Below are 57,671 nucleotides of genomic sequence, written 5' to 3' on the forward strand. Positions count from 1 at the left end.
CTATCCGCCTTATCGGGGAAGATTTGAAGAAGATCATGTTCCAAAAGAGAGAGATGGTACGTCATCGTATTGGAACCTATTTGAATATCCGAATAACCACTCGATGAGAAATGAGCTCCTGCTGAACTTGCTGCGGTCAGGAATACGATAACCATTATCGTTAACGCGAAGATGCTTTTTCTAATGTTCAACACATGCCTATTCCCCTCATCATTCATTTGCATATACGCATTTCGAAACGTGACTGATGTCTCCTTTCCTTCGGCTTCGTTGATACATGCTCATCATATCCAGCTCCCCACGGCTTGCCTATACACATGATTTGTGTTCCTGAGCGATTGTTACGATTCTTCTTTTAAGCTTTTATAAAGCGGAAAATACATAAAAGCGCCCAGCTTCCAATAAAAAGCCCATACCCTTCACGCCAGATTTCATCTACAATTAAGGTATATAACTCGCCGGAAGCAAGGCAGCGGAACAATCAGAAGGAGCCTGCGACTTATGAAACTTTTCTCCCTACAGAGATCCCTATTTCGAAACATCCTAGCTAGCTTTATGATCTTGATTCTTATCTTCTGTTCCTTTAATCTCTTGATTTTTTGGCTCGTCAAAAACCACCTCCGCAGCGAGATGATGGCACAGAATCGTCTTACCCTGCAGAAGGTGGCTGAGCGTTATCAATTTCAATTAGATAAAGTGCGTGAAGCCCTGTATAAGCAATTTACCGAGAAGTCGGTCATTACCCTTAACAATCAAGTCATTTTAAAAAAGGATACCGAGTCCCTCTCTACCCGTCCTATTGTGCTGAACATCCAGAGCATCGCAAGCGATTCCGAGCTATATGTGGATAATATGATTCTTATGTTCAGATCCACGAATCTGGCGCTGAGCAAGCTCGGTCCTGGCACCACGCTGGATCTATTCAGCAGCATCTACCGAAGCTCCTTATACCCACTCACTTACTGGCAATCGCAGTTTGATCGCAGTGACAATTATGTGCTTCATCCAGCGACTGTATTTGGCAGCCCCTCCCCAGCAGGTGAGTCAACAGGAAGAATGTTAATTCCTTATTCCATTAAGCCTGCGCTGGCCGACAACATGATGATTGCTATGATTGACGGTGATCGCTTGCGTGATGCGATTCTGAAGGAATATCCGGATCTGGACATTACGATCGTGGGACCGAATGAAACGGTTATTTATGCGACGAGTAAAAATTTAAATCAGCTCCAGGAGCCGGTCGCTATAGAGTACCAAGATGAAGACGGGTTGCGTTACGTCATGAAGATGACGAGTGCTGAATTCACATCTCGCATCCTACGGATCGATAATCTCATGATGATTCTGTTAGGCGTTTCGATTGCCATCGCCTTCATCGTCTCGCTCTTTTTCAGCAAACGAATCCATCAACCAGTCCGACAACTGATCCAAGAAAAAGGCGAGATTCAGCAGGAGCTGCACGATCAACAATCGGAGTTAATAAACTATCATTATATGAACAGACTGAAGAACATCCATCCTGACCCCGATGAATGGCGGCATATTCAAGGCACCGAGGGAACTTACACCATCGTGCTCTACGAGCTGCGTTTCCGCTCACCCGCTTTCACCCAAGTCCCGATGAGCAGAGAACACATCTCACAAACGATCGGCGAGCAGCTCAAACGCTGGACCGAGGAGCGTTTTCGGGATTCCCATACGTTGCAAATGGAACATCATCAGTTTCTAACGGTGTTCCCTGGCAACGAGCGTGAACGCATCCTTGGGATGCTCGAAGAATTGAAGAGTGTCCTAGATGAAGACCGTCAATACTGCCTAGTTACTGCTGCTATTAGTTCCGCCTTCGAGCATTCCTTGCAGTTTGGTCACGCCTACCGACAGGTGAACGAATTAGCTGCGCAAGCCCGCTTACTGGAAGAGTCGCAAATTGTCGTTGAGTATCGCTCGGATCGAGCTACGTACTTCCTGACCCTCACTCAGGAGCAAGAATTGACCACAGCGCTGAAATCGGGCAAAGAACAAGAAACGCTGGACCTCTTCCTTCCATGGCTAGACGAGTTAGACCAGAAGGAAGCCTCTGTGGATACATTTAAGCACATGGTTCTTGCTGTGACCGATAAGGCCAAAATGGTCCTCGACCATTACAAAGTACAACCTGACGATACCTTGCAGCTGAGGTCCATCCTGCTTCAATTAGAGGAATGCTGCTCGTTGGACGAGTATAAACGCAGCTTTGAAACTTATTTCCGTATCGTCACTCACCTCATCCGTGAGAAGAAAGAGACCCATGATCCCATCATCGATCATGTGCTTAACGTCATTAAGGATCAGTATGCTGACGATCTTTCACTCGATATTCTCGCTGATCAACTAACACTAACCAGTTCCTACCTCTCTACGTATATCAAAGAGAAAACCGGTGCCAACTTCATGGAACATTTGCATGATCGACGCGTAGTTTACGCGCAAGAACTGCTGATCCAGACCGACTCCAACATCCAAGACATCGGTCTTCAAGTCGGCTACCGCAACATCTCTTCGTTCAATCGCATGTTCAAGAACCGCACAGGCTCTTCGCCTGGCGAGTACCGTCGAACACATTTGTTGGATAAAAGGGCATGAGAAAGGCGGCTATAGATCCTCTTACAATGAGGAATTATAGCCGCCTTATTACATTCTCTGTAACCGCCAAAACCTCTATCTAACGGGGATTCGGACACATTTGTATGAACTGGAAAACATGTAGCTAAATTAACCCTTTTTCGTTCTAATAGGTTAACTGTATGAAATTAACTGTACTTTTTCCATCTATTGAGCATCTGCACCCATAATCCCCGAAAACAACTGTACAAAATCCATCTATTTGCCTCTGCGCTTCATTTCAACGTCTTATTATACGCATCGATCTTGGCGTTAATTTCTGCAGTTGCTGCATCGAGGGCTTCCTGCGGCGTTTTCTGCCCGCTCAGCGCCTGGCCGATGGCGTTCTCCGTCAGCTTTCTCGCTTCTGGATAGACCCCCAGAACCCCCCCCTGTGTGGCTTGATTGTGCTTGGCGGCGTTATGCTGCTCAATGGCTGTCTTGAACTGTGGGAACTGCTTCATATTGTCTTGCACGATCGGCAGCTCATAGGCCTTCTCTGTAATGGGGAAGTAGCCTGTGTTGACATGGAAGAACGCTTGCTGCTCAGGCTCGGACAAATACTTCATGAATGCCCATGCCGCCTGCTGCTCCTCCTTGGATTTGCTGTTGAGGATCCAGTTGCTTGCCCCGCCTACTACCACACCGCCAACACCCTCGACTGGCTTGGGGAAGAAGCCCGTTCCGACTTCGAACTTCCCATTAACGGAATCAAGGATATCTCGCAGTCCAGCCGTTGTATCGAAAATCATGGCGACTTTCCCTTCGGCGAACATTTTCTTGGATTCATCGCTCTTACCCACGGAGTAAATGGCCGACTTGCTGTCAATTAAGCCCTTCCACCAAGTAAGCGCCTTGACGCCCGCTTCTCCATTCAATTGCCACTCTGTTGCTACACCATCACGCCCATTGCCCGCGTTGACCAGTTCAGCGCCTTGATTAGCAATAAGCTGTTCCATGTACCAACTGTGCGTGCCGAAGTAAGCGCCGGACACACCGTCACTTGTTACCTTTTTCGCCACTTGGGCAAGGTCTGTATAGCGTACTGGCGGTTGATCGGGGTTTAATCCTGCCGCTTTGAACAGATCCCTGTTGTAGTACAGAATAGGGTTAGACGTGTTAAAAGGCATCGAATACAGCGTATCAGCCACCCGATAATAATTAAGTATGGCTTCATCCATTTGCGATACATCATACTTGTCCTGATCTACGAAGGTCTGAATCGGCGTGATCGCCTTAGAATCGATCATATATCGCGTGCCGATATCGTACACCTGCATCATGGTTGGCCCCAAATTGGAACCAATGGACGCTTTCAACTTGGTTAAACTATCGAAGTAGGAGCCCTGAAAGACAGCCTCCACCTTAATATCCTTATGTGCAGCATTGAAGTTGGTGACGAGCCTGTCCACCACTTGACCGTTCTCACCGCTCATGGAGTGCCACCAGACTACTTTCTTAACGCCATTCATGAATGGATCAACTTCACCAACTTCTGCAGCTTTAGCGGCATTCCCTGCCACTGTGCCTTTCACCACATCTTCTTGCCCCCACACCGAATAAACGCCAAGTAGGCCGAACACCAGCACAATGATGATGAAATAAGCGGGTATCGAAATTTTACGTTGAAATAGCTTCATTCTTATCCCTCCTATGACTAGTAATCATAGGATCTCAGTGTTTGCCTGTGATTAAGGGAATGTAAACGGATTGTAAAACATGATCAAAGAGGACTACTCCAGCTTCAGCTTCGTCCCCTCCGGTACGATCTGCACCCACGTGTTGCCCGGCAGCAGCGGCACTTCCTTGCCATCGCTGGCATAGGCGCGCAGCATGCCGTTCTTGCGTTCCCACGTGATCGCTTGGGACACTCCCTCTTGGAAGATCACGCCCTTGTTCGGCCCGAACACATCCACAATACGGCGCCCTTCTTTGTCAATGATCTGATGCTTACTCTCCAAGACAAGCAGATTCTTGGTCTGCAACTGCTTGCCGCTCTCCTTATCGAGATGAGGCTTCCCTTCCATAGAGCGCTTGTACACGCCCCCAACAGCATCATACTCATACGAAGCGAAATACCCCATGAGGTATGGGATTTGAATATAATGAACGGCTGCACCCGTGAGTTTTGCTTCACCGGCCTTAGCGAATGTGAGCAAAGGCCCATTCCATTCGGTGCGGAACTTGCGCGCGTCGGCACCCTTTTTCATTTTAGCCACAGAGGTATAGAGATTGTGCGGTGGCTTCCGATCCGTGGAGCGCCAATAGTAGGCGCCATCGCCATAGACTTCATCGAGATGGGCCAGATTGCGGCCTGCCATCATATCCATCGCATCCTGGCTCCAGCCAGCATGTACAATAATCGCATCCAGCGCATCGCCAATCTCCACAAAATAAGGCCGAATGCTGCGCACAGGACCAATCGCTTCAGCAGCTTGGCTCTGGAACACCGAAACGAATCTAGTAATCTCGCCCTCGGCTAGGATTTCATAGACGATGTCGGCCTGATCGAGGCCGGTTTGGGGCCGGGCTTGCGGCGCATTTTCGACCATGACCATATAGGGACGGGTCTTCACCTCGTAATCGGCTGGCAAACCAGTTAACGGAAATTTGAAAGGGAGCTGCGCTTCCACCGTTGGCGTAGGCTGCGTTGCAGGCGTTGGGCTCATCGTAGCCGTCACAGGGACGGATTCCGGAGTGGTTGTAGATATCACAGAAGTCCCATCACTGCAACCTGCAAGGGTCAGGACAGAGCATCCAAGTATGAGCCATGTGCGAAGCGTTCTTTTATGGATTAACGGCAATGTTATCAAAGGGGCTGCACCTCTTCTTCTCGTGGACTATCGATCTCTGAGAAGTATATGCTAGACCGTTAGGAAATAGAAGCTAGCAGAATCACTCGAGTCCGTCTATATCTAAAATTAACCACCAAACAAAAAACTGAACCTACGCCTCGGCGTGGTCCAGTTTCCCTTTGTTACATTTGAAAATTTACAGCTAAGTTGGATGAGGTGTTCGCTACTGTTTCCTTGTACACACCACCATAGGACATTCCGAACGTATAGACGCCAGGCAGTAATTCCTTATGAATTTCACCGCCAACCGTACTACCGAAGGTCCGCCAACTCCCTGCATAATAACTAGCGGAACCGCCATCCAGCGGATTGCCCAGACTATCCTCCAACTGTACGTTCACATTGACCGTCTGGAAGTTAACCACAGGGTCAGTTCCTATATTTTGCGCTCTCTCCTTATACGTTCCTTCGTAAGTCATCGCGAACGTATACGAACCTGGCAGCAATTCCTTGCGAACTTCCCCGCCTGCTATATTCCCGAAGGTCCGCCAACTCCCTGCATAATAGCTCGCTGAACCACTGCTAAGCGGATTCCCCAGACTATCCTTCAACTGCACGTTCACATTGACCGTCTGGAAGTTAACAACAGGGTCCGTTCCTATATTCTGCACACTCTCCCTATAAGTTCCTTCATAGGTCATCGCAAAGGTATAAGAGCCAGGCAGTAATTCCTTGCGAACTTCCCCGCCTGCTATATTCCCGAAGCTCCGCCAACTCCCTGCGTAATAACTCGCTGCCCCACTAGTAAGTGGATTGCCCAGACTATCCTTTAACTGTAGCTTCACGTTAACGGTTTGGAAGGCCACCACGGGATCTGTACCTGTGTTTTGGGCTTTCTCCGTATACGTGCCTTCGTAGGTCATAGCGAACGTATACGCTTTATCTGGCAACGACTTGCTGACGGTTCCAGAAGCATTCGTAACGCCGAATTCTTTCCAACCCCCGTCATAGTAGGATACGACTCCACCACTGATGGCATTTCCGTTGCTGTCTTTAAATTGAACGCTTACCGCATCAGGATCTACCTCTGGGGCTGGATCCTGCAGTAGAATTTTACCGTATTGACTTACGTTTTTCGTACCGCCAATCCCACTGGCCCACTCCAAATATCCAAGCCGACCGTTGCCATTGTTATTATTGACAAGCAGCGAGACAAAGATTGGTTTCGTCGTATCTAGCATGTAGGGATATAGCTCTGACCAAGCAAGATGAACCTTATAGATTTTCTTACCGCTTTGGGAACTGTCGACAAGCATGCTTCCGTTCTGAACGAACTGACCGGCAGGCGTCCAGTTGGATGGCAAGTCTCCGCCAATATAAGGCGCAGTCCCCTTGTAGAGGACAGGACCGCTAGCCGTCAATGCGGCTTGGAATTCCACTTGTGCGCCAACCATGCCGACGCCTGATGTATCAAGGCCAAATTGAATACTGTCGCCGATATAATAATTACCCTTGGACTCGTTTGGTACGAAAGTGGCATCCGTTACCTCTATGACGAGATCGAGTCCATCACTGGCCGCCCCCACTGCTGCACGAGCTGCAAACCCTGTGGGTTGTTCGGAAGTCAAGCTCTTGAATTCCCAATTGTCGTTAATCCAATGGATATCCGTGCTCAACGCACCTGTGGTACGGTCAAACAAATTGCTCTTACTGCCAACTGCGGTGGGAACATTGGTGTTTTGTACGGCTTTTTCATAGTCAGACAATAGGACATCTTGCGTCGAAGTCAATCCAGCAAGATAAGAGGCGTTCACGTTGCTGATGTAATACATTTTGTTCGGTTTCACTTGCAGCGTAGGAGCTGCTGCCTCTGTACCGCCGATCCAATCGCGAACGACGGTGTTGCTTGTAAAAGCACTAGCAAGTGCTGGTGCGATGGTACCCGCATTCGCATCCTCGGACCATACGACGAGAATCGGTGATCCTTCACTTTCGAAATAGACAGCTTTCTGATTTCCACTTAGCGAATACTCGCCTTTGTAGACGATATCATTCCCCAATGTCTCGATAAATCGATGCATGACCACGGATCCTAATCTCGGCTCAAGCTGTGGCTTCTTGCGGAATAATCCAGAAGATTCCGTAAACCAGCCTTCTTTATTAGCGAATGGTATGGCTTCGATTTCCGTATTATTAATCATGTCAAAATAGGCGATTTGTTCGACCCCATTCTTCATCTGGTACATATAGTCGTACAGCATCTTTCTTGCAATTACGGGCTCTGATTGGATAGATGTTGTTTCCGAAGCATTGACGAGCCCTGCATGGCTCTCGGAAGACACCCACGGCTTCGAAGGTACATTGTACCTTTGATCATAGGCTTGGTACTCTTTGGGATCCGGTAGCTTCCCATGAAGCGCTAACTTATCAAAATAATTGGTTGCGCCAAGACGCAGCAATTCATTATAGAAAGGCAAATATCTATGACCGCCCATGCCTCCGATCCAAATCTCGGAATTTGGCTGAACACTTTTAATCGTCTCATAACCGGTACGCAGTAACTCCACGAACTTCTCTGGTGTGTCTTGCCAGAAAATACTTCCGCCTTTCAAATGAGGTTCATTCCATACTTCCCATTTGGTAATCCGATCGCCATATCGCGCGACAAGCGCACTCAGGAAATTAGCAAAATCATTCATATCGGCTGGGGCATAAGCCGCATAACCAGGTACGCCGATATAAACGTTTGTATCCTCTGGGTGCGAAGACGCCCACTGCGGTGTAAACACAATGTTGCCGATGATGTCCATGCCAACGCTTTGCAATGTATTGACATGCTCATCAAGTCCTGCCCAGTTAAACACACCACGACTCGGTTCAATGGCCATGCTCGTATCGCCGAATTGTCCTCCCCATGGGATGGTATGAATTCTCGCAAAGTCAAAGCCAACCAAATCTGCTAGTTCTATCGCTCTTAAATCACCAAAACCATTACTAAATCCGAACAGCGGATTGCGATCCGCTTTACTTATGGATTGACTTTCTACAACTGCTACAGATGTTCGATTGCGTACAAATTCTGCTGCCGTTCGTTTCGGGCTAGACAAGATGCGGTACGATTGTTGAAGAGGAAGAGTGCCCGCAACCCCTTGTTTCGTATAGTCAAAAGCGATTTCGTAGTACCCTTCGTGACTAGGTGTCCAGCTCCAACCCGTTGTTAGCAATGTTGCTCGATCTACCGTTGCTTGCCCAACAACCTGACTATCCGTATCATAAACAGTCCCTGTCAACGTTTGCACGGAAAGGGGCAACTGATCTGCGACCGCCTTGAATACCACATTTTGACCGACCTTCCACCAATTTGCGAAGGCGTCTGCCTTCAGCGGGAAATATTCCACGGACTGCATGCTGGCGTCGTCGTAATACAGTGTTCCTGCATTCGTACCACTAGGTGACTTGGTTGTGGCTACATTCAACTGAACTTGATTCGTCCCTGCCGGAAACATACTATTATCTATCGTAAATGAAATATCCGTCCACGCCGTGCTGCTCAAGGTTGGCGTGTTAGCCGCAGCCGTGCTGAGGAATGCACCATCCTTAAAGTAGCTGATGAACACCCACGCGCCATTCCCAGCGTAATCAGCCGATTTCTTGGCTTTTACCGAAATCTTAATGGTTTGCATGCCGCTGTCGATCGGGATGATTTTGGATGAAAACCCTGCGGCTCCAATACTTGTCGCGTTAATATATACCGCGCTCGTGCCGCTGTTGACCGTTGCCGTCGTAGTGCCCATATCGACTCCGCTTGCTCCGCTCCATAAGGAAGAGTTCCAACTAACAGGAACAAGTTTCGTTCCACTTGTTTTCGTCTCTTCAAAACCAGGATTCGCTACATCATAATAGCTCGAGGTAATGACATTGGCCACATTGCTCGCAGGAGAAAGATTGCCCGAACCATCTTTCGCTTTCACCGTAAACGCATAACCACTATAGGCTTCGAGACCTGTAACCGTATAGGTCACCCCGGTGACGGTTGCTACTAGCTTCGTACCATCGTTGATTTCGTAGCCTGTTACGCCCCCATTGTCGGTTGACGGGTCCCAGGTGAGCGTGACACTCTTCATCTTAATGTCGGATGCCGTTACGTTAGTTGGCGCTGTCGGTGGCTGAGTATCGTTCGTCACGAAAGCCTGGCTTGCTGGGGATACATTCCCCGCCGCATCGACGGCTTTCACCGTAAACGTATAACTATTGGCTGCGATCAGGCCACTTGCCGTAAAGGTTAAACCTGTCACAGTTCCCACCAACACCGTGTCTTTATAAATATGGTATCCCGTCACCCCGATATTATCGGTCGAGGCATTCCAAGCCAAATCAACACTTCCTGCCGTCTGACCTACGGCGTGGAGATTCGTCGGTGCGCTTGGCGCTGCCGTATCTGGAATTAATTCGATCGCAGCATCATCATAAAACAGCGTTCCTTGCTGGCTAGCACTGCCGCCACGCAGCGTTGCTAGATTCAATTGTAAGTTATTCGTGCCTGCCGGCAGGGTAGCCGTATTCACAGTCACTGAAATCTCTTTCCATTCACTACTGCTCAGCGCCACACTTGGCGCAACAATAGTACCAAGAAAAGATCCATTTTTCGCATAACTGAAGAAAACCCACGCATCATTGCTGACATAATCAGCGGACTTCTTGACCTTCACCGTCGCTTTGATTTGCATGTTATTATCAATCGTCATCGTCTTGGATACCCAACCTGCGGCTCCCGCATCCACTGCGTTTATATACAGGGCGTTAGTTCCGCTATTGGCCTCCATCGTCGTTACCCCTGTATCCACCGGCGTCGTTCGCGACCATAAGGCCGAATTCCAATTAACAGGAACAAGCTTGTTTCCGCTTAGCGTCGTGATCTCAAACCCAGGATTGGCGATGCTTACTACATTCGGCGTGGTCAAACTTACAGCATTACTGGCCGCAGATAGATTGCCTGCCGTATCCTTCGCTTTTACAGTAAACGTATAACTAGCACCGGAATTGAGAGCGCTTACGGAATAGGATAACCCTGTCGTAGATCCAAGCAGCGTTGTGCCATTGTAGACATCGTACCCTTGGACGCCAACATTATCCGTTGAGGCATTCCATGCCAGATTAACACTCGTCGCTGTTTGGCTCGTAATGGCAAGATTCGTCGGAGCTGTTGGCGCCACCGTATCCAGCAGTTCCATCGTGACATCATCATAATAGAGTGTCCCGGCGTTGCTGACAGTGCCTGCTTTCGATGTCGCTAAGTTCAACCAGAGCATATTCGTTCCCACTGGGAACTGACTGCTGTTGACCGTTAACGTGATCTCTGTCCATTCCGTGCTGCTTACGGTGGTCATATTGGATGAGCTTATCCCTAGAAAAGTACCACTATTACCATAGCTAATGAATACCCATGGGTTATTGCCGGCGTAATCCCCCGATTTCTTCACTTTCACGGTGGTTTTGATGGTTTGCGGACTGCTGTCGATCGGAATCGCTTTGGATACCCAACCAGCCGCTCCCGCATCCGTTGCAGAGATAGAGAGTGACTTTGCCCCGTTGTTATAAACCGCTGTCGTTACACTCGTATCCACCGGCGTCGTTCTATTCCATAGCCCTGTCGTCCAATTCGTCGGTATCAGTTTCGATTGACTCATCGTTGTTTCTTCGAACCCAGGATTAACCACATTAATAACACTTGCTGCCTGAACACGCGTTGACATCGTTGGAAACAATGCAACCAACATGGTGCAAAGTAACAGCCATACGACGGTCTTCCTCATAAATACATCCCCTCCTTGATTTCATTTGGACTCTCGAAAGCGCTTTCCATGATTTCACTTCCCTTTATTGATGGATTACATGGATAATTATAAGTGGACTGAAGTGGTCAAAGATATGAGACGATTTATACTTGGTTATCCGATTTTATCTTTTTGACAAAAAAAAGCCGCCAACGAATTGATCGCTGACAGCTTTGCCCTACGCTATTCTTTTACGCTCCATCACTGCTTTGCTGTGTTACACTACCCTTCCACGCCATCATACCGCCCTTCAGATGGGCCAACTCGCTCCATCCATTCTTACGAAGAACTCGAGCAGCTTGCTTACTCCTCATGCCACTTCGGCAGTAGAGATAGAGGGGACGATCCTTCGGAATCTCGGCCAGTCTTCGGTTCATCGTGGACAATGGAATGTTTACCGCCCCTGTAATATAGCCTTGCTTCACTTCACCCGGCTCGCGCACATCGATGAGATAATGCTTGTCCTTACTCATGGCCTCCTGAAATTGATCGGAAGATAAATTACGCAGCCCTTTGACACCGGCAAACCGAGAATAGAAGAAAAACACGATAAACCCAAGTGCCACGATATTGAAAATCATATTACTATCCATAAGTTTCCTCCTTTCTGAAGCTTATCTTTATCTGCTTTTAACTAACAATTCCACAGCTTGCTTCACAATTTTACTAGTGTCTCTACCCGCTTCCTGTTCCTCTTTAATACAGTTCTCCAAGTTGACAGCCACAATGGTCGCAATCGCTTTATCCGCAGCACTGCGAACAGCTGAAATTTGACTCACGACATCTTTACAGTCCTGTTCTTCCTCCATCATCCGTAAAATGCCACGAATCTGGCCTTCCATGCGCTTTAGCCTTTTTTTCACATCATCATCGTATTGCATAGACAGCCATCCTTTCCTATACCTGTATAGGTATATTATTGCCTATGTTCTAGATGAAAACAACCTGAAAACCTGTCGCGATATCATTGCCCGCCTCGCCAACTAAATAAACAAGTTCACCTTCGCTTCCGTCGCATCGCCCAAATAAGCCGCAACTCCCGCATGTTCAACCCCATCCAGCAGCTCTTCCTCCTGCAACCCGAGCAAATCCATGGTCATCGTACACGCGACTAAACGGATGCCTTGCTCCTGAGCCAACTCAATCAATTGAGGGAGCGACAGCGCATTATGCTTTTTCATCACATGCTTGATCATTTGCGGGCCCATGCCGCCGAAATTCATTTTGGAAAGGCCTAATTTATCTGCGCCACGTGGCATCATTTTACCGAACATTCGCTCGATGAAGCCTTTCTTAACGGCTATTTTCTGATCTTTACGCAAGGTATTCAGTCCCCAAAAGGTAAAGAAAATCGTAACCTCGTGATCATAAGCCGCCGCTCCATTAGCAATAATGAAAGCAGCAATCGCTTTGTCCAGTTCACCGCTGAAGAGCACAATCGTTGTTTTGTCCTTGGTGTCCCTATCCGCCATTCTGCTCATCCTTTCCTCACGATAAACGTAAACACACCCTGTTCTTCTTTCGCTTCCAAGAGCTCATGTTTGGTTTTGCCTACCCACGCTTGAAAATCTTTCATCGACCCTTTATCCGTCGTCCATAGCTCCATGATTTGTCCGGACTCCAGCGTGTCCATTCCTTTTTTGGCCTTTACAATCGGCATCGGACATGCCAGCCCTTTCGCATCTACAATTAAATTAACCATGTTAATGACCTCCATTTAGTTATTCTCGATATCCCAAGTCCATTGCGACATGCCAGGCAGTACGTTATGGATGTGGGCAAAGCCTTGCTCCGCTAACCTATGACAGGCCATATCGCTGCGACTTCCTGTTCGGCAAACCAGATAATACGTGAGATTGGGATCGAGTTGGGACAACGTTCTCTCTAGGTCGCCAAGTGGCATTGAAATAGCCCCAGGAATATGACCACTTACAAATTCTGCGGGCTCGCGGACATCTAGAATATGAAGTTTCTCCCCATCTGTAAGCATGGCTTTAATTTCACTATTGGTAATGGTAAAAGGGTACTTCTCCTGAGCATCTGACCCGCCCTCATGAACCGCACAACGATTCGGCCCAATCTCCATCTCTCGTTGCTCTTCTTGCGTTGGGTGGATTTTGCCCATATTGGTCTGTCTGATCTCCTCATACGCATGCGGTTGCGGTGGCAAATTCTCGGTAACTACACGTTTGAATACCGATTCCTCTTCGAGTTGGAGCCCCGGATTCTTCTGAAATAAATCACCTAGTCTCGCGCTTACTCGCCCACCTTCACCTAACTCCGTCACCTTGCCAAAATGTGCTGGAAGCACGAGCAGATCTTGGGATAACGCTGGATAACGCTCGTATAGTGTCGTTCTTAGATCGGATACCCAGTCTTCTGCTTGACCAGCTAGATCTGGCCGACCAATGGAGTTTACGAACAAAATATCCCCCGACAACAAGTACTGACCATCAATGATGAGTGATGTGCTACCGATGGTATGACCTGGCGAATAGATCGGCTGGAGACTGATTTTCGTTTGGCCAACGATCAAGTTGTTGCCTTCTTCGAGGTTTTGGTAAGGAAACTGTACCTCTGTCGCATCCTTGGCTGGGAGCCAGTAGGTACCTTGGGTTGCCGCCGCCAGCTGTCGTCCACCTGATATATGATCCGCATGGAGATGAGTATCGAGGGTATGCGTAATCGTTACGTTCTTGTCCTTTGCAAATTGTTCAAATACATCCGTCATCCGAACCGCATCAACCACCACGGCTTCTCCTTGTGAAAGAATCATGTAGGACAGGCAACCCTTGCCAATACGAACGAATTGGTAGATCTCCCCGCCATCATTCAGGTTTCCGATTCGGACAGGTATGAGCTGCTCGCTCCATGACTTCATGCCACCGATTAGGTACGACACGTTAGTCTTACCCCCAGCGAACAATTGCTCCGCTACAAAAATGGATGATCCTTCTTTCGCACAGACGACCACGACTTCTTGTTCGCTCGGGATCGCATCGAGAATATCATCCACACCATCCATCAGGTCAAAATACGGCACATTCAGTGATTGCAGCTGTCTACCTTCGATTTTCCAGTCTGCATAGTCGGTTTCGTTCCGCACATCCAGAATAAAAGTAGGTTCCTGATTCAGTACTCTACGAGCTAGTTGAGCGGCATCCATACCTTGCAATTGATTCATCGTCTTCCCTCCGTTAGTGAGTGTTTCATTCATACACGCCGTTATATACCCCATGGGGTATATAACAAACCAAAAAAAAGAGACTACAATAATATATGACTTTACCCGCTTGCCACGCATACCCCCATGGGTATATAAGAACTATACAACCTCATCCACTTTTCGTCAATCCTTTTACGATTTGCTCAATTAGCTGGACGTCGTATAATTAGAGTAGCTTCCTCCAACAACTGTTGGAACCAAAGGAGACATCCACCATGTCAACTCATATTGATCAGCACGCTGTCATTTTGTTCGACGGAGTTTGCCTCCTCTGCAACAGCGCGGTGCAATTCATCTTGCAAAATGACCCGAAGGGCGTGTTTCGCTTCGCTTCTCTCCAGTCGGAGACGGGGCAACGACTGCTTGCCGAGCACAAGCTGCCGCTAGATCAGCTCAGCACCATTGTGCTGATCGAAGGTGGCCGCACCTATACGCGCAGCTCCGCCGCTTTGCATATAGCGCGGCGTTTGCGCGGTGCCTGGCCACTCGCCTACGCGGCAATCGTGATACCAGCTCCGATCCGCAACCTCGGATACAGCTTCATTGCTCGCAATCGCTATCGCTGGTTCGGCAAGACCGAGCATTGCATGCTGCCGAAGCCGGAGCATAAGGGGCGGTTTCTAGATTGAGCTGTCCCCCGTCCTTCATTTGCCTACTTTCTCTATCTATCCCCATTAGTCCGAAATGAAAATCGGACTACACTCACTTCCAGCGTCTTGCACCGTACCCTGAATACCATAAGACCTAAGTCTCCTGTTTACGTATACGTAGACTGCCGAACATCCAACAGCATAAGCTCAGGCTGCCCATCTGAAAGCTATGATGCAGCAGCTTCGCGTTCCGTGAAGCATCGCCTGCGCCCATTGCGATGAGCAATGGTGCAAAATGCTCCGGCGTCGGCACCGCCTCCCGCGCATGCGGCGCGCGTTCGTCGTAGCGAATCAGCGCGTCCAAGTTCCACGTTTCTAGCTGCTCAGCTAGCCACTCATCGAACTCCACGGCCCATAACTGCGGCACCGGATTGTTTGCATCCAGCTTGCTTAGGTTGTGAACCGTTCCGCCACTGCCAATCAACAGCACTTGCTCATCCCGCAAGGTGCCCAGAGCGGCACCGATTCGGTAATGCTCCTCGGGTGTTAACCGCGGGTTAACAGAAAGCGTCACAACCGGGATCTGTGCATGGGGATACATAATTGAGAGCAGCGCCCACACGCCATGATCCAAGCCTCGCCTGTCATTTAGCTCACAGCGTATGCCTTCTTGCTGGAACAACTGCTGAATATGGAGGCTTAGGAGAAGATCCCCTTTGGCTGGATAGTTCATGTCATAAAGTTCCTCGGCGAAGCCTGAGAAATCGTACATCATCTCCGGCTCGACTGCTGAGCTAATCTGCTGCACGGGGCTCTCCCAATGTGCTGTGAACACAACAATGGCTTTCGGCTTGGGCAGCGATATCGCAAGTCTTTGCAAAAACTCCGTATACGCATGGGACTCCATCACTAAACTCGGTGAGCCATGTGCAATAAAAAATGCCGGCAGCACAGCAACACCCCCTCCCACAACCGAATCACTGCCAATTATCTACATTATTCTCGAATCTGCAAAAATAAAACCATACCACACGCACCTTCGAAAAAGTCCTCCTTGCTCCAACCTATCCGTGTTCGCGTCTTCCTCACTTACCGTTCACAAACTGCTCAATCCCATCCGCGATGCCTACGGCTAGCTTCTGTTGATACGCCGCTTCCGACATCAGCTCGTCCTCTTCGGGATTCGTCATGAACCCGATCTCCACGAGCGCGACGGGTACCTTCGACCAGTTGAAGCCGCTCAAATCATCTCGCGCCGATAGGCCACGTCCCTTCGAGCCTGTCGCTTGCTGCATGCCGGCTAGAAGAAAACCAGCTGCCTGCTTACTTTCCGCAGCGATCGGCTTCACAGCTGGTTGCGCGGCTGACGGGTACAGCACCGAAAAACCCTTCGTACTTGCCGATGCATCACCATCTGCATGAATCCGTACAACCAGCGCCGCTCCTGCTTCATTCGCCATATCCGCACGCTGCTTGTTGCTAATATCCACGTCATGCGTCTCGCGCGTCATCGCTACGTTGATCCCTCGCCTTGTTAGCTCGTCTTTCAGCAGCAAGGATACCTCCAGATTAAGCACATACTCTGGCTTCTTGGTACGCACCCCAACCGTTCCTGAGCTCACTTTAGCCTTCGTTTCCCGTGTGTCTGGCCCGACCTGCTCAGGCGCATTATTGCCAACTCGCTGATGTCCCGGGTCGATCATGACGAGCTTTTTGCTCTTAGGGACACTCGGCAACGCGGTTGGAGCAATCGGTGTTGCGACAGGTGTCGGAGCCGCTGTCGGAGCTGGTGTTAGTGCAGCTGTAGCTACCGCCGGCACCTCGGATGGCGCAGCCGTTGCCTGCGCTGCTGCTGTTTGCGCTGCTGACGCTTGCGGCGAAGCGCTCTGCACCGCCTCCGCTGTAGGCACCGCCGCGGGCACCGGCTGGTTATCTCCACAACCAGCCAACACAGCTACAAGCGCGATAACCGCAGAGAGTGTCCGCATTCTTTTGTAACCCATCAAGAACTCCCCTTCTTCTCTATCCACTGTATAAAAACATCCACCATTCGCGAAACTACTACTACCATGCTTCTCCACATTTGGGAGGTTCCACTATGCAGTCACTTTGGCACTATTTCACTGATCACTGGCAATCGATTTCATTAGTTGTTGGCGCGTTATTGGCGTGCTATTTCGTTTACAAAAACAGAAGTAAATACATTCGCGGCTGGGATAAAAAGTAGCAGAAAAACGGCGCTCCCTCATAGGTATCGGCGTTTAACCAGTGATGACGCGAGTTTTACTTGAGTGCATGAACTAGCCGTGACGGTAAGTGCTGTATTTGAGAAATAACATTACCATCTTCAAACACCAATAGCGTCCGCAGACTCCTATCGCTATTATCCAATACAACCGCATAATCAGTAAGGGATATTGCCTTTTTGAGATTGGATAGTGAGACGTCGTAACGTCGTACGATGTCCGAAGTAGCAATAAAATGCCCACCTTCAATAACACGAGTTCGTACCCGATCAATATGTATCTGAACGTCTTGAAGGCCAATATAGTAAAAAATAATTCGATATCCTTTTGCCCAAGCTTCCTCCATACGCTTCAGATAAAAATCACTTGATAAGGTAGTTTCAACAGCTAGACTTTGTTTGTTTTTCAGGCATTCCCTAATGGCTTTCAGCGCAAGTTTTCCAGCTGTGAGATCCGCTTTACGTGGGTTATCAGGGTTGATCAACCTTGCATACAAATCAGGATTGATGAGATTATCGAACGTTGCTCCATAATGGTCAATCAACGTCGACTTGCCAGCGCCATTACAGCCAGCAAAGACCGTCATTTCAGGCATTCTGGCCACCTCTTTAAAGTTTATAATCAATTAGTTTCCCGTCAGAATCGATAACCTGGACATAACGCTCCCCAGTTGGCTCTTGCCGGATACGCTTTCCATTTTCTATATAAAAAATTGGAGCCCCAGCTTTTCTCGCTTTATCTTGTACGGATTGTTCAATTTTCTTGAAAATTTCATCCAGTTCCTTTTCCGTCTTCAAGCCAGCCACCACCTCTGATTACTTTCTTCTCATTATATCACACTACGACCAGACGTAATCCCGACAGCTAACTATATGCGCTTCGAAGTAATCCCCTTCCGCAACGAGTGGTAACTCGTACGATCGACAACTAACTTACCCTAATTTGTTTTAATGAGAGCACACCCACCTGCTACCACTCCCACCTGCTACTGAGAAATGCAATAGTGCAACCTTTTTCCACCAAAAACACACTTTCAACTAGAATTGATGCAAAAAGGCATCCATTTCTGCGTTTTCAGCGCTGTTTAGACGTTTTCGACCCAAATAGATGCCTTTTTGCATTTATTTAACCTATTGGCGCGAATTCGCTGAAAAAGGATGCCTTTTTGCACTTTTGCCAGCAGACGTACGAAGAAATGAAGAACGGAACAAACATCAGATGTAGATTCACGAGTGGTAACTCGTTCCGCATCTAACCTACCCTAATTTGTTTTAATTAGCGAACGACCACCAGCTACCACTCCCCCCACCTGCCGAGAAATGCAATAGTGTCACCTTGGAACCAACATAAATCACGCCTCCCCTTCCCCGCTTCCACCCAATCTTCACAAAAAAACACAGCCCCTCGCGCGACGCCCCAATCGGGTATTCGCTTCTAAGTGACTGTGTATTGTTAGCTAGCTGACGTTCCTATAACTTATCTCAATGCCTTCATCGCAATATCCGTCCGGTAATGCTTACCCTCAAAATGAATCCGATCCGCGTCCGCATAAGCTTTCTGACGAGCTTCTACGATATCTTTGCCAAGACCCGTGATCCCGAGCACGCGTCCACCGTTGGTGACGATTTGCCCGTTCTCATCAACTGCCGTTCCCGCGTGGAACACCAATGCATCTTGCACTTGATCCAGTCCCGTGATCGGCAATCCTTTTGGATACGGCCCAGGGTATCCTGGTGAAGCGACGATGACGCATACTGCGGCTTGTTCGCTCCACTCGATTGGCTGCTCAGCCAATGTGCCGTTGTTGATCGCTAGGAAAATATCCAGCAAATCCGTTTTCAATCGCGGCAAAATCACCTGCGTCTCCGGATCACCGAAGCGCGCGTTGAACTCGATCGTTTTTACACCGTTAGGAGTCAAAATCAGACCCGCATACAGCACGCCCTTGAACGGACGGCCTTCTGCTACCATCGCATCCGCTGTCGGTTGGACGATGTTCACAAGTGCTTCTTGCACGATGGACTCTGGAATATGTGGAAGTGGGGAATACGTCCCCATTCCGCCTGTATTCGGTCCTTTATCGGTATCGAAAACCGGCTTATGATCCTGCGAAGGCACCATCAAACGCACTGTGGAACCATCAACAAAGGCCAGCAAGGACATTTCTTGCCCTGTCAGGAACTCCTCGATCACGACGCTTGCACCTGCCGATGCCCCAAAAACCTGCCCAACCATGATGTCTTTCAGCGCAGCTTCCGCTTCTTCCATCGTCTGGGCAACCGTAACACCTTTACCAGCTGCTAAGCCGTCTGCTTTAATCACGATTGGCGCCGTTTGCGAGCGCAAGTAAGCAAGTGCCGCCTCATACGCGTCGAATGACTCGTAAGCCGCCGTCGGGATGCTGTATTTTTTGAGCAGCTGCTTCATGAACACTTTGCTGCCTTCGATAATCGCAGCGTTGGCGCGAGGGCCGAAGGCTGCGATGCCTTTTGACTCCAAATGATCAACCAAACCTGCCGCTAACGGATCATCAGGCGCAACCATAACCAAGTCAATCGCTTGCTCCTTCGCAAATGTGCTGATCTCTTCGAACTGAAGTTCCGTAATCGGCACGCACTCCGCTAAGCCAGCGATACCGCCGTTGCCTGGTGCGCAGAACAGTTTGCTGACTTTCGGGCTTTTGCTTAGTGCCCATACAATCGCATGCTCACGTCCGCCACGTCCAATAACTAATACACGCATTGCTGAAATCCCCTCTCATGGGGAATGCCCACGGTCCCCTTACGAATCGTGAGCATTCTCAATTGTTTTAGTGTTTAAAGTGACGAACGCCTGTCATGACCATCGCAATGCCATTTTCGTTAGCAACGCGAATGGATTCTTCGTCTTTGATGGAGCCGCCTGGCTGAATCACTGCTGTGATGCCTGCTTTTGCTGCCATTTCGAGCGTATCGCCCATCGGGAAGAAGGCGTCGGATGAAAGGACGGAGCCTTTGGACTTGTCGCCAGCTTGCTCGATTGCGATTTTCGCTGCGCCAACACGGTTCATTTGACCCGCGCCTACGCCCACAGTCATATCGTCAGCCACGAGTACGATGGCATTCGATTTAACGTGCTTAACGACTTTCCATGCAAAAAGAAGTTGCTTCATCTCTTCCGCTGTCGGTTGACGCTCGGAAACGACTTTCAGATCCGCTTCTGTCAGTTGGTAAGCGTCGCTAGCTTGTAACAGCATACCGCCTTCAACTGTTGTGATCACTGGCGAAGACGTACGGCCAGCAATCGTATCCAAACCGGCTACTTTGAGTAGGCGGATGTTTTTCTTTTTAGCCAGAATATCAAGCGCTTCTGGAGTAAAATCTGGCGCGATGACGATTTCCAAAAAAATCTCATGCAGCAATTGCGCTGTCGCTTCGTCGATCGCACGGTTCGCAGCCACGATACCACCGAAGATGGAAGTTGGATCTGCATTGTACGCTTTCGTGTAAGCTTCAAGTACGTTGGTACCGATACCTACGCCGCAAGGGTTCATGTGCTTAACGGCAACAACCGCAGGTTCGCTGAACTCTTTTACAATTTGAAGAGCTGTATTAGCGTCATTAATATTGTTGTACGATAATTCCTTACCGTGTAATTGTTCAGCCGTTGTGATGTTGCCAGCAGCTGCATTCGGCGTGCGATAGAACGCTGCGCTTTGGTGCGGGTTCTCGCCGTAGCGAAGCTCTTGCATTTTCTCATACGTTACTGTGTAACGCTCTGGGTAAGGCTCGCCTTGGAGGCCAGTCAAATAGTCGCCAATCAAAGCATCGTAAGCGCCCGTGTGACGGAACACTTTGGCAGCAAGCGTTTTACGCGTTGCAAGTGTCGTGTCGCCAGTCTCTTGCACTTCTTCCAACACTTTCGCATAGTCATTCGTGTCGACGATAACGGAAACGAAAGCATGGTTTTTCGCTGCGGAACGAAGCATGGTAGGTCCACCGATATCGATGTTCTCGATCGCATCTTCGTAAGTCACGTCAGGCTTCGCAATCGTCTCTGCAAAAGGATACAAATTCACGACAACCAGATCGATGTACTGAAGGCCAAGCTCTTTCATGCTCGCTTGGTGCTCTTCGTTGTCACGAACAGCCAAAAGTCCGCCATGCACGTTAGGGTGAAGTGTCTTCACGCGTCCGTCCATGATTTCCGGGAACCCTGTAACTTCGGAAATACCGATAACCGGTACCCCTTTATCCTTTAACAAACTAAGCGTACCACCTGTGGAAATGATCTCAACGCCCAGCTTCGACAGCTCGCTCGCGAATTCAACGATGCCCGTTTTATCGAAAACGGAGATCAGTGCTCTTTTGATTGCCACTATGCTTCCTCCTTAGGGAATGGGATTGTATGTGAATGGGTGATTGCATATAAAGATGAATATAAAGCAAAGTAACATGATTAGTGCATAAGTTCCAATACGTACAAGATGAGAGCGAACTTTTAAATGCGTGCAAGGAATAAGTGCGAGATTGAATCCCTCAGTGTGAGTGAATTCAAGTTATGCAGCTACTCCAAGTTCCTCAACGAACAACGTTTATCCTATAAAACAACAGTAGAAGGAACGCCACAAATTAAACAATTGGGGATAGAATTATCCCCGTGAAGGTTCGGCTACTCGCCACGCTGTAAGCGCGTTTTTCACCGTTACAGCTCAGGCAGCGCTTCGTTCCCACTCCAAACCCTACTTCCGCACGCCTACCCTGCGGCCGTCCAAGCTCACGCGGCCCTCGCGCAGCCACCGCACAACCTGCGGCAGCAGCACGTGCTCGGCCGCATGGATTCGCTCCGTGAGCGAATCAGCTGTCTCGTGCTCGTGAATTTCCACGGCACGCTGCGCAATGATCGGGCCGGAGTCCAGCCCGCCATCGACGAAATGCACCGTGACGCCCGTCTGCTTCACGCCATACTCGACCGCCTGTTCCACAGCGCGCACGCCAGGGAACGATGGCAACAACGACGGATGAATGTTAATCATCCGCCCATAGAAAGGCTCAACCAGCACATTCGTAATAATCCGCATGTATCCTGCCATCACGACCAGATCGACCTGACGATCCTGCAGCTCTTTCAAGATCAACGCCTCATAAGCCTCACGGCTCGCGTATTCCTTCGGGTTAAAGGCAAAGACAGGTACCTTCGCTTCTTTGGCCCGCTCGATGACGAACGCCTGTGGGCGGTCACAGACAAGAAGCTCGATGCTAACATCAAGCTTCCCCTTCTGTACCTGATCCACAATGGCCTGAAAATTCGAGCCGCTGCCTGAAGCCATCACCGCAATGCGATAAGGCTGCATTAGACGTCAGCTCCTTGGAACGTAACGACACGCTCGCCTTCTGTAACAACACCTAGACGGTACGCTTTCTCGCCTTGCGCTTCCGCTGCAGCGATTGCTTTCTCTGCATCGTCAGCTGCCACGATCACAACCATCCCGATTCCCATGTTGAATGTGCGGAACATATCGTTATTCGTGATGTTACCTACACGCTGCATTAAAGAGAAGATCGGAAGGATCGGCCATGATCCGTATTGAATATCCACGTTCACGCCATCCGGCAGAACCCGCGGAATATTTTCGATGAAACCGCCGCCTGTGATATGCGCCATCCCTTTGATCGCTACATCTTCCAACATAGCAAGAACTGGCTTCACATACAGCTTCGTTGGCTCAAGCAACACGTTGCCAAGCTTGTCGCCAAGCTCATCCACATGCCCTTGAAGCGTATATCCGTTATCTTCTAGCAAAAGCTTGCGCACAAGCGAGAAACCGTTGCTGTGTACACCGCTTGAAGCTAGTCCTAGCACGACATCTCCAGGACGGATCGTTGTTCCGTCGATGATCTTTTTCTTGTCGACGATTCCAACCGTAAAGCCAGCAATGTCATACTCCCCTTCAGCATACATGCCCGGCATTTCCGCCGTTTCGCCACCGATTAGTGAGCAACCAGATTGCGCACAACCGTCGGCGATCCCTTTAATGATCGCTTCAATTTTCTCTGGAATGACTTTGTCACAAGCGAGATAGTCTAGGAAGAACAACGGCTCTGCGCCTTGCACGATAATATCGTTCACACACATCGCAACCGCGTCAATTCCAATCGTATCATGCTTATCCATGGCAAAAGCAATCTTCAGCTTCGTGCCCACGCCGTCCGTACCCGATACGAGTACAGGCTCCTCATACTTGTCTTTGTTCAAGCTGAACAGCCCGCCGAAGCCACCGAGATCTGTTAACACTTCAGGACGGAATGTCCGTTTTACGTGCTTTTTCATCCGTTCTACTGCTTCGTTCCCCGCCGCGATATCGACGCCAGCCTTTTTATAAGCATCCGACACTGACCAACACTCCTTAGTTTGTCTATATATGGGGGAGGTCGTTAGACCCCCGTTTTCTCTCTTTTACATTAAAAATTAATCACAAGCACATCCGACCTTCGTCACATCAACGATTTCCGTTGGATAGCTGTTGTCGAAACAAGCCGTACAATATCCGCTCTCTTTGCCTGCGGAACCTTGACCGATTGAATCCAGCAGTCCATCCTTGGTTAAAAAATGAAGCGAATCCGCGTTGATTGCCTTACGAATCTCTTCGATGGAGTTCATCGCCGCGATAAGCTCTTTGCGATCTGGCGTATCAATCCCGTAGTAACATGGGTTCATAAAAGGCGGCGAAGAAATCCGCACATGAACCTCCGTTGCTCCTGCTTCACGAAGCAGGTTGACGATGCGTAAGGACGTTGTCCCCCGAACGATGGAGTCATCGATCATCACGACACGCTTGCCTTCGACCACCTTACGAACGGCGCTCAGCTTCATTTTGACACCTTGCTCACGCAGCTCTTGGCTTGGAATGATGAACGTACGGCCTGTGTAGCGGTTCTTGATCAGACCCAGCTCATAAGGAATCCCGGTTTGTTCCGCAAAACCAATCGCCGCTGAAATACTGGAATCCGGCACGCCGGTTACAATATCCGCATCCACGAAAGCTTCCATCGCTAGTCGTTTACCCATCCGTTTACGAGCGGAGTGAATATTGACCGTATCAATGTCGCTGTCTGGTCGAGCGAAGTAGATGTATTCCATCGCACAAATCGCACGCTTGCTGCCTTCTGCAAAACGTTCCGAACGGAAGCCATCACGATCAATCACGATGATCTCGCCAGGCTGTACATCACGGAAATAGGTTGCCCCAACCGCATCAAATGCACAAGTCTCTGACGCGAACAAGTAGGATTCACCCAGACGACCGATCATGAACGGACGTAAGCCGTTCGGATCAAGCGCAGCAATCAATTTATCTTTGGTGATAATAAGGAAGGCGAAACCGCCGATGACTTGATTCATCGCATCCTTAACGGCATCAACAATATCATCATGCTCGGAGCGAGCAATCAGATGCGCCATAACTTCCGTATCACTTGTTGTTTGGAAAATGGAACCCTTCCGCTCCAGTTCACGTTTGATAATGTTGGCATTATCAAGATTCCCGTTCGTTGCAATCGCTAGATCGCCTTCGCGGTATTTGAACACGAGTGGCTGTGCATTCGCCAGCTTGCTTTCGCCTGCTGTTGAATAGCGCACATGCGCGATAGCCGTTGAACCCGTAAGTGGATGCAAGTTATCATTTGTAAAAACTTCCTTCGCAAGTCCCATCCCACGGTAATAGTTGAATTTGCCTCCATCGACTGTACAGATGCCGGCACTTTCCTGTCCACGATGCTGAAGGGCATGCAGCCCGTAATAGCATAGGGAGGAAGCTTCGGGATGACCATACACCCCGAACACCCCGCACTCTTCATTCAGCTTATCGAACAATCCGCCTTGGCCGCCAATACCTTCGTTGTAGTAGTCACCTGTCCAAAGCTCGTGCTGACCTCCAGCTAGTTGCACTAGTGGAGCCTCAGGAAGCTTCAGGGCCTTGGATTGCTTTACGCCATTAGACATGGAATCGCATCCTTCCAGACTTTCGCCAGCTCGCTTACAGGAGACTGGAGACGCTGTTCGTCATTGATTTTCACAGTGAGGTAGGAACCTGTTACTTTTCCGATTTCTTGATATGGTACGCCTTGGGAAGCGATCCAGTGTTTCAAAGCATCCGCTTTGTCTGGTGTCGCGCTCAATACGATACGAGATTGTGTTTCACTAAACAATGCGAAATCAGGACGTAGTTCAGAAGTTACGTTAACTTCTGCGCCGATGTTTCCGCTGATACAGCTTTCTGCAAGTGCTACAGCCAAACCGCCTTCAGACAAGTCATGTGCAGAAGCAACTAGACCTTCTTGGATCGCTTTAAGCACTGCGTTTTGCAGGCGTTTCTCAGTAGCCAAATCCAACTCTGGAGGACGGCCTTCGGTTACACCGTGAATCACATATTGGAATTCGCTGCCGCCGAGCTCTGCTTTCGTCTCACCAAGCAGGATAATGATGTCGCCTTCATTTTTGAAGTTTTGCGTCGTGATGTGGTCTGTGTCATGCACAAGACCAACCATTCCGATAACCGGAGTCGGGTAGATCGCACCCTTGGAGTTTTCGTTGTAAAGCGAAACGTTTCCGCCGATAACCGGCGTATCCAAGAAGCGGCAAGCTTCTGCCATACCGTCCGTGGATTTCTCCAACTGCCAGAAGATTTCAGGCTTGTCCGGGGAACCGAAGTTCAAGTTATCCGTCACTGCAAGCGGCTCAGCACCGGAACAAACGATGTTACGCGCTGCTTCGGATACCGCGATACGTCCGCCCACTTCCGGATCAAGGTACACGTAGCGTCCGTTACAATCCGTTGTCATCGCAAGACCTTTGCGCGTGCCGCGGATCGTTACGACTGCTGCGTCCGAACCTGGACGCACAGCTGTTTCTGTACGAACCATGTAGTCATACTGGTTGTAAACCCACTCTTTGCTCGCGACCGTCGGGGACGCGAGTACGGATTTCAGCGCATCCGTCAACTTCGTTACCTCAGGGTAACGGGTTGTATCGATCGCTGCGCTTGCTTCGTAATAAGCCGGCACTTTGCTTGGCTTATTGTAAACCGGGCACTCGTCAACGAGTGCGCCTACAGGCATGTTCCCCACGACTTCTCCGTGGTGGATCAATTTCAAGAAACCGTCGTCGGTTACTTTACCGACTTTCGCACAGTGCAAGCCCCAACGCTCGAAGATGCCTTTAGCTTGCGCTTCATCCTTCGGCTCAACAACGAAAAGCATACGCTCTTGGGACTCAGACAACATCATTTCATATGCTGTCATGCCTTCTTCGCGTTGTGGAACTTCATCCAGGTACAGCTCCATGCCGTTCCCTGCTTTACTTGCCATCTCAGCGGAGGAACAGGTAAGTCCCGCTGCACCCATATCTTGAATTCCAAGCACGATGCCGGAATCGATTAACTCTAAACAAGCTTCTAGAACTAGCTTTTCCATGAACGGATCGCCAACTTGTACCGCTGGACGCTTCGCTTCGGATTCAGCCGTCAATTCCTCGGATGCGAATGTCGCACCGTGAATACCGTCGCGGCCAGTTGCCGGACCTACGTAGAACACTGGGTTACCTACACCTTTGGCAACACCGCGTTGGATCATGTCGTGGTCGATAAGACCCACGCACATTGCGTTAACGAGCGGGTTCCCCTCGTAGCTCTCGTCGAACATCACTTCGCCGCCGACTGTCGGGATCCCGATACAGTTACCGTATCCAGCGATACCGGAGACAACGTGCTCGAACAAGTACTTCACGCGATCGTTTTCCAATTTACCGAAACGCAAGGAGTTCAATAGTGCAACTGGGCGTGCACCCATGGAGAAAATATCACGAATAATACCGCCCACACCTGTCGCCGCGCCTTGGTAAGGCTCGATAGCGGAAGGGTGGTTATGACTTTCGATTTTGAAAACAACCGCTTGGTTATCCCCGATATCTACGATCCCTGCACCTTCACCAGGTCCCATAAGAACGCGAGGTCCTGTTACTGGGAATTTGCGAAGTACAGGTTTGGAGTTTTTGTAAGAACAATGCTCGGACCACATTACGCTGAATACGCCGATCTCCACATAGTTCGGATTGCGTCCAAGGAAACCGCAAATTTTGGCAAACTCCTCGTCGGTTACACCCATTTGCTTGTAGATCTTCTGTTCCGCGATTTGTTCGGCTGTTGGTTCCTTAGCGGATAGCTGCTGCGTCATGTTTTTCCCTCCAAGCACTTAGAATAGATGTGAACATTTTCTTACCGTCAGCGGAGCCAAGAATCTCATGAATGGCACGCTCTGGATGGGGCATCATACCCACAACGTTTCCTGCTTTGTTGCTAATTCCTGCGATATCATCAAGTGATCCGTTCGGGTTGTTGCCCGCTTCGTAACGGAACACGATTTGGTTGTTTTCTTGCAATTCTTGGAGCGTAGCTTCGTCACAGTAGTAGTTGCCTTCACCGTGTGCGATCGGAATGTTGATCAATTCACCTTCGGCATAATCACGTGTGAACGCCGTTGTGTTGTTCTCTACTTTCAGAACCGCTTGGTGACAGCGGAATTTCATGCCGTTGTTGCGCAGCAATGCGCCTGGCAGCAAACGAGCTTCCGTCAACACTTGGAATCCGTTACAAATACCTAGAATGTACTTGCCTTCTTCCGCAGCCTTCACGACAGCCTTCATAACGTTCGTAAACTGAGCAATCGCTCCACAACGCAGGTAATCCCCGTAAGAGAATCCTCCTGGTACTAGGATGCAATCATATTTGGACAAGTCGCCGTCCGTATGCCACACATAGTCAACAGGTTGACCAATTGTATCTTCAATCGCTTTGTACAAGTCGATATCGCAATTCGATCCCGGGAACACAAGAACCGCAAAATTCATGACTTCTTCCTCCTAAAAGTTGTGCTGTAGTGAAACTCTCTGCATTTCCTCGTGTCTACTAAGCCAATTCGTAACGGTAGTCTTCGATGACTGTGTTAGCAAGCAACTTCTCGCACATTGCTTTTACGCGTGCTTCTGCTTCCGCTCTGTCAGTTGTACCAAGCTCAAGCTCCAAGTATTTACCGATGCGCACTTTGCCAACTTCTTCGAAGCCCATGGAGTGAAGTGCTCCTTGAACTGCTGTTCCTTGCACGTCCAATACGTTTTGTTTAATCGTTACATAAACAGTTGCTTTCATCGTGAAATCGCTCCTCAGCGTTATTTTAAATATAGTTAGTAAGAATATGTTTCACTTATTACATCGGCTATATTTCTAGATAAACGCACCCGTCCTTCAAGGACGGCGTAGCCGTTTATTTCGAGTCAACCAATCGGTTCAAAATTTCTTTATATCGGTTCGAAGTCTCTTCCACAACAGAAGCTGGAAGCTCGTCCGGTTCACTATTTTTATCCCAACCTGATCCCGCCAAATACGTGCGAACAGGCTCTTTGTCCATGGAATCGATCTCGATATCTAGGGCATATTTCTCTTGTGACCAATAACGGGAAGAATCCGGTGTAAAGATCTCATCAATGATAATAAGTTCACCTGCATAAATACCGAATTCAAACTTCGTATCTGCTAAAATAATGCCTTTTTGCTCACAGATGCTATGTGCTAGCACATACAGCATAATGCTGCGCTCTTGCAGAGCTAAGGTTAGCTCTTCGCCAACTAGTTCTTTCATCTGTTCAAGGGTGATGTCCTCATCGTGACCCACATCATTTTTCGCTGCTGGTGTGAATATCGGATCATTAAGACGTTCGTTTTTGCGCAAGCCCTCCGGCAATTTAATGCCGTTAATTTCTCCGGTTTTCTCGTACTGTCTCCAGCCGTTCCCCGTGATATAGCCGCGAACTACGCACTCGATGGAGATGCGCTCCGCTTTTTTCGCCACGATAATGCGCTCTTTCAGTACTTCACGATCCTCAGCGCTAGGAATAATCGCATGAAGCTTCTCAACATCCGTGTGGATGATGTGATTCTTCATATAACCGCTCGTTACGCCGAACCAGTACTTGCTAAGTGCATTCAGCACGTATCCTTTATCCGGAACGCCAGGCTTTAAGATATAATCGAAAGCCGAAATGCGATCCGTCACCACGATCAAAAAGCTATCGCCAAGGTCATACAGCTCACGTACTTTGCCTTTATGCACCAAAGGGGCATTGATCATTTCTTCCGCTGTACTCAAAATCCCGCTTGCGTTTGCCACGAACTCCACACCCTTCCCCGTAAATATTGTTCTAGTTCAAACCTAAACGGTCAAAAATCGTGCTTACATGCTTCAAATGCCAGCTAGGATCGAAGCAATCTGCGATTTCTTCTGGGCTAAGCACTTCGGTGATGACCGATGTGTTCTCAACGATTTCGCGGAAGGAGCGTTGCTCTTCCCATGCTTGCATCGCTCTCGGTTGTACGGTATCGTACGCTTGCTCACGAGCAAAACCTTTGTCGATCAGCTTCGTCATCACGCGGCCAGAGAAAGGAACATCGTACGTGCTGCGCATGTTGCGTTTCATATTTTCAGGGAATACCGTCAAATTCTTAATGATGTTGCCAAGACGGTTCAGCATGTAGTTCAACAACTGCGTCGAATCTGGCAGGATGATACGCTCAACGGAGGAATGCGAAATGTCGCGCTCATGCCACAGCGTCACGTTCTCGTAAGCGGAAACCATGTGTCCTCGAATGACACGGGATAGACCGGAAATGCTCTCGCAACCGATCGGGTTACGTTTGTGCGGCATTGCAGAAGAACCTTTTTGACCTTTGGCAAACGGCTCTTCCACTTCACGGAACTCACTCTTCTGAAGCGCACGTATTTCTGTTGCAAATTTGTCCATGGAAGTCGCGATTAGCGCTAATGTAGCCATGTAATCTGCGTGGCGGTCACGTTGCAGTGTTTGTGTGGAGATTGGAGCTGGCGTTGTGCCTAGCTTCTCGCACACATATTGCTCAACGAACGGATCAATGTTCGCGTACGTGCCTACTGCTCCTGAGATTTTACCGAATTGCACGCCATTTGCGGCTGTACGGAAACGCTCTAGGTTACGCTTCATTTCTTCGTACCATAGTGCCATTTTCAAACCAAACGTCGTTGGCTCTGCATGAACACCATGCGTTCTACCCATCATCGCTGTATCTCTATGTTCAATCGCTTTATTACGAAGAATTTCGATGAAGTTCTGAATGTCTTTGTCCAAAATTTCGTTCGCTTGACGAAGCAAGTAGCCCATCGCCGTATCGACAACGTCCGTTGAAGTCAAACCGTAGTGAACCCATTTGCGCTCAGGCCCTAATGTTTCGGATACAGCACGTGTGAATGCGATAACGTCATGACGAGTCTCTTGCTCGATTTCATAGATGCGGTCGATGTTGAAGCTCGCTTTTTCGCGCAATACTTTCACATCTTCCTTCGGAATAACGCCAAGCTCTGCCCAAGCCTCGCAAGAAAGAATTTCTACTTCCAAATACGCTTGAAATTTATTCTGTTCTGTCCAAATGCTTGCCATCTCAGGGCGTGTATAACGATCGATCATTTTTGCACCATGCCTCCAATAATTATCTTTTACTTACTTTCCCAAATGCCTGTTTGTTCTATCCAAGTCAATGCTTTCTCAACATCGTCGGTTAAAAGGTTGATGTGACCCATTTTGCGTTTCTCTTTCGCTTCTTTCTTGCCGTACAAATGAAGTTTGGCAGAGACGCCTAACGTTTCATTCTCTAGGAAGCCTGGATCCGCAAGTCGATCGTGCAGCGGCGCAATGTGCTCACCTAGCAAGTTGACCATGACCACAGGGGTGATCAATTCGGTTGAACCTAACGGCAAGTTGCAAATCGCGCGTACGTGCTGCTCGAACTGCGAGGTCCGGCAAGCTTCCATCGTGTAATGCCCGGAATTGTGCGGGCGTGGCGCAAGCTCGTTGACGTACAGTTGACCATCCTTGGTTAGGAATAGCTCAACCGCAATGAGCCCGATAACACCGAGCGACTCCGCGATGCGAATCGCGAGTTCTTCGGCTGCCTTCTGCACGGGCACTGGAATACGTGCCGGCACGATGGATTCGTGCAGAATATTATGTACATGTATATTTTCAGCGGCAGGGAATGCTCTGACCTCACCGCGTGGACTTCTAGCTGCAATAACGGATAATTCTTTGTCAAAATGAATGAATTGTTCGAGCACTAGCTCGGTTTTGGCGCGGCTTAGCGTTTTATAAGCTTCTGCGACTTCGTCTAGGGAGCGAAGCACCCATTGCCCTTTGCCGTCATAACCGCCGGTTGCGGTTTTGAGCACGCATGGAATGCCGAAGCGCTCCGCTGCTTCTCTAAGGTCCGATTCGCTTTTGATCTCTGCATAAGGCGCTACTGGCACGCCTGCTGCTTCAATTGCTCTTTTCTCACGAAGACGGTGCTGGGTCGTGTATAAAAGATGACTGCCTTGTGGAACATAGGACTCTTCCATCAAAATGTTGGTGACGTGTGCGTCGACGTTCTCGAACTCGTACGTGATCACGTCCGACAGTGCGGCCAGCTTTCTAGCTGCCTCCACGTCGTCGAAATTCGCTTGAATCTGCGTCGCCACTTGGCCGCAAGGAGCATCCTCTGTCGGGTCAAGCGTCACGAAGCGATACCCCATATTGCGTCCGGCTAGCGTCAGCATGCGGCCTAATTGCCCGCCGCCAAGGATGCCGATGGTTCCGCCTGGCCCAATCACCTTACCGCTGGAAGTGTCACTCATAGGTTGTCACTGCTTTCTAGCACCGTTTGCGTGATGCGCGCGCGGCGTGCTTTCACTCTCGCTTGGATCTCCGGATCGAAAGCACCCAGAATTTGCCCAGCGAGCAAGCCAGCATTCGTGGCACCCGCATGGCCGATCGCAACAGTAGCAACCGGAATGCCGCCTGGCATTTGCACGATAGAAAGCAAAGAGTCCATACCATTCAGCGTAGACGTTTTGACAGGAACACCAATAACCGGTAGCTCTGTTTTGGCTGCAACCATTCCTGGTAAATGCGCCGCACCGCCTGCTCCGGCAATAATGACTTGTAACCCACGTTCGATCGCCGATGCTGCATATTCAAACATCAGATCTGGCGTTCTATGCGCGGAGACAACTTTCTTCTCATACGCTATACCCAGTTCGTCCAACATATCACAAGCATGCTTCATCGTTTCCCAATCCGACTGGCTTCCCATAATTACACCAACACGTACCGTCGTCATCTTAAACCCACTTTCGTCACCTATATAATAGAAAAATGCCCAGAGCTAGAATTCACGATTCTATACGCTGGACAGCAAAAGAACCGAATGCAAAAAGACCATCATTTCCTATGGTTCCCCTCATTCGCTTCCTCGTAGTCCAAAAATTCATGGTTTTTGGGTAGATACTTCCAGGCCTTATCCCTGATTTTATACGAGTTGATTCGACATTTTTAATTAGTGCGGCTTCATTTCCCGCTTTCCTAGTTTACTACCAACTGACGTGCCATGTCAATTTGAAAAAACGAACGTTTTTATCTTGTTTCTTTTAAATAGTTCGCTTTTTAGGCACAATTTCTAGCTTTTACCTGTTCAAGAGTAAAGCTGCAATTCTCAACCGATTCTCAACATGTCTATGAAGTCTTCCGATGTTCCCGAACATCCAAATTTACTTATGAAGCGATTTTTCATATTTTTCGACAATGACGGCTGGTTATTCCATAATGCCGCGAAATCGCCTGATTTAGCTGTATAAAATCCAGTTAGTTTACCCTGAGGCAACGCCTCTTGCCATCCCCCCAAAAAATTAAATAAGCACACTGACATATAGTTGTCAGTGTGCACCGTTTACAATACTCATATAGACCGATACTACATATTCGAAATGGAAACAACCACTAATCGGAGGTGACAAGCAATTATGATTATAGATAAACTAGTACTAGTAGAGACGCGGCAAGAATGGCGAGAGTGGCTAGTTAACAATCACAATACAGAGAGTTATTGTTGGCTAGTTCCTACTCAGCGCACTTCCATGAGTTACATTGACTTTGTGGAAGAAGCCTTATGCTTTGGCTGGATTGACAGCACAACGAAGAAAGTTGATGAGACCCACACAGCACAACGCTTCTCCCCTCGGAAAAAGAAGAGCAAATGGACAGAGCTCAATAAAGAGCGCGTCCGGCGGTTGGACAAATTAGGCTTCATGACGGAAGCTGGGCATCACGTATTGCCTGATATGAACACCGCATCTTTCACCATAGATGAAGATATTATGAAGCAATTGCGTCAGGACGAAGTGCTCTACGGCCATTTTCAGTCCTTGCCAGCGCTCTACGTGAGAGTCAAACTCGACAATATTCAGTCGGTACGAAGCGACGCAACATTGTATCAGAATCGCTTGACCAAGTTCATTGAACATACCCGTCTCAATCAACTATATGGACAATGGCATGATCACGGTCGACTACTCACGTACTAGCATTCACATCTACTTACGAACATACCGCAGCTTCATATCGTAAAGAGGTTCCACTAACCGCCAACTCATTCACTAATCCCAGCTGTTTAAAAACGTGCAGAGAACTATTAACGGTCATTGCATTCACATGCGGATACTCGCCGACCATTGCCTCGCAAATATCTTTCACCGCCACATAACTTTCCTGTGCATACAGATACGTTAGCAACGCTCGCCGCTGCGGAGTTAACGGAATATTTTTAGCTCGCATCCGCTGTAAGGCTTGATTCAGATCATGTTTGACCATTAGGGTAACCTCCTCTTTCATTTCTTATTTTATGGTGAGCTTCGACTTAGGGTTCGATCGTTGCACCTTATGTCACATCTACATTCCGGGATGCCATAAGTAATGGATAAAAAGCACAACATTAATTATAATAATTATAATATAATATTAATTATATTTTTATCGATAATGATTGTCAATACGGGTAACTTTTCCAATACGAAGATAAACCGCCAAGGAGTTATCCTCTGAACGGCTTTAGTAGGCTAATCTCTCGTTTCCCCCACCCGCTGCGGGCGCGTGCTTCACTTTAAGGCCCAAAATGGGCCTTATCCTGCGGCAACCACGCCGGGGGAACGCAATAGCGCCCTTCTTGGGCGCTATCTCTCGTTTCCCCCACCCACTGCGGGCGCGTGCTTCACTTTAAGGCCCAAAATGGGCCTTATCCTGCCGCTTCCTCGCCGGGGGAACGCAATAGCGCCCTTTTTGGGCGCTATCTCTCGTTTCCCCACCCGCTGCGGGCGCGTGCTTCCCTTTAAGGCCCAAAATGGGCCTTATCCTGCCGCTTCCACGCCGGGGAAACGCGATAGCGCCCTTTTCGGGCGCTATCTCTCGTTTCCCCCTCCCGCTGCGGGGGCGGGCTTACCTTTTAGGCCACGCGCAAGGCGCTATCGTGTCTTATCTCCCGCTACGTACCGATGGATTCCATCCATCGTCACCTGCCAGAACTTGCTCGGCTGTCCACGCTGCCGACTCCCCAGCCGGCAACTCCGTTGCCCACACAACGCGGCCACTCGTTACAGCCCCAGGACCCCTACTCCCACTCTCTATGTATATAACCTCATCGACAGGCTCCTGCTCATTCCATCGATCCCAGCCCGCGACCTTAACATGCGGCCCTATCCAGCAATCTATGAACGCTGTCTTCGCATAATTCCGCCACGGCCTCCCTAGGCCTACAGACTGCTCAGGCGCATTACCAGTGAGCTTACACCTCAGAAATACATAACCATAGGGAACTTCCTCCGGCGTAGAGGCTGCTGTAATCCAGCCACGTCCCAAGGAGACAATCTCACAGTCCTGAAACACCGCTGTCGCCGAGCCAAAAATAAAATCAATATCCCCCTCCACGTAGCAACGTTCATAATACTGCCTCACTGGACGTCTAGGGGCACCTTCCCTTGGACCGCCAAAACTGCCGCGGTCTCGCGGTTTCGGTGGCAGCGGCCCCGTGAACAGCGTGTCCTGATGCCCGAGGAATCGGCAATCACGGAAGGCTACGCAGTCCCCATCGACATAAGCGGCCAACGCTTGCCCCACGATGTCCCCGCTTCCCGCTGTATTCTCGAAAGTAATCCCTTCCACCGTAATATGATCCCCACCAATATAAGCCGTGTAAGAATGAAACGTGTGGTAAGGTTCACCGCTCGGAAACACCTTTTTCGCATAATCGCCATAAGAAATCACTGTCGTGTCCGCTCCATCGCCAACTAGCGTTATCCACGACTTATCGATATATAACTTCTCTTTATATACACCACTTTTAATATGAATGATCGTTGGCTCTGTCAGTCCCTGTGGGATATGATTAACAGCCTCTTGTATGCTCAGGAAGTCGCCGCTCCCATCTGCTGATACAGTAATCATGGTTTTTCACCCTTTCTACTAGCGTGGTAGGCATCAAATTGCCTTTGAATTTCCGCAATCACATGCGTCATTCCCGCATCTTTTAATTTCACTCTGAAGCTAGCCATTGTCGTTGCCCAATCCATCTTGGCATCATACAATTTCGGCAAATACTCTGTAATGATCACAGTGAGCTGGGCTATCTCCGATTTAATTGGAGCCAGATCAGGCACAAAACCGAGCGTTGGAGAAACGATCGCTTCCTTATCCCAATCCCGCAGCTCCTTGCTATAAGCAGGAGAAATGTACGTGCTAAACCGAGCAAACCGAATATCATTCCAAGTCCAGCTAATCGGGTTATACTGATGCTCAGGGGCGATACCGTCATAAACGATAGCCTCGTCCTTCAGCTTGTAATTCACATCTTTAATCCCATACGTGAAGAGATCGTAATTCTCCTGACTGCCCCTCAGCCAATTGAGGAAAGCAACTGACTCATTCACATGCTGGCTTGTCGAAAATACCGACAGAATATTGTCAGCCCCTGCGTACAAATACTTCGGCTTCTCTGGATGCAAATACACATTCTCCAGCTCCCCCGTTGGAAGCATGGCTTTGAACGCATCAATTCGCTCGGTTTGCTTCATGACCACACTCCAAGTGGCGGCCACTTTGCCTGAGTTAAAAGCAAGCTCTGGATCTGGATATTTCGAGGTATCCGACGGGCCATACGGGATATAGCCCTTCTCTTGCCATTCATGCATCTTCTCCATGATACGCACGAAGAAATCCGATTCGTATGTATTTCTGACCTTCAGCTGCGGATCCGCCGGGTCAATATAGACAGGGGCATTCAAGTAACCTCCCGCGAAAAAGGCAACATCCCCATATTCTCGAAGCAAGAAACGACCCGTGTCATAAAAATAAGGCGTCATCGTCGGTTCATTCTGGTGAATCGTCTCCAAATACCTGTCCATATCGGCCACGGTTCGTATCTCTGGCAAACCATACTTCTTCCTCAGATCACCTCGAATCTGCACGAAGCTCTGAAACTCTGCGATCGGCATCACACGTGGGATACCGTAAATATGACCGTTAATCGTGACACCTTGAAATGCGTAATCGGGGGTGCTGTTTACGATCGCAGGACCATAGTCGCGAAGCGCATCATCCAAGGGAGCTAGTACTTTCTTCGAAACTAAATCCGCAATATTCGAATACGCGGATAGGGCAATATCGTATGGCTCCCCGCTTGCCGCATTCAGCCACATTTTCTTCCAGTACTGATCATAGGGAATATAGGTAAATTCGAGCTTAATAGGCAAGCCGTCCTTCGCTAGCTTGTTCTCAACAGCTTGGATAACTTCATCTTGGGCGGCCGGCTTCTCCAAAGGGAACAGCAGACGCAAGGTAGTTGGCGCTAGATCCTGCCTCGTCTTGTTCGTGTGCGACACTGCTGGCGTCAGCCCTGAATCTCCACCTTTGCCGACGAATAGGAGGACAACAATCGAAGCACAGATCACGATGAACAGCAGCGTATAGGTGAGTCTTCTCATCCTGAGACCGTCCTTTTCGAGATTCGTCGCCGCAAAATGGATAAACACAGCAGCCATATCCGCGGCTGCTGTGCTCGTTACACCTACGACGATCGTTATTTATTTTTTACTGGCGGTGAGATAACGGTCGTATTGCGCTTGTCTGCCTTTGATGACATCCTCGACACCCATACCTTTCAACGACTTGATATAACTATCGAATTTATCCAGGCTTTCCTTGCCGGTAATAAACTTGATATTCATTTCATTCACATAAGTCGTAATATCTGGCATCACCGTATTCTCTTTGTCAGCCTCGGCTTTCAGCGCGTAGACAAATGGGAACGGTGCTTTGATATATTTCTCCATCTCTTTATCAATCTTAGCATGCCATGGTGCTACCAGTACATCCGTTGCATCGACGGATTGCTCGATCGGCAAGTTCGTTGGATTGATACCGAATTTTTGGATGAAATCATTATCCTTGCCTTTCTCCGTAAATTGTTTCTTGCCATCCACCACATCGTACGTTTGTCCTTTCAATCCCCACACATACATCTCCTTGGATTCTTCACTGCTCGCATAGTCCAAGAATTTGAACGCCAGCTCTGGATCTTTGGCATTCTTCGATACGCCGAAGATACCTGTAATCGGGTTCCGTCCTATATAGAATTGATCGCCGTGCGGCCCCTTGAATGGAGCAATCCCTTTAATCAGCGGTTTCGTAGGATCGTAATCCTTGAACAGCTTACTGTATACCATAGAGGTATACCAACTAAAGTTAAACGTAACGCCTGTTATATTTTGTGAGAACTTCGATGTAATCTGATCCGCGGTAACGCTGGCGAAATCCGACTCTAGCAATCCCTCTTTGTACAAACTATTTAAGTAGGTTAAATACTCCTTATAGTTCGGTTCATAGAATGAATAATGCACTTTACCGTCTTTGTCCGCGTAGAAGTTATTCGCTAGATCTAATCCGAACACAGGTCCAAATGCACTCGCCAGTTGATTAGGCGCTACGGAGAACGGGATTTCATCCTGTTTTCCATTACCATTCGGATCATTCGCTTTGAACTTGCGCAGCATATCCGTGAATTCATCAAGCGTTGTTGGCTCTTTGAGATTTAGTTTTTCCAGCCATCTGACATTCACCATAAAAGTAGGCATATAGTTCTTCGTCACAGCCAATTGCGGCAGATAGTATATCTTCCCGTCTGGTGTCGTTAAGCTCGCTTTCAGCGCAGGGTATTTCTCGAACAACTTCTTGATGTTCACGCCATACTTATCGATATAATCGTTCAGAGGTTTGAACAAGCCTCCCTGAATGTTCTTCATCGTCTGATCCTGGTCCAACTGGTAGATCACATCGGGAAGATCGGCTCCTGCGGCAAGTCGCGGGCTAATTGCATCCTGATAGGTCGATGGCGGAAGCAGCTCCCAATTGACGGTAATGCCTGCTCGTTTACTCAACTCTTGGACAATCGGAGCTTGATTGAGATCCACATTGTTCGTCCATGCATTCGTTGCCAAAATTTTGAGCGAACCGGCTTTATCGGTAATTGGCCCTGTGCCTGTGTATGTGAACCCCGCTGGTGCTGCCGAAGCACTCGCATCAGGTTTCGTCGTTGCCGCCCCCGTGCTTGCAGCAGGCTCAGCGCCGCCATCACTTGTACAGGCTGCGGCTACCATAGCGAATAAAGCGGTAATCAGAGACAAACTTGCCGTTGTTTTGAGCGTTTTTTTCATATACGAACCCTCCCTTAATGTATAAAGCCCACTTATCTATCCAGCAAGAGTATCGCTACCCTTTGACTGCACCTAACGTGATACCACGAACGAAATACTTCTGAATGAACGGATAGATCGTAATAATCGGTAAAATGCTGACAACAATCGAAACGTAACGAACCTGGAGCGTTGAAACAGCAAGCGCTTTAGCCGCTGTCTCTCCCCCCATTTTCTGCATGATTTCCGGTGATGCCATAATAAGCACTCTTCGCAGGAATATCTGCAGGGGTTGCAGCTCCGACTTCCCGAGATACAGCAGCGCATTGAAGAAATCGTTCCAATGGGCAACGGCATAGTAGAGAGTTAGTACCGCTAACGTTGGTTTTGTAAGCGGTATCGCAATACGGAACAGTAAGGTGAAATCCTTGGCGCCATCCATATTGGCGCTCTCAAATATCTCATTCGGAATCGCCTCGAAGGCTGATCGCAAGATCATGACGTTAAAGGTGCTTACAAGTACAGGCAGAATCATCGCCCATCTCGTGTTGTAGAGCCCTAATTCCGTAATCACCATATAAATGGGAATCAAGCCGCCAGAGAAGTACATCGTGAATGCGATGTAGAAATTGAGCTTTCTCCGCAGGAAGAATGCCTTCCTCGAAAGCGGATAGGCCGCTAAACACGTGGCTACCAGATTGAAGACCGTCCCCACAACGGTATACCAAATGGTGTTGTAGTAAGACTTCCACAACTCGGAATAGCCGAGCACCATTTTGTACCCATCGAAATTTAGATCAACAGGTAAGAACGTCACTAACTTATTATCAATCGCTTCTACGGAGCTCATAGAGATACTTACTACATAAATAAAGGGATATAAGGTCACAACGATCGCTAGCGCGACAAGACTGTACACGATGACATAAAAGCTCCGGTCCGTCCATGATTTAACCATGAAGGCCTCCTTTCTTGAAACAGGACTACCACAACGACATATCGTTCACACGACGACTCGCTTGATTGGCCGCATATACTAAGATGAAACTGATAATGGAATTGAATAATCCGACTGCTGTAGCAAAACCAAAGTTCTGCGACTCGATCCCTTGCCTGTATACATAGGTCGAGATCACATCAGCGGTTTCGTACGTGGCACCGTTGTAGAGCAGATACACCTTCTCGAAATTCACCGTCATGATGCCTCCGATGGAGAGCAGGAACAGAATTACAATCGTTGGTTTCAAGCTAGGCAGTGTGAGATGCCACACCTCTTGAAATTTGTTAACGCCATCAATTTTGCCTGAGTCATACATTTCCTGATCAATCCCCATAATAGCCGCGATGTAGATAATGGAGCTGAAGCCGAAGCTTTGCCAGATCCCCGATACCGTGAAGATGGATCGAAACCATTCAGGCGCCATCATGAAATTAATTTTGGCCATGCCCATGGAAGCCAATAACGTATTCACAATCCCGTCCGTTGGCGACAGGAAGTTAATGATCATCCCCGCGATGACAACCGTTGAGATAAAGTGCGGCAGGTAGGTCACCGTTTGGGCAAACCGCTTGAAGAAGCCATTCTTAATCTCGACAACGCATATGGCAAAAATGATTGGAATCGAGAACCCGATGACTAACGGATAGAACGCAAGCAAGAAAGTGTTCCTCAGCAGTCGCCAGAAATAACGAGAATGGACGAACTGGTCCAACCATCTAAGCCCTACCCATTCGCCTCCGAATACACCATGCCCCGGTGTGAAGTTTTTGAAGGCAATGAGAATTCCCGGCATCGGCAAGTAACAAAATATGAAATAATACAGAAACACCGGTAAAAACATCAGCAGCAGCAATTTATCTCTGCGTATCAGCTTGATGAGCAGCGGTTTCTTATCCCCCAATCTCTCCAGCTCCTTTCAATCAATCTTCCAATAAGTAAATTCTAGCGCATGATGGACTTGGCAAATATCCAACATTTTTGCGATATGTAACACTTTTTTACGCAAAAAACACCCATTCCGTCCAAGCGTTTTCGCGCTGACTTCATGGGTGTTGCTTCACTCATCTATTCTGCATCTGCCCTAGAGATCTCATCTGCCGTATAGACAGGAAAGTTTAGAAATACACGAGTGCCGTGACCAAGTGCACTTTCAATCCGCAAGCCATAGCTTTGACCAAAGCGAATCTGGATGCGATCATGTACATTTTTCAAACCATAACCGACTGAGTTTCGTTGAATAACCTCCTCCGCCATATCCTGACTCATCCCTGGTCCGTTGTCTGCGATGCAGAACTCCAGATCTTCTCCCGACCTATAGCCTCGCAGGGTAATGCAGCCGCGCTCACTCCCCTTACGGAGTTTATCAATACCATGTTCTAATGCATTTTCTAATATGGGCTGAAAAATAAGATTAATCATGTCATATCGCAACAACGCTTCCTCTACGTCACAAATGAAATCAAACCGATAATTATGCATGATACTTTGGATGTGCATATAATCCTTGGCATTCTCCAATTCATTGCGCACAGGGATGAAATCTCTTCCCTTATTCAGCACCGTGCGATAGAAGCGTGAAACGGTATTCGTAATCTGACTGATTTCCATCGCGTCAATTTCTAGGGCCTTCCAATTAATAATCGATAGCGTGTTATATAGAAAATGGGGATTAATCTGCGTCTGCAGCGCCTTGAGTTCCGCTTCTTTCTGCGTGATTTTACTTTGATACACTTCTTCGATCAAGGTGTTGATGTTGACTAACATATTGCCGAACCGATTCGTCAATTGGCCAATTTCATCCCTGGACTGACTCGACACGTCAATTTTCAGGTTCCCATTTTCGACGATCATCATCTTCTTATTGAGCTTAATAATACGCTTGACGAAAGTGTTGGAGAACATCCAGATGATGAGCAGCAAGCCAGCCAAACAAACCAAGACGATCAGGGCTGTCGCACTGACAATGCTCTTGGCATCCACCGAAATGCCATTCTTAGGGGTAAAATAAACAAGCTTCCAGCCCGGCTCCGCCATATCCGCAGTGATGTACATGTAATCTGCCCCCTGCATGGAAAATGAACCGATTCGCTCTTGTAACTGGGCGGAAGTCAGTGATGCGATTGGAAGCTCTGCACGCATGTGCATGTTCTTCGATAGAATTTGATGGCCATCCCTATCTACAATCAGAATACCATAGGCATTTGTTTTGATATCATCCAAGCCTTGGAACAAACTATCCCCATCGATGCTCAGGAACAACACCGCGGGTGCCTTCCCTAATTGCGCTTCCTCTTCACTAACGAACGGCCTTGTAGCGAAGAGCTTGCCATTCTTAATGTTCCACTGTGTTTCTTTCGATTGTATCCGCTGATTCGCCCACTTGAGGTCCGATGTCAAACTGAGCGGTAAAATATATTCACCACGCAGAATAGACTGATTCTCTGTAAACACCGAGATTTGTAAGATATCACGATTGAAATCAAGAATATTACTGAAAAACGGATCCACATAATCCCGATATAAGACGGGAAAGTCGCCATCATTACTAATAAAAATGCGCTTAAAGACAACATTCTGTGTGATCGAATTGATGATCGCTTCATGTTGCTTCGCGCGGTAGTTAATCGTCTCTGCGATTTGACTAACGGCCCCATCCAAATTCTGCTTCGCCTGTTGGAGCAGGAACGAGCTTGCTTGGTGATAAGAAAACATCCCTAACACAACAACAGGTATAATGGAAACGACCATATAGGAGATGAATAACTTTTGCTTAAACCTGAGGTTTTGGAAATAAGCTAGGAAAGTTCTCATATCAGCCCGTTCCCTCTCGGAATTTGGCTGGACTTTGCCCATGATACTGCTTGAACGTTTTGCAGAAATACGAAGTATTCATATAACCAACTTGCTGACTAATGTCCGCAATCGTTAGATGCGTCCCCCGCAATAATTCCTCTGCCTTATGCATCCGAATCATGGTTAGATATTTAACAAACGTTTGCCCGACTTCCCGCTTAAACAAGTAGCTGACATAAGTCTGTGTAAGGAACACCTTCTCTGCAATCCATTGTAAGCTGATATCCGATGTATAGTTATCTTCAATGAGCTTCCGAATATCCTTGATCACTTTCTTATTAAATTCTGGATTATGCACATCCGCAGCGCCATCCAGCAAACTCAGAACAAGTTGAATTTGTCCTTTCAGCTCGGCAAGCGACTTGCATCCAAATATAGCCTCAACAATAGACTTAAAAGCATGCACATCTGTATGCCCGGCCATTTCCCATATTTTCTTAGCAAGCTCCGTACACATGTACTTCACGTAAATCGCCGAATGCTGCCCACTCCCACCAATGGTCTTAAAGAACAGCTCTACGCCTTGGCGAAGACCGAATTGATCCTTGACTTCCAAGTGCCAATAGAGAGTGTCCATTAGCTTAGGGATCGTGCCCGCAATTTCTTCTTGTCCTTGACTTTCATCTGTATAGAGAACTGTGCTTTCATGGAAGAAAAATTTATAATCCAGCACATTCTCCATATGCTTAAACTCTGGAACCAACGCATCTCCCGCGTATATTAACCTTGATATAACCATCGTAAAATTTGCGTTGTAGGCATCCGCAATGCTTGCTTTCAACCTGCTGCCTAATGACTCGAGCTCTTCCTTACGAACCGTATGATTCCATCGCACACAGACTAAGCTCTGACTCTCATTCAAATTCACATAATCGAATGGTGCATGGATGACAGCCTGAAGCCTCTCTGGGAGCAAGTCATGCTCTACATCGAAGACTGATGAACTATAGTCAATGAGTATCAATTGAACTGACATCTGGCTAAAATCAAGCCCAATGAGATCTAACTTGCGAGAGAGTAAGGGGGAAGCTTGCGCAGCATGAAGAATCTCTAAGAACAACTCTTCCTTTTCTTGTTCTTGATCCTTATGGCAGAGCGCAATGACCTCCTGAAATGCTCTTTGGAAATCATTCACATCAATGGGCTTAAGCAGATACGAGGAGATCTGATAATGAATCGCCCTCTGTGCGTACTCAAACTCTCCATAGGCGCTGAAAATAATAATTTTCAGCTCTGGGAACTGCGCCCGTGCCCGCTCACATAAAGTAAGGCCATCCATGAATGGCATCTTGATGTCGGTTAGTACAATATCGATTGGATGCAAAGCTAGCATCTCCAAGGCTTCTTCGCCGTTTTCAGCTTCCAACACAGCTAGGGGCAGGTTATATTTGTGGATTAATCGCTTAATCCCTTCTCTTTCAATATGCTCGTCATCCACAATGAGGATCTGAAACAAGCGCTTCCTCCATTCCAAGCTCCTTTGTATGACAGGAACATCCTATCGAAACATCCCTTTCACGCAAGTCCGCTCCTATAATGCGACAACCAACTCCATCTAAATTTTATCAGAAGACCCCCTCTGATTAAAATTCAACATTCTTGTGTTCCATATCATTTTTTTATGGTGCTCGTGGTCCACACACCCACGCTAACTCTTGGCCATGCATTAACTGTAAAATGTACAGCTATTTACAAGTAATTCATTCGAAATCTCGATTTAACTGTAAAATATGTAGTTAAAATCAGCTGTCCTGCTCATGAAAGTAAAAATATGTGAAATTAACTATATATTTTCCATCTAAACTGCATTTGGCTGGAGAATCCTCATATTTAACTACATAAAATCCATTTATTTACCTGAGGCCCAGAAACAATCCATCCCCGCTACCCTTGCTCCAAATCAAACTACTATTTTTACCTCTACTTCTACATCTACTCTTACCTCTTCCCCCTTCTCTTCTACATCCACAAGCATCTCGCTATACTTGATAGTTACGCAAAGAGCAGGCACTAGGCCTGCTCCACTTCCGCATCATCCTTTATGAAATCGCCCCACGTGAGCGTTCGAAACTCTTCCTTCCATGGGGACAAAGTTGGAAGCTCTGCCCAGATCTCCTCCGCTTTCTGTGTGCACACAGATTGCACAATGCGTGCGTATTCCAAGCAGCCGGAGTCCTGGATCAACTGTTTGACCATGTCTTCTTTTTCTGCCAAACGTTCAGCCGTGATCTCCCCTCTGTAATACGCCTTCACAGGCGAGAACTCTTCATCTTCAATGGAAAGTAAATACAGAATGGGCAGCGTCCGCTTCTTCGCCATCAAATCACTCTTCTCATCATAGCGAACGAGATCTCGCACATCATTCTGAATCTGGTGGAGGAGTCCCACACAATCGGCGATCTGATGCAACTGCTCTATCGTACCTTCGCTACATGCGGTATCGGCATAGCCTAGGAAGCAAGCAAGCCGGAATAGGGAACCCGATTTCTCTTGAGTCATCCATAAATATTCATCAACGGTGGAAACCGCATTAATCACATCTTTATGCTGGCCATTAATTGATCTAGCAATGATCTTGCTAATTTCGACTAACAGGGTTCCGCTCGCATTCATCCTGCCTAATTCACCTACTACACCCATCATTAGCGCTAAGACAGCATTCAACGCACTCGCCGTGTCTACACGCATCCATGGCTTACTTTCACTATCCTGATCCTGCAGATCATCAACAATATCTAGGATAAGAACAATTAACTCGGTTAATGCCGCTCGGCGATGGATGTCGGGCGAACCCCCACCAAGCATGGCGTGTGTGCTCAATGTAACTTTGGCCCAAGACAGGCTCGCGGTCTCTTTATCGGACATACATGATCTCAGCAGCGTTTTCAAATCCTCATCAAACATATAATCATCCATCATCCGTACCATGTGCTGCCGAATGTCCTGCATGCGAAGGCCTACTTTCAGGTGTAATATTTACTTTTGATAAACTTCTCCAACGCTTCTGTTCTTGATTTGGCGCCCCATTTATCATAAATTTTACGCAAATAATTATCAACCGTGCGCTTGCTCATGAAAATTCGTTCCGCAATTTGTTCGTGTGTAGCGCCTTTAACCAACATGTTCATCATAAGCACTTCTTCCTCTTGCAGTTCACACTCTTCTCCTGCGTCGGCCTCATGTAATTGCATTTGGTTGAAAAAAGACAACGGAATCATCGTATATCCATCCAAAATACAATACACCATATTCTTAATCGTCCGCTCCGTCGACTCTTTCGACAAGACACCGCTTACTTTCATTTCAATCAATTTATTATAAATACCGGCCAACTCGATGCCCGTAAAGATGACAATATGAATTTGTGGATAGAACTGCTTAAGCTGTGCGGCAACCTCTGTGCCCGTCTGATCGGGTAGCTGGTAGTCTAGAAAAACGAGCCCAGGCTGATGCAGCTTCACATACTCCAAGCATTCCTTAGCATTGCTAACAACCCCAACCACTTCGATACGATCTATCTCATCAAGCAACGTCTTCGTCGCTCTTGCAAATAAAGGATGGTCATCAACCACCAATGTTTTGACGATCTCACTCATGTTGTTATCACTTCCTCAGTTGGTATTGTGATTAAAATGTGGGTTCCTTCTCCTTCAGCGGTCTCCAGTTCAAAGCTTCCGCCTACGTGCAGTACACGACTTCTCATATAAGCAAGTCCCATACCGGATGCGGCGATTTCAACGGCAACCTCTTCTTTTACAAGGAACCCTACGCCATCGTCCCGATAACTTAAGTAGAAGAAACGATCTTCTTCCCACAGATGAAAGCTCACGTTAGCTGCTTGTGAATGTTTCTTAGCATTATTAAGTAATTCTTGCACAATTCGGAAAATATGTCGTTTTGCTGATAAATCCTTGCCTTCAATGTCGGCAATTTGCTCTGCTCGGAATGAAATCTCGAACGGCGTCGTATAGGATTCCTTCTCAACGAACGTCTTCAAGGTTTGTTTCAACCCTATCTCTTTCAGCAGATGCGGGTTCAATTCGAAGCAACTCTGACGCAAGCTGGCATTGATCATTTCCACGAAGTTGTTCATGCTGTTAAGTTGTTCACGATCCTCTTGACGCATCGAAGGTTTCTCTGCCAACGAGGTTAATCTTCGCTTGAGAAAAAATAAATCCTGCATCGTCGTATCATGAAGATCCGTGGCAATCCGAACACGTTCCTCCTCCTGCAATTCGAACATTACCTTCCGTAACCAGAGATGTTCTTCCTGCGGAAGATGGGAAACCATTTGCTGAAGTCTGCCGGTTAACTTACGAATCAGATACATATTCTCCATGCTCACTTCCAAGTAGGAGGTGATTAATTGCAGCCACTGCCACTCTTCCTTCGCAATTCGTGTATTGGTCTTCTTACGTGTCACAATGAGATAACTTGTGTATTCCTCATGGCAGTTCATTTCCAAGAACGTGTAATGGGGATGATCGATAATTGCAGATGAGTTCACCAACCGTTGGATCTCCGCCGTATCGACTTCACCTTCGCAGATAATTTCAATATCGTTTTTATGCCGAAAAACAATCGCACCACCCGTCACTTGCAAAGTGTTAACGATATCTACAAGGATGATATCCTTTAAGTCGCGAAAGCTCGAAATTGTGCCTAAGTTTTTGGAAATCTTTTTGAGCGCTGACTGCAATATGTATTTCCTTGGAAACAAATAGGGTTCTAATCTCGTCGTCCAATATTCGGCTGCATACAGCATAGCTGTAAGAAGGAAAATCGAGCCTAGGAATACGAAGGAGATTTGCTTCCCATTCGTTTCCCCATGAAAAATAAAAGCAAAAGCTACTGTAAACAAACTGACAGGCACAACGGCCATTAGAGCAGCAAATACAACCCGCCTTACGACAAGACCAATATCGTATAACTGATCCGAAGCTATTAAATAGGAGAACGTAATTGGAAAAATCAATAATAGCCAGCTGGTATAAATAGGATCGAATATCCACTCTCCGATAATAAGCTGTGGTATGAAAGACAGACAGATAATGGGTAGAAATGAAATGAGCAGTGAGTAAAACACGCTTTTGATAATTCCAGCAAGTGGCGTCTGTGCCTTCCTAACCTTCACAAATAACGTTGCCAATAGGGAAATATTTAAGGAAATCACAATGATGAAGAATCCCATCGTCACAGATCCGTCATGCCGATATACGAAAGCCATCGAAGGAAAGAAATATAGACCTCGCAATAAGAAAGCTACGGAAGCTATCCCGTATAAATATTTAAAATGCCCTCTAGGTAACGTCATGTCTCCCTTTTCTTTGAAGAACACCACAAGGAAATGTAGGAAGACAATTGGCAATACCATCATCGAGCTTGCAATCATTAATTTGCCTATTAAATCCCCTCGCATGGACGCGCCTAAACTCATGAAGATGATGGCAGCGCTAAGAAACGAGAATGCAAGCAATCGTGCAGATGGCGAACGACTTTCCCTTACCAATAATAAGATGCACATGAATAGACAGACGAATTCCTCCGCGAGCGAAAGGATATCGAACAGAGCGGGTCGGCTTGTCCTCAAATCAATCGTTTCTACGACGCTACCTCTCCAAATTTCAACCGTATTCGCCTTCTCTACTACATTCCATCGCTTGACGGTTAACCATTCCCGTGGTGGTTTCCCATCAATGGAAACTACTTTATCGCCAATGTGAATCTTATCATTCGTGCTGTTTGCCTCAAGTTTATTGACGATCCATTCGTCGGTACGAGCAGCATCTAAATAAATACCATTATATGGAAAATGGAAAGTAATAAACGAACACCAGATCTGTAAGGCAATGAAGAGTACGATAGAAATACTCACACATACTTTCCCTGCTACTTTCAATTTACTCTCCCCTTAATTTCAATATTTTGCTATAATCAGTCTGTAACCTACTATTAAAAAGAGGGAGCTAAACCAATGGCAATTATTCAATTAAACCCGGAGCTTCAACGTTCCGTACAAGCAGTGAAGCGCGCTGAATTGCGCAAACAAGCGGATTCCTTCATGGTGGCTCAACCTCTATCTGCTAAAGAAACAGCTGCACTTATCCAAACATTTACAACGCCTTCGGACACAAGAAAACAACAAGCAAATGAGCCTTCTAACTACTGGTGGTAATCTAGTCGTATTTATTTTACCAAATACAAAAAAGGATTGCATATTAGCCACATGCTAATTATACAATCCTTTTTTTAATTCGTATGCATGTCCTTCGCACTACTCTTCCAAGATTCAACAATTCTCGCTACGCTGTCCCAAAACTGACGCCCCACTCACGCAGACGTTTGCGGTAAGCAATACTCAAACGATCGCACTTCAAATGCAGCTCGGCTTGTAAATCTAGCGGCAACAACTCCGGCTTCTGATTCTCAACCATGATCCGATCCTGCTCAATGAGTCTGTCTTGGAATTGAATAAACACCTCATCGGGCTCGTCATACGCATAGTTTCTCTGCTTCAACATATAAGCTACGCTAGTCTGCTCCGTAAGGGGCAGCACCATGAGAAACAACCGAAAGATATGATCGGATACGTCATCTCTCTTTGTAAAAGCCACACATAAAGGTCCGAACACCTCATACACATAACGGCTATTCACTCCACGCCCCGTCCCATCCGCATCCGGCTGATAGATGATAATTTCGTCAGATCGTAGAACGCCATCCTCTTCCAACACATGATAATCATTGATTTCAGCGAAATCACTATCGCCCAGCAATCCCTCATGCACGAACATCAGGTGGGACACATCGAGGAAATTTTCAATAATGCGAGGGCCTGCGGCTTGCAGGGTATAGGGTCCCATGCATACTTCCTTGAAGCCCGCTGGCACATAAGCACTCACTTTGGGTAGTGGTCCCGCAGGTGTCCCTAAGCACACCCAGATCAGACCGTGCGCTTCTACGCAGGAGTAAACAAAGGCTTTGGCCTTCGAGGGTATCGCTTGTTCTTTCGGCAAAGAAGGAATCTTGGTACACGTACCGCAGCTGTTATAAGACCAACCATGATACGCGCACACAAGTTCATCCCCGCTTACTTTACCTAGTGAAAGCGGCACACCGCGATGAATACATAGATCCTTAAATGCGTGGACGCCTTGCGAGGTGCGGAATACCGCTACTTTTTCACCTAGTATAACAACAGCCTCTGGTTTATCCGTGAGTGCTGACGACAACAACACCGGGTGCCACTCGTGAATTAATGCGATATCTTGTATTGTCATCGCCACTCACATCCTTTGTGCTTTATTTAGGTATAACACCCTTAATTCCCTTAACAAACCACGTCGTGCCAAGGATTTCTTCGTCTGTCATCTTCTTTCCGGATTCGAAGCGTGTTTTGCCATCTTGATCTACGATTGGGCCTTGGAATACTTCGAATGTACCGTTCAGAATCTCTGCTTTTTTCTTCTCTACTAGGTCTTTAACATCCGCTGGCACATTTTTGCCAAGCGGTGCAATGTCTGTGATGCCCTCTTTCATACTGCCGAAGTAAGCTTCAGATTTCCACGTGCCATCCATGACACTTTTTACCGTCTTCACGTAATAAGGGCCCCAGTTCCATTTCGGGTTCGATATGTACGTATCAGGTGCGAATCTGCCCATATCGGAATCGTTCCCAATGCCCCATACTTTGCGTTCCGCTGCCGCTTGGATGCTTGCCGGTGAATCTTGGTATGCCGCCAAGACATCTACACCTTTATCCAACAAGGAAATAGCCGCTTGCTTCTCTGTTGCAGGATCGAACCATGTATTACTCCATACAACGGAGACATCGATATTCGGATTCACACTTTGCGCACCTAACGTGAACGCATTAATGGTATAGATAACCTCTGGAATCGGGAAGGCACCAACATAGCCCATATGGTTGTTTTTTGTCATTTTCCCAGCAGCCATACCGACCAGGTAAGCACTTTGATATTCACGTCCCATGTACGTGCCTAAGTTCGGTGCTGTTTTGTAACCAGTGGCATGCAGGAATTTCACATTCGGATGCTTCGCTGCCACCGCTACCATGGGGTCCATATAGCCGAAGGACGTTCCGAAAATAATGTCATTCTTCTGAGCCAACTCTTCAAATACACGCTCAGCGTCAGGTCCTTCCGGGATATTTTCAACCGTCGTCGCTTTAATTCCTAGTTCTTTCTCCATCATCAATCGGCCTTGATCATGCTCGAACGTCCAACCGCCATCCCCTGGAACGCCGATATAAACAAACGCAACTCTCGGCAGTTTCTTCTCTGTTGTTGCTGCAGTGGAAACAGCTGCCGAGGAGGCAGGCGCCGTGCTCGATTCTGTCGTGGAACTCTTTGCGGAGCAGGCGCTCAAAATGACTAACATAATAGCAGTTAAGGACAGTATGGTTTTTCTCATTGGCTTCTACCCCTCTCTTTTTATAGACAATCCACATTTCTCTACTGCTCTGAAAATCCCCTCATACCCTGTGCATCTGCAAATATTCCCGCACAATGCTTTCTCAGCTTCAGCCCTCGTCGGAGCAGGATTTGCTTCCCACAACGCGGTTAACGTTACAACCATGCCTGCGGTACAGTAGCCGCACTGCAGTCCCCCTTCCTCTAACATCGCCTCTTGAATCGGATGCAGCTCTTCGCCTGCTGATATCCCCTCAATGGTCGTGAGTTCCTTGCCCGATGCCTGGTACGCCATCAGTAAACAGGAATTCACAGGCTGACCGTCCAGGAGAATCATGCAAGCGCCGCAGCGCCCAATCTCGCAAGAAACTTTGGTGCCCGTCATCAACAGATCATCCCTCAAAATCGCTGACATCCGCTTGGATGCGGGGACTGGAATTGACACTGCCTTCCCGTTAATGGAGCACTCTAGCACATAAGATGTATCAATCACTGGCCTCCACCCCTTCTAACCAATCGATGGATTGCACGATGTCTTCTGGTGATATGGGCAACTTATTTACCCAAATGCCTGTCGCTTGCCGTACTGCCGCCGTAATGGCAGGAGCCAAACCGATAGAACCAATTTCGCCAACGCCGCGAGGGCCAAATGGATCTCCCTCCGGCAGTTCTTCGATCGCTTCCACTTGAATACGGTGGGGGCTATCACTGAACGTAGGCACGAGGTAGGTATCCAAGTTATGCCTTAGGTATCGGCTATCCTTCATGACAGCATCCTCGGTTAACGTATAGCCTAAAGCCATTACACTGCCGCCTTCAATTTGTCCTAGATAACCCATCGGATTAATGACAGGCCCTGCAGCTATGACATGATCCGTCTGCTGCACCTTGACCCGACCGGTCAGCATATTGACTTCCACCTCTACGATAGCGGCAGCATAGGAGTACAGGTAGTGCGCCCCGACCCGCCCTTCGGGCGTCGTCGGGTAGTCGAACTCCGTATGCGCGAGGATCGGCGCAGCTGCTGCCGCAGCCGCCTCCGCATACGTGACAACCGGCTCCCCGGATGCATCACCCTTGTGATGCATCCCGCCTGCGCCGGTTGCGAGCTCTGCGGCCGGAACGCCGCAGAGCAGCGAAGCCTGCTCCAGCAGCGCCAGCACGAAGGCTGGCTTCAGCCGCTGGAGCGCGCGCCACATCATCGTGGTGGCGCGGGAGGCCGTGCTCGACCCGCTGCTCGGCACGCGGTCGGTATCGCCGATGACGATGCAGATGTCATCGGCGGCGCAGCCGAAGCAATCCTGCAGCATCAACGTGAGTGCTGCATAGAGCCCTTGGCCGAACTCCTCGAAGCCGAAGGAGGCCTGGATCTTGCCCTCCGGCGTGAGCTCGATGCGGCCGCCGGAGTGATCGGGGATGCCGAGGCCGAGCCCGGCACCGTGCATCACCAGCGCAGCGCCGACGCCTCGGCGCAGCCACGGCTGTTGCTCTGGCCCGCGCGCGCTGCTGAAGTGCTTCGCCCAGAGCGGCGACGCCTGCGCCTTCGCCCACACCTGGGCGGCGCCATCGGTGGCCACGATGGGCTGGCCCATCGGACCCGGATCGGCTGGCTGGCGCAGGTTGCGCTTGCGCAGCTCCCACGCATCCATGCCGAGCTTCTCGGCCAAGCGTTCGATTTGGCTCTCTACCGCGAATATCACCTGATTGCCGCCAAAGCCCCTAAACTCACCAGACACACCGTTATTCGTGTAGACGCTTTTGCCTTCTACGTCGACATGCGGGATCGTATATGGACCAATGGCATGCTCTGTTGCAAAATTCAACACCTCACACCCCAGTGTTGCGTAAGCCCCTGTATCGGCAAGGATGCGAACTTGATGCGCAAGCAGGTTACCTTCTCGATCGCTCCCCGTTTTCATCGTGATCCGCATCGGATGACGTTTAATGCCGGAGATCACGGATTCTCGGCGGGAATTGTGCATTTTAATCGGCTTGCCTGACTTTCGTGCCATCAGTGCGCCGAAAGGCTGCACATTAAGCTCATCCTTCCCACCAAACGATCCACCAATCGGACTGGAAACGACTCTGATTTGATCTTCTGGTATACCCAGGATTCGCGCCAACTGGAAACGATCTTTGTAGCCATGCTGGGTCGGCGAGTAAACAGTCAATCTTCCACTATCCTCAGGTATAAAAAGACCGCCTTCGGTTTCCATATACGTATGCATTTGCCGAGGTGTCAGATAAGTCTCCTCAACGACGTGTACACATGTATCGAAAACTTCCTCCATATTCACGTCCCCATGCTGTAGGGAGGTTTGATGAAGCAGATTCCCTTCGGGATGCAGCATCATCGTCCCCGCTTCCAACGCGGTCTCTGGATTATCTACAAGTGGAAGCGGCTCATACACGACTTCAATAAGGCTTAGTGCATATTCCGCTAGTTCCTCCGTATCTGCTGCAACAGATGCCACCGCATCCCCGATATAACGAACACGGTCCCGACAAAACACTGGCTGATGAGGAAAAGCAATTCCGAATAAATTCAACCCTGGTACGTCATCAGCTGTTAGAACCACACGCACGCCAGGTAATTGTTTGGCTTTGCTTGTATCGATGGAAAGAATCCAAGCATGCGGGAATTGACTCCTCAACACTTTTCCGTGCAGCATGCCTGGCGCTGTTAAATCGGTGAGATACCGGAGCTCTCCTGTCACTTTCTCCTTGCCATCAGGTCTAATGATCCATTTCTTCGCGTTTCGATTAAGGAGCATAGGCTCCGCCCCCTTTGCGCCAAGCTTTGAAACACTCCGAAACAATTAGATTCGCTGCCGTCTGTTTGCGGTAAGCCGCTCCAGCGTAATCATCTGCTACAGCGTTAAAATCTGCTATGACCCCTTTGTGAAGCATCTGCAAAGTTGCCTTGATTAACGGCTTCCCGATCATTCCCGCTTCCAGATCTCTGAACCTCACGGGAATCGTGTTGCCTCCACCAGCTGCCAAGGCAATGTCAGTAACTGTCCCATCGGCTTGAAGGGAGAGCCTTCCCGCGACAGTGACGACCGAAGGCGTGAATGCCTCTCTGCGTCCAACCTTGAGATAGAATTCATGAATGAATTCCTTTTCCTTAATGTTCGCAGCATCTAGCTGCCCATCCGTCGATTCGGCATCTTCAGGGTTCTTGGCGGCATTCTCCGTGCCGTTCATACTTTCCACTCCCCATGACTGCACAAGGATTCCCGTCATGATCTCGTCATGAGCAACTTGTGGAGCTGCCAGCCATTCCTTCAACGCAATCGTCCGCTCGTTCTGTCCATCTGTACATCGTATCCGCGCATCCATCACAAGGAGTGCGGGAATCAGATCCCCTGTACGTGTCATCACATTGCCACCAATGGAGGCTAAGTTACGAATCGACGGAGCTGCAATCTCTGAGCAAGCTTGCACGAGAAGTCCATATTTCTGCTGAACCAACCCGTTTTTCATCAAATCTGCAATGCTTAAGGAAGGGCCTATTTGAACTTGACCTTGGGAATTAACCGTTAATCCGGAGAGTACAGGAATGCGTCCAAGACTAATGAAATACTTCGGCATCGGGGCGAGCCCATTTTCCCAGCGCGTGCGAAGCCACGTACCTCCAGCAACAAAGACAGCATCTTTGCCCCATTTATGCTTCAAATGAATCGCTTCCTCCACACTTGTTGGCTGCCATACGGAAGGCTGCTGTTCGGGTAGTTGATGCATCGGAACTGACATATCCAACCCTCCTCAGAGATTCTGAATGACCACATGCTCGTTATGCGTTCTGAGTGTGCCGCGAGAAGCCAGCTTGCTGCGTGGTTAGCATGTTCGTTGCGTACCATCTAACGGAACCAGGTTCCGCTATTTCGGCGAAATCTACCATTTCTATAAAGTTGCGGAACGTCGTTCCGTTTCAAAGACTAACTTCCAATAAATTAAATCTACTATAAACAATATTCAAAATTAACGTCAACTAACATAACATCAATTTGTTTTTTTATATAAAAAAATAGTGCATCATTCGTAATAATGCACTCTCTCACTAATTTAATGTCATTTAACTTAACGTATTCATGTGTTTATAGATCGCCTTCGCTTCTTCATATCGCGGAACCGTATCAATATCCATAAATGTCAACGCTTCCGCCTCGACAATCTGCCCGCGATAAGCAGGCATTTGAAATAGTGCACGCGCGCCAACATCACCCTTCAACGAAGCGATAGCTGACCACATCCCGCTTCCTAGCATGACTGGTGGCTTCGGGACACCTTTATCACCACTAGCCACATAATCGTACTCCGCTCCTGTCTCGTAAGCATCAATCAGCCGATCCAACATGGCTGCCTCGATGAATGGCTGATCAGCAAGCATTACTAATGCACCATCAGCCGCCAGTTTCTCTGCCACCTGAATACCCATGCGTAGCGAATAGGCCATGCCCAGACTAGCCTCAGCACACTCCACGACTCGACATTTTCCACTCTCGCGTTCTTGACGAGCTTCTTCCGGCAGCCACGCCAGCGTATCGCCTTCCTGCACAATGACAACCACTTGCTCGAACGCAGCACACCTCAGCGCCTTCACCAGAGCAATCCCCCCGAGGCTGATGCCCTCCGCCATCTCGAGGGATTGCTTCGAAGTCCCCATACGCCGACTGCTGCCAGCCGCCATGTAGATGCCAACGATATTCTTCCCTAATCTCCTCTTCGGTCTCGCCTTCTCGCCTGATTCCACCATATTCTCCGTTCTCGCCACCTTCTCCGCGTTCATCGGCTCCCCCTCCCCATTGCTTCACCATGAGCGCAAGCCCCCAACATCCCGTCCATGAGAGAAAGAGGTTGAACACCCACTCACTCCACCTCGGCCCCGCTTAATTGCAATCAGCTCCGCCACAATGCTAATCGCATTCTCAAACGCGCCTTCCGAGCCGATGTTTAACCCAATTGGCGCATGCAGCCAGTGGGGGCGCTCGAAACCTTCTAGCATTTTCGCCGTACGCTCCTTCGAGCCCATAATGCCCAGATAGCGTAAGTCATAGGCCATAATGCCTTGGAAGAAGGCAGTGTCCTTCTCATACTGATGACTCATGATCACGACGTAGTCTCGCTCATTTAGCGCAAGCTTTTCGACTAACGCCTCCGGAAAAGCGACCATCGTTTCTACCCCAGGAAATCTCTTTGCATTGCAGAACGATTCACGCCAGTCCGTAACTACTACACGGAAGCCGCTGCTTGCAACCATTTGTACAAGCGGGACGGTATCCTCATTGGCACCGAACACGATGACTCTTGGCTTTGGCATAAAAAGTGTACTCGTCATAGAGCGAAACGGCTCCCTCACTGAAGATGCCGAATGCCCCAGCCCATCCACTCCTTCTCCCCGTAGTGTATACCTAATATCCAAATACCCATCAGTATACGTGCGAATTAGTTCCACGACCTCCCCGCAATCCAATCTATTTTTCACAACTAGAAGGTTAACCAGCAGCTCTCCAGCAAGTGGCTCAATCAGAACACGAATCAACCCGCCGCACCCAATCGTCTCTCCCCAACCAAAGTCATCGGCAGGCCTCATGTCGTATTCGACCATTTGGGGTTTTTGCGATTCCCACACGCCTGGCACGTATGCAGCAAGATCCCCTTCCAGACACCCCGGAGATATACTCCCCAACGTGCTTCCGTCCGCCATCAAAAGCATGAGTGCCCCTTGCTTGCGATAAGCGTGGCCTTCCACATGAATTACTGTTGCTAATACACGCGCACCCGTATCACTTTCCACAGCTTGCAGAATGTCATAGGCCTCCATCGCTCATCGCTCCTTCTGTTATGGAATGTTATCTGCGATCTCTTCCTTCCCTTTCACACCTTGTGAACCCCCGCACAATCCCTTGGCTACCAACCAATCGCCAGCCCATCACCACGCGGATCGGCCGCCCCGCTCATAAAGCCCTGCTCATCAATGACAATGCCCTGCGCCTGCCCCATAATGCCGTCCCACGACTTCACAGGCTCCACGCGATGACCCCATTGCTTGAGTTTGGCATATAATTCAGGATCATGCCGATGTTCCATTTTCAGCGCATCACCATCTTCTCCCCAAGTACGTCCATAAACCCAACGTGGCAGTGAAATGGCCTCCTGAATCGATAAACCGTAATCCAATACCCCCGTGAGTATCGAAAGCTGGGTCTGTGGCTGCCCTTCTCCTCCTTGCGTACCGAACAGCATATAAGGCTTTCCGGCCTTACTTACCATAGCAGGCATCAACGTATGGAACGATCTTTTGCGTGGTTCCAAAACGTTGGCGCACTCCGCATCTAACGAAAAGAAGGATCCCCGATTTTGCATAATAATGCCTGTATTGCCAGGAACGTATGCGGCCCCGAAATCAAAATAGAGACTCTGGATAAAAGAAACCGAATTTCCCTC

General features: G+C 48.4%; 49 protein-coding genes, 1 pseudogene and 1 riboswitch (2 of these 51 running past the window's edge). Of the genes and pseudogenes, 5 read left to right on the top strand and 45 right to left on the bottom strand.

Annotation, left to right across the window (positions count from 1 at the left end):
- Window positions 1-194, bottom strand: the beginning of a protein-coding gene (locus tag AC58PV_RS24670; RefSeq protein WP_497435210.1) for a HupE/UreJ family protein. It extends 973 nt beyond the left edge of the window; the window shows 194 of its 1,167 coding nt (coding positions 1-194); its start codon is at window positions 192-194; the stop codon falls past the left edge of the window.
- A 307-nt stretch (window positions 195-501) separates the two neighbouring features.
- Here AC58PV_RS24670 and AC58PV_RS24675 point away from each other — a divergent pair, with 307 nt between their 5' ends.
- The gene (locus tag AC58PV_RS24675; RefSeq protein WP_497435211.1) at window positions 502-2,622 is read left to right on the top strand and encodes a helix-turn-helix transcriptional regulator; all 2,121 of its coding nucleotides are present in this window, start codon (window positions 502-504) and stop codon (window positions 2,620-2,622) included.
- 254 nt (window positions 2,623-2,876) lie between these two features.
- Here the strand turns inward: AC58PV_RS24675 and AC58PV_RS24680 are convergent, their stop codons facing one another.
- The 9 genes and pseudogenes from AC58PV_RS24680 to AC58PV_RS24720 form a co-directional block, all read right to left on the bottom strand.
- On the bottom strand, window positions 2,877-4,280 hold the full coding sequence (locus tag AC58PV_RS24680; RefSeq protein WP_497435213.1) for an ABC transporter substrate-binding protein: 1,404 nt from the start codon (window positions 4,278-4,280) through the stop codon (window positions 2,877-2,879).
- Between the two features lie 93 nt (window positions 4,281-4,373).
- The gene (locus AC58PV_RS24685; protein WP_497435214.1) at window positions 4,374-5,453 is read right to left on the bottom strand and encodes a DUF3048 domain-containing protein; all 1,080 of its coding nucleotides are present in this window, start codon (window positions 5,451-5,453) and stop codon (window positions 4,374-4,376) included.
- 164 nt (window positions 5,454-5,617) lie between these two features.
- Entirely contained in the window at window positions 5,618-11,248 is a 5,631-nt protein-coding gene (locus tag AC58PV_RS24690; protein WP_497435215.1) for a fibronectin type III domain-containing protein, read from the bottom strand.
- A gap of 212 nt (window positions 11,249-11,460) precedes the next feature.
- Window positions 11,461-11,862 carry a rhodanese-like domain-containing protein gene (locus tag AC58PV_RS24695; protein ID WP_497435217.1) on the bottom strand — a complete coding sequence of 134 codons (402 nt, stop codon included), beginning with the start codon at window positions 11,860-11,862 and terminating at the stop codon, window positions 11,461-11,463.
- A gap of 27 nt (window positions 11,863-11,889) precedes the next feature.
- The gene (locus tag AC58PV_RS24700; RefSeq protein WP_173119021.1) at window positions 11,890-12,150 is read right to left on the bottom strand and encodes a metal-sensitive transcriptional regulator; all 261 of its coding nucleotides are present in this window, start codon (window positions 12,148-12,150) and stop codon (window positions 11,890-11,892) included.
- A 102-nt stretch (window positions 12,151-12,252) separates the two neighbouring features.
- Window positions 12,253-12,741, bottom strand: a complete 489-nt coding sequence (locus tag AC58PV_RS24705) for a DsrE/DsrF/DrsH-like family protein (RefSeq protein ID WP_497435218.1) — start codon at window positions 12,739-12,741, stop codon at window positions 12,253-12,255.
- A 5-nt stretch (window positions 12,742-12,746) separates the two neighbouring features.
- Window positions 12,747-12,971 (bottom strand): sulfurtransferase TusA family protein, encoded by a 225-nt coding sequence (locus AC58PV_RS24710; RefSeq protein WP_497435219.1) that lies wholly within the window; start codon window positions 12,969-12,971, stop codon window positions 12,747-12,749.
- Between the two features lie 15 nt (window positions 12,972-12,986).
- On the bottom strand, window positions 12,987-13,349 hold the full coding sequence (locus AC58PV_RS24715) for a rhodanese-like domain-containing protein (protein WP_497435284.1): 363 nt from the start codon (window positions 13,347-13,349) through the stop codon (window positions 12,987-12,989).
- A pseudogene (locus AC58PV_RS24720) lies at window positions 13,326-14,453 on the bottom strand (MBL fold metallo-hydrolase); the annotation flags it as partial. The gene AC58PV_RS24715 and the pseudogene AC58PV_RS24720, both read right to left, overlap by 24 nt.
- A 257-nt stretch (window positions 14,454-14,710) precedes the next feature.
- Here AC58PV_RS24720 and AC58PV_RS24725 point away from each other — a divergent pair.
- On the top strand, window positions 14,711-15,124 hold the full coding sequence (locus AC58PV_RS24725; protein WP_497435221.1) for a thiol-disulfide oxidoreductase DCC family protein: 414 nt from the start codon (window positions 14,711-14,713) through the stop codon (window positions 15,122-15,124).
- A 115-nt stretch (window positions 15,125-15,239) separates the two neighbouring features.
- On the opposite strand, the gene AC58PV_RS24730 is transcribed toward AC58PV_RS24725, so the two are convergent.
- Entirely contained in the window at window positions 15,240-16,037 is a 798-nt protein-coding gene (locus tag AC58PV_RS24730; RefSeq protein ID WP_497435222.1) for a DODA-type extradiol aromatic ring-opening family dioxygenase, read from the bottom strand.
- 133 nt (window positions 16,038-16,170) lie between these two features.
- Window positions 16,171-17,088, bottom strand: a complete 918-nt coding sequence (locus AC58PV_RS24735) for an N-acetylmuramoyl-L-alanine amidase family protein (RefSeq protein WP_497435223.1) — start codon at window positions 17,086-17,088, stop codon at window positions 16,171-16,173.
- A 95-nt stretch (window positions 17,089-17,183) separates the two neighbouring features.
- On the opposite strand from AC58PV_RS24735, the gene AC58PV_RS24740 reads away from it, so the two are divergent.
- Window positions 17,184-17,312: a hypothetical protein gene (locus tag AC58PV_RS24740; protein ID WP_497435224.1), complete on the top strand. Its 129-nt coding sequence runs from the start codon at window positions 17,184-17,186 to the stop codon at window positions 17,310-17,312.
- A gap of 56 nt (window positions 17,313-17,368) precedes the next feature.
- Here AC58PV_RS24740 and AC58PV_RS24745 read toward each other — a convergent pair whose 3' ends face one another.
- The 14 genes from AC58PV_RS24745 to purE form a co-directional block, all read right to left on the bottom strand.
- On the bottom strand, window positions 17,369-17,926 hold the full coding sequence (locus AC58PV_RS24745) for an ATPase (protein ID WP_497435226.1): 558 nt from the start codon (window positions 17,924-17,926) through the stop codon (window positions 17,369-17,371).
- Between the two features lie 13 nt (window positions 17,927-17,939).
- Window positions 17,940-18,128, bottom strand: a complete 189-nt coding sequence (locus AC58PV_RS24750) for a hypothetical protein (RefSeq protein WP_497435228.1) — start codon at window positions 18,126-18,128, stop codon at window positions 17,940-17,942.
- Between the two features lie 679 nt (window positions 18,129-18,807).
- Window positions 18,808-20,073, bottom strand: a complete 1,266-nt coding sequence (purD, locus tag AC58PV_RS24755) for a phosphoribosylamine--glycine ligase (RefSeq protein WP_497435230.1) — start codon at window positions 20,071-20,073, stop codon at window positions 18,808-18,810.
- A gap of 67 nt (window positions 20,074-20,140) precedes the next feature.
- Complete coding sequence (gene purH / locus AC58PV_RS24760) at window positions 20,141-21,688, bottom strand: bifunctional phosphoribosylaminoimidazolecarboxamide formyltransferase/IMP cyclohydrolase (RefSeq protein WP_497435231.1); 1,548 nt, start codon at window positions 21,686-21,688, stop codon at window positions 20,141-20,143.
- Between the two features lie 363 nt (window positions 21,689-22,051).
- Window positions 22,052-22,663, bottom strand: coding sequence for a phosphoribosylglycinamide formyltransferase (gene purN / locus AC58PV_RS24765; protein ID WP_497435233.1), 612 nt, complete (start codon window positions 22,661-22,663; stop codon window positions 22,052-22,054).
- Window positions 22,663-23,703 (bottom strand): phosphoribosylformylglycinamidine cyclo-ligase, encoded by a 1,041-nt coding sequence (gene purM / locus AC58PV_RS24770; protein ID WP_497435234.1) that lies wholly within the window; start codon window positions 23,701-23,703, stop codon window positions 22,663-22,665. Before purM ends, purN begins: the two co-directional genes overlap by 1 nt.
- A gap of 75 nt (window positions 23,704-23,778) precedes the next feature.
- The gene (gene purF, locus AC58PV_RS24775) at window positions 23,779-25,311 is read right to left on the bottom strand and encodes an amidophosphoribosyltransferase (RefSeq protein WP_082927982.1); all 1,533 of its coding nucleotides are present in this window, start codon (window positions 25,309-25,311) and stop codon (window positions 23,779-23,781) included.
- Window positions 25,296-27,539 (bottom strand): phosphoribosylformylglycinamidine synthase subunit PurL, encoded by a 2,244-nt coding sequence (gene purL, locus AC58PV_RS24780; protein ID WP_497435235.1) that lies wholly within the window; start codon window positions 27,537-27,539, stop codon window positions 25,296-25,298. The genes purF and purL overlap by 16 nt, the downstream gene beginning before the upstream one ends.
- Window positions 27,517-28,212: a phosphoribosylformylglycinamidine synthase subunit PurQ gene (gene purQ, locus AC58PV_RS24785; RefSeq protein WP_171637554.1), complete on the bottom strand. Its 696-nt coding sequence runs from the start codon at window positions 28,210-28,212 to the stop codon at window positions 27,517-27,519. The genes purL and purQ overlap by 23 nt, the downstream gene beginning before the upstream one ends.
- A gap of 58 nt (window positions 28,213-28,270) precedes the next feature.
- Window positions 28,271-28,510 (bottom strand): phosphoribosylformylglycinamidine synthase subunit PurS, encoded by a 240-nt coding sequence (gene purS, locus AC58PV_RS24790; protein WP_497259858.1) that lies wholly within the window; start codon window positions 28,508-28,510, stop codon window positions 28,271-28,273.
- A 115-nt stretch (window positions 28,511-28,625) separates the two neighbouring features.
- Complete coding sequence (locus AC58PV_RS24795) at window positions 28,626-29,489, bottom strand: phosphoribosylaminoimidazolesuccinocarboxamide synthase (RefSeq protein ID WP_497435285.1); 864 nt, start codon at window positions 29,487-29,489, stop codon at window positions 28,626-28,628.
- A gap of 70 nt (window positions 29,490-29,559) precedes the next feature.
- Window positions 29,560-30,855, bottom strand: coding sequence for an adenylosuccinate lyase (gene purB, locus AC58PV_RS24800; RefSeq protein WP_497435237.1), 1,296 nt, complete (start codon window positions 30,853-30,855; stop codon window positions 29,560-29,562).
- A gap of 29 nt (window positions 30,856-30,884) precedes the next feature.
- Window positions 30,885-32,057, bottom strand: coding sequence for a 5-(carboxyamino)imidazole ribonucleotide synthase (purK, locus tag AC58PV_RS24805; protein WP_497435238.1), 1,173 nt, complete (start codon window positions 32,055-32,057; stop codon window positions 30,885-30,887).
- Window positions 32,054-32,542: a 5-(carboxyamino)imidazole ribonucleotide mutase gene (gene purE / locus AC58PV_RS24810; RefSeq protein WP_497435240.1), complete on the bottom strand. Its 489-nt coding sequence runs from the start codon at window positions 32,540-32,542 to the stop codon at window positions 32,054-32,056. The genes purK and purE overlap by 4 nt, the downstream gene beginning before the upstream one ends.
- Before the next feature lie 115 nt (window positions 32,543-32,657).
- Window positions 32,658-32,759: riboswitch (purine riboswitch) on the bottom strand.
- A 462-nt stretch (window positions 32,760-33,221) separates the two neighbouring features.
- Here purE and AC58PV_RS24815 point away from each other — a divergent pair.
- Window positions 33,222-33,782 (top strand): YdeI/OmpD-associated family protein, encoded by a 561-nt coding sequence (locus AC58PV_RS24815; protein ID WP_497435241.1) that lies wholly within the window; start codon window positions 33,222-33,224, stop codon window positions 33,780-33,782.
- Window positions 33,783-33,795: 13 nt separating this feature from the next.
- Here the strand turns inward: AC58PV_RS24815 and AC58PV_RS24820 are convergent, their stop codons facing one another.
- From AC58PV_RS24820 to AC58PV_RS24870, 11 genes are all read right to left on the bottom strand, one after another.
- On the bottom strand, window positions 33,796-34,068 hold the full coding sequence (locus tag AC58PV_RS24820; RefSeq protein WP_497435243.1) for a Fur family transcriptional regulator: 273 nt from the start codon (window positions 34,066-34,068) through the stop codon (window positions 33,796-33,798).
- A gap of 657 nt (window positions 34,069-34,725) precedes the next feature.
- Complete coding sequence (locus AC58PV_RS24825) at window positions 34,726-35,694, bottom strand: pectinesterase family protein (RefSeq protein ID WP_497435244.1); 969 nt, start codon at window positions 35,692-35,694, stop codon at window positions 34,726-34,728.
- Window positions 35,691-37,229, bottom strand: coding sequence for an ABC transporter substrate-binding protein (locus tag AC58PV_RS24830; protein ID WP_497435246.1), 1,539 nt, complete (start codon window positions 37,227-37,229; stop codon window positions 35,691-35,693). The genes AC58PV_RS24825 and AC58PV_RS24830 overlap by 4 nt, the downstream gene beginning before the upstream one ends.
- Before the next feature lie 99 nt (window positions 37,230-37,328).
- Window positions 37,329-38,957 (bottom strand): extracellular solute-binding protein, encoded by a 1,629-nt coding sequence (locus AC58PV_RS24835; RefSeq protein WP_497435247.1) that lies wholly within the window; start codon window positions 38,955-38,957, stop codon window positions 37,329-37,331.
- 55 nt (window positions 38,958-39,012) lie between these two features.
- Window positions 39,013-39,894 (bottom strand): carbohydrate ABC transporter permease, encoded by an 882-nt coding sequence (locus AC58PV_RS24840; RefSeq protein ID WP_497435249.1) that lies wholly within the window; start codon window positions 39,892-39,894, stop codon window positions 39,013-39,015.
- A 25-nt stretch (window positions 39,895-39,919) separates the two neighbouring features.
- Complete coding sequence (locus tag AC58PV_RS24845) at window positions 39,920-40,837, bottom strand: ABC transporter permease (RefSeq protein WP_497435250.1); 918 nt, start codon at window positions 40,835-40,837, stop codon at window positions 39,920-39,922.
- Between the two features lie 164 nt (window positions 40,838-41,001).
- On the bottom strand, window positions 41,002-42,747 hold the full coding sequence (locus AC58PV_RS24850) for a sensor histidine kinase (protein WP_497435251.1): 1,746 nt from the start codon (window positions 42,745-42,747) through the stop codon (window positions 41,002-41,004).
- A 1-nt stretch (window position 42,748) separates the two neighbouring features.
- On the bottom strand, window positions 42,749-44,245 hold the full coding sequence (locus tag AC58PV_RS24855) for a response regulator transcription factor (protein ID WP_497435253.1): 1,497 nt from the start codon (window positions 44,243-44,245) through the stop codon (window positions 42,749-42,751).
- Between the two features lie 554 nt (window positions 44,246-44,799).
- Window positions 44,800-45,738 carry a polyprenyl synthetase family protein gene (locus AC58PV_RS24860; protein ID WP_497435254.1) on the bottom strand — a complete coding sequence of 313 codons (939 nt, stop codon included), beginning with the start codon at window positions 45,736-45,738 and terminating at the stop codon, window positions 44,800-44,802.
- Between the two features lie 14 nt (window positions 45,739-45,752).
- On the bottom strand, window positions 45,753-46,385 hold the full coding sequence (locus tag AC58PV_RS24865) for a response regulator (protein ID WP_497435255.1): 633 nt from the start codon (window positions 46,383-46,385) through the stop codon (window positions 45,753-45,755).
- Complete coding sequence (locus tag AC58PV_RS24870; RefSeq protein WP_497435257.1) at window positions 46,382-48,688, bottom strand: sensor histidine kinase; 2,307 nt, start codon at window positions 48,686-48,688, stop codon at window positions 46,382-46,384. The genes AC58PV_RS24865 and AC58PV_RS24870 overlap by 4 nt, the downstream gene beginning before the upstream one ends.
- Before the next feature lie 75 nt (window positions 48,689-48,763).
- Between AC58PV_RS24870 and AC58PV_RS24875 the strand changes: the two genes are divergently transcribed.
- Complete coding sequence (locus AC58PV_RS24875) at window positions 48,764-48,964, top strand: hypothetical protein (protein WP_068671366.1); 201 nt, start codon at window positions 48,764-48,766, stop codon at window positions 48,962-48,964.
- 127 nt (window positions 48,965-49,091) lie between these two features.
- Here AC58PV_RS24875 and AC58PV_RS24880 read toward each other — a convergent pair whose 3' ends face one another.
- From AC58PV_RS24880 to ggt, 8 genes are all read right to left on the bottom strand, one after another.
- Window positions 49,092-50,069, bottom strand: a complete 978-nt coding sequence (locus AC58PV_RS24880; protein WP_497435258.1) for a Rieske 2Fe-2S domain-containing protein — start codon at window positions 50,067-50,069, stop codon at window positions 49,092-49,094.
- A gap of 22 nt (window positions 50,070-50,091) precedes the next feature.
- Complete coding sequence (locus AC58PV_RS24885) at window positions 50,092-51,222, bottom strand: BMP family ABC transporter substrate-binding protein (protein WP_497435259.1); 1,131 nt, start codon at window positions 51,220-51,222, stop codon at window positions 50,092-50,094.
- Window positions 51,223-51,228: 6 nt separating this feature from the next.
- Complete coding sequence (locus AC58PV_RS24890) at window positions 51,229-51,714, bottom strand: (2Fe-2S)-binding protein (RefSeq protein WP_068671372.1); 486 nt, start codon at window positions 51,712-51,714, stop codon at window positions 51,229-51,231.
- Window positions 51,707-53,995 (bottom strand): xanthine dehydrogenase subunit D, encoded by a 2,289-nt coding sequence (gene pucD, locus AC58PV_RS24895; protein ID WP_497435261.1) that lies wholly within the window; start codon window positions 53,993-53,995, stop codon window positions 51,707-51,709. The genes AC58PV_RS24890 and pucD overlap by 8 nt, the downstream gene beginning before the upstream one ends.
- Complete coding sequence (locus AC58PV_RS24900) at window positions 53,985-54,977, bottom strand: FAD binding domain-containing protein (RefSeq protein WP_497435262.1); 993 nt, start codon at window positions 54,975-54,977, stop codon at window positions 53,985-53,987. Before AC58PV_RS24900 ends, pucD begins: the two co-directional genes overlap by 11 nt.
- 322 nt (window positions 54,978-55,299) lie before the next feature.
- Window positions 55,300-56,013: a nucleotidyltransferase family protein gene (locus AC58PV_RS24905; protein WP_497435263.1), complete on the bottom strand. Its 714-nt coding sequence runs from the start codon at window positions 56,011-56,013 to the stop codon at window positions 55,300-55,302.
- Between the two features lie 21 nt (window positions 56,014-56,034).
- Window positions 56,035-57,048 (bottom strand): XdhC family protein, encoded by a 1,014-nt coding sequence (locus tag AC58PV_RS24910; protein ID WP_497435265.1) that lies wholly within the window; start codon window positions 57,046-57,048, stop codon window positions 56,035-56,037.
- An 86-nt stretch (window positions 57,049-57,134) separates the two neighbouring features.
- Window positions 57,135-57,671, bottom strand: partial view of a gamma-glutamyltransferase gene (gene ggt, locus AC58PV_RS24915; RefSeq protein ID WP_497435266.1) — the final stretch only. The gene runs 1,059 nt beyond the window's last position; only the last 537 of its 1,596 coding nucleotides appear in the window; the start codon falls outside the window, past its right edge; it ends in the stop codon at window positions 57,135-57,137.

The sequence above is a fragment of the Paenibacillus sp. J22FR83 genome, assembly GCF_059691955.1.

What these genes read in the sequence shown, in the direction of transcription:
- AC58PV_RS24675 (WP_497435211.1), top strand. Translation starts at nt 502, where the DNA reads ATGAAACTTTTCTCCCTACAGAGATCCCTATTTCGAAACATCCTAGCT.
- AC58PV_RS24680 (WP_497435213.1), bottom strand. Translation starts at nt 4,280, where the DNA reads ATGAAGCTATTTCAACGTAAAATTTCGATACCCGCTTATTTCATCATC.
- AC58PV_RS24690 (WP_497435215.1), bottom strand. Translation starts at nt 11,248, where the DNA reads ATGAGGAAGACCGTCGTATGGCTGTTACTTTGCACCATGTTGGTTGCA.
- AC58PV_RS24695 (WP_497435217.1), bottom strand. Translation starts at nt 11,862, where the DNA reads ATGGATAGTAATATGATTTTCAATATCGTGGCACTTGGGTTTATCGTG.
- AC58PV_RS24700 (WP_173119021.1), bottom strand. Translation starts at nt 12,150, where the DNA reads ATGCAATACGATGATGATGTGAAAAAAAGGCTAAAGCGCATGGAAGGC.
- AC58PV_RS24705 (WP_497435218.1), bottom strand. Translation starts at nt 12,741, where the DNA reads ATGGCGGATAGGGACACCAAGGACAAAACAACGATTGTGCTCTTCAGC.
- AC58PV_RS24710 (WP_497435219.1), bottom strand. Translation starts at nt 12,971, where the DNA reads ATGGTTAATTTAATTGTAGATGCGAAAGGGCTGGCATGTCCGATGCCG.
- AC58PV_RS24725 (WP_497435221.1), top strand. Translation starts at nt 14,711, where the DNA reads ATGTCAACTCATATTGATCAGCACGCTGTCATTTTGTTCGACGGAGTT.
- AC58PV_RS24735 (WP_497435223.1), bottom strand. Translation starts at nt 17,088, where the DNA reads ATGGGTTACAAAAGAATGCGGACACTCTCTGCGGTTATCGCGCTTGTA.
- AC58PV_RS24740 (WP_497435224.1), top strand. Translation starts at nt 17,184, where the DNA reads ATGCAGTCACTTTGGCACTATTTCACTGATCACTGGCAATCGATTTCA.
- AC58PV_RS24745 (WP_497435226.1), bottom strand. Translation starts at nt 17,926, where the DNA reads ATGCCTGAAATGACGGTCTTTGCTGGCTGTAATGGCGCTGGCAAGTCG.
- purD (WP_497435230.1), bottom strand. Translation starts at nt 20,073, where the DNA reads ATGCGTGTATTAGTTATTGGACGTGGCGGACGTGAGCATGCGATTGTA.
- purN (WP_497435233.1), bottom strand. Translation starts at nt 22,663, where the DNA reads ATGCAGCCTTATCGCATTGCGGTGATGGCTTCAGGCAGCGGCTCGAAT.
- purF (WP_082927982.1), bottom strand. Translation starts at nt 25,311, where the DNA reads ATGTCTAATGGCGTAAAGCAATCCAAGGCCCTGAAGCTTCCTGAGGCT.
- purL (WP_497435235.1), bottom strand. Translation starts at nt 27,539, where the DNA reads ATGACGCAGCAGCTATCCGCTAAGGAACCAACAGCCGAACAAATCGCG.
- purQ (WP_171637554.1), bottom strand. Translation starts at nt 28,212, where the DNA reads ATGAATTTTGCGGTTCTTGTGTTCCCGGGATCGAATTGCGATATCGAC.
- purS (WP_497259858.1), bottom strand. Translation starts at nt 28,510, where the DNA reads ATGAAAGCAACTGTTTATGTAACGATTAAACAAAACGTATTGGACGTG.
- AC58PV_RS24795 (WP_497435285.1), bottom strand. Translation starts at nt 29,489, where the DNA reads ATGATCAATGCCCCTTTGGTGCATAAAGGCAAAGTACGTGAGCTGTAT.
- purB (WP_497435237.1), bottom strand. Translation starts at nt 30,855, where the DNA reads ATGATCGATCGTTATACACGCCCTGAGATGGCAAGCATTTGGACAGAA.
- purK (WP_497435238.1), bottom strand. Translation starts at nt 32,057, where the DNA reads ATGAGTGACACTTCCAGCGGTAAGGTGATTGGGCCAGGCGGAACCATC.
- purE (WP_497435240.1), bottom strand. Translation starts at nt 32,542, where the DNA reads ATGACGACGGTACGTGTTGGTGTAATTATGGGAAGCCAGTCGGATTGG.
- AC58PV_RS24815 (WP_497435241.1), top strand. Translation starts at nt 33,222, where the DNA reads ATGATTATAGATAAACTAGTACTAGTAGAGACGCGGCAAGAATGGCGA.
- AC58PV_RS24820 (WP_497435243.1), bottom strand. Translation starts at nt 34,068, where the DNA reads ATGGTCAAACATGATCTGAATCAAGCCTTACAGCGGATGCGAGCTAAA.
- AC58PV_RS24825 (WP_497435244.1), bottom strand. Translation starts at nt 35,694, where the DNA reads ATGATTACTGTATCAGCAGATGGGAGCGGCGACTTCCTGAGCATACAA.
- AC58PV_RS24830 (WP_497435246.1), bottom strand. Translation starts at nt 37,229, where the DNA reads ATGAGAAGACTCACCTATACGCTGCTGTTCATCGTGATCTGTGCTTCG.
- AC58PV_RS24835 (WP_497435247.1), bottom strand. Translation starts at nt 38,957, where the DNA reads ATGAAAAAAACGCTCAAAACAACGGCAAGTTTGTCTCTGATTACCGCT.
- AC58PV_RS24840 (WP_497435249.1), bottom strand. Translation starts at nt 39,894, where the DNA reads ATGGTTAAATCATGGACGGACCGGAGCTTTTATGTCATCGTGTACAGT.
- AC58PV_RS24850 (WP_497435251.1), bottom strand. Translation starts at nt 42,747, where the DNA reads ATGAGAACTTTCCTAGCTTATTTCCAAAACCTCAGGTTTAAGCAAAAG.
- AC58PV_RS24860 (WP_497435254.1), bottom strand. Translation starts at nt 45,738, where the DNA reads ATGCAGGACATTCGGCAGCACATGGTACGGATGATGGATGATTATATG.
- AC58PV_RS24865 (WP_497435255.1), bottom strand. Translation starts at nt 46,385, where the DNA reads ATGAGTGAGATCGTCAAAACATTGGTGGTTGATGACCATCCTTTATTT.
- AC58PV_RS24875 (WP_068671366.1), top strand. Translation starts at nt 48,764, where the DNA reads ATGGCAATTATTCAATTAAACCCGGAGCTTCAACGTTCCGTACAAGCA.
- AC58PV_RS24880 (WP_497435258.1), bottom strand. Translation starts at nt 50,069, where the DNA reads ATGACAATACAAGATATCGCATTAATTCACGAGTGGCACCCGGTGTTG.
- AC58PV_RS24885 (WP_497435259.1), bottom strand. Translation starts at nt 51,222, where the DNA reads ATGAGAAAAACCATACTGTCCTTAACTGCTATTATGTTAGTCATTTTG.
- pucD (WP_497435261.1), bottom strand. Translation starts at nt 53,995, where the DNA reads ATGCTCCTTAATCGAAACGCGAAGAAATGGATCATTAGACCTGATGGC.
- AC58PV_RS24900 (WP_497435262.1), bottom strand. Translation starts at nt 54,977, where the DNA reads ATGTCAGTTCCGATGCATCAACTACCCGAACAGCAGCCTTCCGTATGG.
- AC58PV_RS24905 (WP_497435263.1), bottom strand. Translation starts at nt 56,013, where the DNA reads ATGAACGCGGAGAAGGTGGCGAGAACGGAGAATATGGTGGAATCAGGC.
- AC58PV_RS24910 (WP_497435265.1), bottom strand. Translation starts at nt 57,048, where the DNA reads ATGGAGGCCTATGACATTCTGCAAGCTGTGGAAAGTGATACGGGTGCG.